Origin of the sequence: Chryseobacterium sp. CCNWLW53 (genome assembly GCF_037083525.1) — a bacterium.
Classification (GTDB): domain Bacteria; phylum Bacteroidota; class Bacteroidia; order Flavobacteriales; family Weeksellaceae; genus Chryseobacterium; species Chryseobacterium lathyri.
In genome coordinates, this window is sequence record NZ_JBAOJR010000005.1 from 230,686 (window position 1) to 288,356 (window position 57,671).

Here is a 57,671-nt window from a genome sequence, read left to right on the forward strand (position 1 = left end):
TGCAAAAGGAAATCCTGTTTCACTAGACCTCTATACTCCCAAAACTGTTTCAGACGACAAAATGCCCGTCGTCGTCTATGTACATGGAGGTGCATGGGTAAAAGGCGATAAAACCATTAGAGATGAAAGCTATATTGAAACATTCATTTCAAAGCTCCTGGATAAAAAATATGCGGTAATCAGTATCAATTATACGCTTCTGAATGACAGCATTCATTTCCCGCTTCCTGTAGAAGATACTAAAGATGCAGTAAGATGGGTAAGGAAAAATGCAGCAAAATATAAATTCGACTCGAACAATATTGGCTTTTTTGGGGCTTCATCTGGAGCACATCTCTCAATGCTCGCGGCATATACGCCAGACAACGAGTTTGCCGGAAGCCCGGAACTTTCTTCTTATTCTGCAAAGGTAAATTATGTGGTGGATCATTATGGTCCCTCAGACATTAATAAGCTGCTTCATACCCGACTCGGAAAAGTGCCTGTCTTTTTTTTCGGACTGGCAGCAAAGAAAATCGTAGATCTCAGAACCAATCTTGTAAGAGGATTGTCAGGGTATGATATTAAAAAAGATAAAGCTAAAACAATAGAATACTTTAAAACCATTTCTCCGGTTACCTATGCTTCAGGTGGTGTCCCTACCTTAATCGTCCAGGGAAATAAAGACAAAGTAGTTCCTATGAAACAGTCTAAAAAGCTTCACAGAAAGCTCAAAAGAGAAAACATTCAGAACAACCTAGTCATCGTAGAAGATGGCATTCATGGTTTCGGAACAACGGATAAGGGCTATATGGACAGCCTTACTGACCAGATGGTGGATTTTATCATTTCTCAAAGAAAATAATACATATATATCCTGAAACAAAACAAAATATAAAATATTATAAATCAATATATTAAATTATAAATATTCATAGCAAACGTAAAAATTGCAAGATTAATATACATTTCATCTTTTTTACTCATAAAATAATTAACTTGGCTTTTGTTTAAATTATTCTTAACAAAATATCCAATATTTTAATTATTCACTCCAAAAAAAAACAGATGATATGGATTTTCTGAATAACACTAATGCACTCACCCTGATCTTTGTATCAGTACTTGTCTTTGCAATTGCTTATCGCTTTTATGGTATTTTCATTGCCAATAAAGTGCTCAGACTTAATGATAAAAACACTACTCCTGCAGTAGAATTTGCCGACGGTAAAGATTATGTAGCTACCAATAAGAATGTACTTTTCGGCCATCATTTTGCTGCGATTGCTGCTGCCGGCCCTTTGCTTGGGCCCGTACTGGCTGCTCAGTTTGGATATCTGCCCGGTGCATTATGGATCCTGATTGGATGTGTACTTGGCGGAGGCGTACATGATATGGTGGTTTTATTTGCTTCAGTACGGCATAAAGGACAGAGTCTGGCTACTATTGCCTCCAAAGAAATAGGTAAAGCAACAGGAACGGTTGCTGGCTTTGCTATTTTATTTATCCTTATTCTTACACTGGCTGGTTTGTCACTCGCCTGTATCAATGCGATGCATGAGGCTTCATGGTCTCTTTTTACCGTTGTAATCACTATGCCTATTGCAGTGATCATGGGCCTTATCATGAGATACAGAAAAAACAGTGTTCTTTTTGCCAGTATTTTAGGAGGTATACTTTTGGTGGCAGGCATTATTGGCGGCCATAGTTTGATGCAGAACGAAACCATGAATAATCTGTTTTCGTGGGACATTAAAACCATTTCCATTGCCATTCCTTTGTATGGTTTTCTCGCTTCCGTACTGCCTGTATGGCTTCTTCTGGTTCCTCGAGATTATCTTTCGACCTATCTTAAAATAGGAACCATCATTATGCTTGCAGTGGGTGTGATTGTCATTCATCCAACAATTCAAATGCCTGCTCTTACGGAGTTTATAAAAGGTGGAGGTCCTGTTATAGGAGGTCCTGTGCTTCCTTTTATCTTTATAGTCATTGCATGTGGAGCAATTTCCGGTTTTCATGCAGTCATTGCAACAGGGACAACTCCCAAGATGCTTAATAAAGAAAAGGAAATTCTATTTGTAGGTTATGGAGCCATGCTTGTAGAAGGTTTCGTAGCTTTAATGGCTTTGATTGCTGCCTGTACATTAATGCCCGGTGATTATTTCGCCATCAATACTCCGAAGGAATCTTATGATGCTTTCCTTGCTGCACACCCTTCCCTCCATGGTGTAGATATCGATTATTATTCACAGAAAATAGGCATCGAACTTCACGGAAGAACCGGCGGGGCTGTATCTCTAGCTGTGGGAATGGCTCATATTTTTAATAAGATCCCATATATGGACCAGCTGACTGCATACTGGTATAATTTTGCCATTATGTTCGAAGCTGTATTTATTCTTACTGCCATTGATGCAGGAACAAGGGTGGGTCGTTTCTTTTTACAGGAAATGCTGGGGTCTGTCATTCCTAAATTTAATGATAAGAACTGGATTCCCGGAATTATTATCAGCAGCCTTTTATTTACTTTTGCCTGGGGCTATCTGGTATTTACAGGGAATGTAAGCAGTATCTGGCCGCTGTTCGGGATCAGTAACCAGCTGTTGGCAGCCTGCGGACTGATTGTCTGTACGACGATGCTGATCCGGATGAAAAGAGGCAAATATGCCCTGTGTTCTGCAATCCCCGGAGTGTTCATGGCTGGAATTACTTTCTGGGCCGGTTATATTCAGGTCACAGCAATCTATCTTCCCAAAGAACAGTATCTATTGGCCACTTTAGCAGTTACGGCGATGGTACTGATGCTTATTGTGTTCATTGGGGCTTTTATCAAATGGTACCAGCTTCTGCAGATTAAGACCACCGAGATAGATTATTACGGAGAGCCTGTAAAAGAGCTTGTAGAAAGATAACCAGAATAAAACTAACATAAAAACAAAACCAGTCCGGATGTCCCGGACTGGTTTTTTACTAATTATTATTTATTTAAAAATTGAAGTTGAGCCTTGTAAACACATACCTTCCGTTCTGGCCAAACTGGGATGTTGAACGGGAATAGATAAACTGGTCATTGTTGGTAGATGCTGTAAGATTTTTATCGGGATAAATATCAAAAAGGTTGTTTACTCCCAGTGTAAGCCCTACATTCTTTGTAAACTGGTAGGCCAATGAAAGGTCGGTAATGATTTTATGTCCGATCTGCTGGTGTTCATTGAACCCAATGATCCCGTCACCATTAACATCAATAATATCTGCACCTGTCACTTTTCCGAAATAGGTATTTCTAAGATAGACACTTGCTTTTTTCCAGGCCAGCGTATGCGACAAGCTTGCTTTTACCCTTGGAACCGCTTCTTCCAGATATACTCTGGATTTTTCAGAGAAATAGATTTTCTCAAGATTCGGAGACTGTAGAAGTCCTGAGGAATGAATATCCCCTACTTTCCTGGTCTCACTGATATTGGCGGCAAAGCTGTTATCGAGTTTTAAGCCGGAAAATCTTACGTTATGAGAAATCACAAGGTCTATTCCTTTTGTTTCCGTATCTATAGCATTCGTGAAGAACTGAGCCGCATTAACTCCCTGGGCATCAAAAGCAGCCTGTGCAGCAGCAGGTACATCTGCTCTTAAGAACTGATCCGTAAGAATGATCCTGTTGTTGATTCTTGTAAAATAACCGTCTGCTGTAAAAGTAAGGCTTGTGGAAGGAATCCTGTAGGTAAATCCTACACTGGCAGATTTGGAAGTTTCCTGCTTTAGTTTTGGCATTTGCAGCAATCCTGCAATGTCTGAATCATTGCTGAAGGTTCCTACCTCCAGAAGCTGACTGTTTGTAAACAAAGTAGAGGTTACATTATAATAAATCTGGTGGATGGATGGTGCTCTGAATCCTGTAGAACCTGCCAGTCTTACATTAAAATTCGGAGCCACTCTGATCCTTGAAGCCAGCTTATAATTGAATGTAGATCCGAAATCTGAATAGTTCTCATATCTCGCTGCTGCATCTACCAATAACCAGTTGGTAAAATTGAATTCAACATCTGCATATGCTGCTACCGCCTGTCTATTCTTGTCTACGGCATTGACAGGTTTAAACCCGCTGAAAACCTGTGACCCTCCGGGAAGTGTATTTCCAAAGAAATCCGTACCTCTCGGGCTGGTATTATTCCATATATTTCCTGCTGCATCATAAGTGGTATATGAAGCTTCGTCACCCTGCGTTATTTTAAAGTTTTCATACCGGTGCTCTGCTCCGAAAGCCACATTAATTCCATTCCAGACATCATACTTTTTAGAAAAATCTAAATTGATGGTATTCTGGGAAAATCTTAAACCTCCTGCATCAAACTCATTAGGAGACGCAAAGCGTAAAGATGTATTTCCTGTGTCGCTGATATTATAGGTAAATGAATTCTGTCCGAACGTATTACTCAAATCGATATTCCAGCCGTCCCAGTTCCCTTTGATCCCTGCAGAAAGCGATAAATCCTGGATATCCGTTCCGATTTGCGGCAGATAACCGTCTGAGTACAACCCTGTAAAAGTTCTGCTCTGGTTAGGCCTTCTGTAGAACCCACCTGAGCTTCCGTACCTGAAACTGTATCCTCCAAACGTATATACTTTCCAGTTGTCATTGATAGGAACTTCAATATTGGCAAAAAGCTGATGATTGTTCAGTTTCGACTGTCCTACCTGCATATTGAAATCTTTTCTGTCCAGTCCTCTGTAAGCCAGCTCCTGATCTGTAACATCTCCTTTTAATAAACCTTGCAAAGCACCGATCGTATTGGCAGTCTGAATCTGATTCTGAAACTGAGGAGAAAAATAGCTTACACCCTGTGCATACTGATGAATATAATTAATAAGCTGCTGCGGATTGGGAACATTGTTAATATTGGAGAAAAGTGAGGAAAGATTCACACCGTCATTTAAAGCACGTTTTTCGATAGCATTATATGCATTATAGATTGCCCCGCTTTCCGTGCCGGCTCTGAAGGTCGGATTTCTGAACTGTGAAGACCATGTGATATTATAAAAACCGCCTTTATTCCCGATCTTATTTCCATAATTAAGGTCTACCTGAATATTTTGTCCGTCAAAGTTTCCGGTATGATCATTGGCTGTCGGAGTTAAATTTCCGCCATAACTTACCTGGCCGGTTAATTTTCCGATATCCTTTTTCAGTTCAAGGTTGATGACTCCTGCAATGGCATCTGATCCATACTGGGCTGAAGCTCCGTCACGCAGCACCTCAATCCTGTTCAAAGCAAATGAAGGAATGGAGTTCAAATCTGTTCCTACTGTTCCTCTTCCCGGTGTTCCGTTCACATTGACCAATGCTGAAGTATGCCTTCTTTTTCCATTCACCAAAACCAGCACCTGATCCGGGCCTAATCCTCTCAGCTGGGCAGGGTCTAAATGGTCTGTTCCATCGGAATTGGTTTGAATGGTAGAGGTGAAAGAGGGCGCTATTGCGTTCAAAATCTGTCCTATACTGGATTGCGGAAGGACTACTGATGATTCTTTTATATTGAAGACGTCCACAGGAACCGGGCTGTCTGTTTTGGATCGTGCGCCGGCTCTTGAACCCAGCACCACGACTTCTTCTACATTATTGGTTTTTACGCTGTCTTTTTCTTTTTCCTGCCCGAAAGCATAAGTTCCGAGAAAAAAAAGAACTGAAGCTGATAAAATAGTCTTTTTATTTTTCATACCCTTACATCAATTTATAGTTTATGTTTTTTTGAGTGGCAAATGTAAAACTAATTCATTAGTCTACAAAATCAATAGACTTTAATTTTATGAAAATTTAAGATAGTTCTGGTCTATTGTTCTTTAAATACGAATAACACTAATTTTTCACAAATGTTACCAAGATCACAAAGTACACTCTTGCCATTTGTGTTTGAATAAAAAAAACGGAATCCAAAAATGGAATCCGTTATAAAAATATTATCATCAGCTTCTATGCTGAAAATTAAACGTTATATTTTTGTAAGCTTAGCATATTTCAGGATAAGGTTTTTCTCTCCTTCATGTATGAAAATTACTTTGGCCTTAATATTCTGGGGATCTGTACCATCCAGAAAAGAGACTTCCCCTATTCCGAAACGGTCGTGTCTTACCTTGTCTCCTACTTCGATATCCTGTGAAGAAGCTCCACTTGGATTGATAATTTTCGCCGTACTTACCGGCTTCAATTTTCTAACTTCCGGTGCAGGTTTTGAGCTGTCTCCTTTGTCAATGGTTTTCTTTTCAACCCGTCTAAATGCTTTTTGTTCGGAAGGATGCTCATCAAAAATATTGGATTTTATCCCTGTATTGTTGATGAATCTCTTTTCCAGAGCCGGGTTTAGGAATTCAATATATTCATCATCAATTTCACTTAAGAATCTTGAAGGCTCTGCATCTGTAATTTTTCCCCATTGAAAACGTGAAACGGCATAGGAGAAAAACACCTGTTTTTCAGCTCTTGTCAGTGCCACATAAAATAAACGTCTTTCTTCTTCCAGATCTTCCCTTGTTGCTGAGCTCATAAAGCTCGGGAAAAGGTTTTCCTCAAGACCCACAAGGTGTACTACGGGGAATTCAAGACCTTTGGACAGGTGAATGGTCATTAAAGAAACCATATCTTCATCTGTATTTTTATCCTGAGTATCCGCAGAAAGGGCAATATTTTCAAGGAAATTCGGAAGGCTCGGATCTCCGTCTTCCAGCTGCATCTGCTCTTCAATGAATCCCTGCATAGAGTTCATCAATTCCTGTACGTTCTCTACCCGGGAAATTCCTTCAGGGGTCTGATCATCTTTTAAGAATTTAATCAGTCCGCTTCGCTTCGCTACTTCCATGGCAACACTGTAAGCCGTATCGGTTTTCAGCAATACCTGGAAGGCTTTGATCATGGACCAGAAATCATTCAGTTTGGTTAAAACACCGTTGTTTAAGCCCAACTGCGGGGCGTACATCGGCAGATTACTCAGTACCTGTGAAATAGTTACATTATGAGAATCTGCAAAAACGATCAGCTTATTCTGTGTGGTTTCTCCAATTCCTCTTGTAGGATAATTGATGATCCTCATCAGTGCCTCCGAGTCATTTTCATTAACCAGAAGACGCAGATAGGCAATAAGATCTTTCACCTCCTTTCTCTGGTAGAAAGAAAGCCCTCCGTAAACCTTGTACGGGATATTTTTACGTCTCAGCGCGTCTTCAAATGCTCTGGTCTGTGAATTGGTCCTGTATAAAATTGCAAAATCACTGTACTTTCTCTGGTCGGTGTTTCTGAGTTCCCAGATGTTTCCGGCTACAAAATTCGCTTCATCAGCATCGGAAAGGGAACGGTATATTTTGATCTTATCCCCTTCTTCATTATCACTGAAAACATTCTTCTTGAACTGCTGTAAGTTTTTTGCAATGACAACGTTGGCCGCGTTCACAATATTCTGGGTTGAACGGTAATTCTGCTCCAGGGAAACGGTTATCGCATCAGGATAATCTTTCTTAAAATTCAAGATGTTATAAATGTTTGCGCCACGGAAAGAATAAATGGACTGGGCATCATCCCCTACCACGCAGATATTTTCAAATTTTGAAGCCAGCGCTTTTACAATAAGATATTGGGAATGGTTGGTATCCTGGTACTCATCTACCATGATATACCTGAACCTGTCCTGATATTTAGCCAGCACTTCCGGAAAACGGGTCAGTAATTCATTGGTCTTTAGCAGTAAGTCATCAAAATCCATCGCCCCATTCTTGAAACATGCTTCCACATATTTCTGGTAGATCTTCCCGATGAATTTCATATTGGCTTTTTCATCAGCTTCCATCAGTTCCGGATTGTTGAAATAAGCTTTTACCGTAATCAGATTGTTTTTGTATGTTGAAATTCTTGCCTGGACTTTTTTAGGTTTGTAAAGATCGGCATCGATATTCATGTCTTTGAGTACTTTTCTGATAACATTTAAGGCATCCTGCTGATCATAGATCGTAAAATTGGAAGGATATCCGAGGTAATGCCCTTCAATTCTCAGGATTCTTGCAAAAACAGAGTGAAAAGTTCCCATCCATAAACTTCTTGCATTGCTGTCTCCAACTACTTTTGCAATACGGTCTTTCATTTCGCGAGCCGCTTTGTTGGTAAAGGTTAATGCCAGGATGTTGAAAGGGTCAATTCCGTTGTGGATCAGGTGGGCAATACGCATGGTAAGTACACGTGTCTTTCCGGAACCTGCGCCTGCAAGCACCATCAAAGGTCCCTGTAGAGAGGTAACGGCTTCATATTGTGATTCATTGAGTCCTTTCAGATAATCCATACTGCAAAAAAATTTGGGAACACAAAATTAATGTATTCAAAGGACAATTCAAATTATGAGTTTAATTTAAAGAAAGTAAAAAATTGAATCGGGGTTTTCTTCGGCATCAGAACAGCTTTAATTATTAGAGTTTTTCACACCATCTATTTTCGTTTCGTATAAATTATATTCTTGTTGACAAAACTGTGGATTTATAAAGTTTTACAAATAAATTAAAAAATTAAAAAAAGTGGAGTAATTATGTAACAAATACTCTGTTTTCTCTACTAATCTATCCAAAACAATTTCTACTTTATGAAAAAGCGACTTCTTTCTGTGGCAGCAGCATCTTTCTTCGGAATGGTACTGAATGCACAGCAAATTAAATTTGAAGAGTATGACCTGCCAAACGGCCTTCACGTAATTCTTCATCAGGACAATTCTGCACCGGTAGTCACTACTGGGGTAATGTACCATGTAGGTGCGAAGGATGAAGTAAAGGGAAGAACAGGTTTTGCCCATTTCTTTGAACATCTTTTATTTGAAGGAACACCCAACATCAAAAGAGGGGACTGGTTCAAGATCGTTTCTTCAAACGGAGGTCAAAATAATGCGAACACGACGAATGACCGAACGTATTATTATGAGACTTTCCCTTCCAACAACGAGCAGCTTGGTCTTTGGATGGAAGCTGAAAGAATGCGTCACGCTGTCATTAACCAGGTGGGAGTAGATACTCAGAGAGAGGTTGTAAAAGAGGAGAAAAGATTAAGAATGGACAACCAGCCTTATGGAAACCTTTTCCCTACCATTCAGAAGAATTTATTTACGAATCACCCGTACAATTGGCCTACAATTGGTTCTATGGAAGATCTTAACTCTGCAAAACTGGAAGAGTTCCAGGCATTCTATAAAAAATATTATGTTCCGAACAATGCTACATTGGTAGTTGCAGGAGACATCAAGCCTGAGCAGACTAAAAAATGGATTCAGGAATATTACGGAGGAATTCAGAAAGGAACGCTTTATCCAAAAGATTTTCCGAAAGACGCTCCTATCACTCAGGAAAAAGAGGTAACGGCTACAGATCCGAACATTCAGCTCCCTGCCTATATTTTTGCTTACAGAACTCCGGCTAATAAAGAAAAAGATGCCTATGTTCTTGATATGCTTTCATCTTATCTGAGCAATGGTAAGTCTTCAGTTTTATACAAAAAATTAGTTGACCAGGATAAAAAAGCGCTTGCTGTAGAGGCCTTCAATCAAGGACTTGAAGATTACAGTATTTTCGCATTCTTCGCAATCCCGATGGGGCAGACCACAAAGCAGACTTTACAGTCTGATATTGATGCAGAAATCAAAAAACTACAGACAGGCCTGATCTCCGAGGAAGATTATCAGAAGCTTCAGAACCAGTATGAGAATCAGTTCGTAAATGCCAACTCAAGTATTCAGGGAATTGCAGCTTCATTGGCAACCAATCATGTTCTGATGGGTAATACCAACCTGATCAATAAGGAAATCGACATTTACAGATCGATCACGAGACAGGATCTGCAGAATGCGGCTAAAAAGTATCTGAATTCTAATCAAAGAGTAATCATTAATTACGTTCCTGAAAAAAAGTAATCATTTAAAACTCAGGTTTGAAATATGATTATTAAAAATTAAATTTTTACAAATGAAAAAGCAATTAACATATATAGCTGCAGCGTTTTTATTCGCAGGAACGGTTTCAGCACAAAAAATTGACCTTAATGCAATGCCGAAACCGGGACCTACTCCTGCGATCAACATTGCAAAACCAAAAACTTTCCAGCTAAGCAATGGTCTTACGGTAATGGTTGTGGAAAACAATAAATTACCAAGAGTAAACACTACTCTTTCTATGGACAGACCGCCTTTCCTCGAAGGAAGCGTAACCGGAGTAAGCTCTATCATGGCTGAGCAGTTTGAAAACGGAACAACCAATCTGAGCAAAGAGGATTTTAATAAAAAAGTAGATTATCTGGGAGCTAACTTAAGCTTTTCTTCCAGCGGTGCTTTTGCCAACTCTCTTTCAAAATATTTCCCTGAGGTATTGGGTTTAATGGCCGATGCAATTATTAATCCTAAATTTTCTGCGGAAGAAATTCAAAATTCAAAAGAAAGAGCTGTAGAAGGATTAAAAGCTGAAGAGAAAAATGCTTCTTCTATCGCTTCTAAAGTTTCCAATGCATTAATGTATGGTAAAAATACAGCCAGAGGTGAATTTGAAACCGTGGAAACGATCAACAAGATCCAGTTAGCTGACGTACAAAACGTTTATAAAAAATATTACGCTCCTGACAATGCTTATTTAGTGATTGTAGGTGATGTAAAATTTGACAAGGTAAAATCACTGGTAGAAAAAGCTTTCAGCGGATGGAAAAAGGCCAACACACCGGCAACTGCACTGGAACCGGCTTCCAATCTTGCTAAAACAGAGATTAATGTAGTAGATGTTCCTTCGGCTGTACAGTCTGTGGTTTCGGTGAATAACCTGAACAATCTTAAAATGAAAGATCCGAATTATTTTGCTGCTACAATGGCCAATTATATCTTAGGCGGAGGCGGTGAAGCGAGACTTTTCATGAACCTTCGTGAAAAGAACGGATTCACTTATGGTGCTTATTCTAGTATGAATGCCGGTAAATATTCTTCTGATTTCTCTGCTGATGCCAGTGTAAGAAATGAGGTTACGGATAAAGCAGTTAAGGAATTTATGAATGAGCTTAATGCTATTTCTACCGTAAAACCTGAAGAACTGGAAAATGCCAAGGCTAAACTGAAAGGATCTTTCATCATGTCTCTGGAAAAGCCGGAAACAATTGCAAAATTTGCTTTAAACCAAAAGGTTCAGGATCTGCCTTCTGATTTCTACACCAATTATTTAAAGTCAATTGATAAAGTAACTGCTGCAGATATTTCTAATGCTGTAAAAGCTACTATTTTACCAAACCAAAGCAGGATTTTCATAGCCGGTAAGGCTTCTGATATTTCTGAAGGGCTTGAAAAACTGGGTTATCCTGTAAAATATTACGATAAAGAAGCCAATCCGGTAGCAAAGCCGACTGCACAAAAAGCTGATGCCAGTGTAAGTGTCGCTTCTATTGCTGATAAATACATCAATGCAATTGGAGGAAAAGCAAATCTCGCAAAGATCTCTTCCTACACAATGAACGCTTCGATGTCTATGCAGGGACAGAATATTGATTTTAAAATCATAAAAGCTCAGGGTGGAAAGGAACTGACATCAGTTACTGCTATGGGACAGGTTGTTCAGAAGCAGGTTTTTGATGGAAAACAGGGATATTCTGAGCAAATGGGACAGAAAGCCCCTATGAAACCTGAACAGATTGCTGAAAAACAGAAAAATACTGAGCTGTTTGAAGAATTGGGTTTCGCAAAATCTTCAGATTACAAAGTAACTGGAATTGAAAAAATCGGCGGTGAAGATTCCTACGCTGTAAAAGGGAACAATGTAACATATTACTATAGTGTAGCTACGGGATTGAAAACAGGAGAAACCAGAACTGCGAAAGCGCAGGGACAGGAAGTAACCATCCCTACCACTTTCTCTGATTACAAGGATGTAAATGGTGTGAAAATGCCATATACGATCTTAATAAATCAAATGGGCATGGACATGGTTATGAATGTAAAATCTTACGAAGTGAACCAGGCTAAAGATTCTGATTTTAAATAAAAAATAGTCTTTTTTATAGAAAAAACGGCAGCTGGCGCTGCCGTTTTTATTTTTAATAACATTTACCCTGATCTTCTTTGCCATTCGGTAAAAAAAGATTAAATTTGCCCATTCAAAAAGATATCAGAATTAATGGATACTATATTTACACTATTGATGGTTCTTGTTATGATTGCCAGCATCTTATTGGTAATCATCGTTATGGCTCAAAATCCTAAAGGAGGAGGCCTTTCCAGTACTTTCGGAGGTGCATCACCTGCACAGTTCGGAGTACAGAGAACCAATGATTTCATGGAAAAAGCAACATGGACTCTGGGCGCAGTAATCATCGTTCTTATCCTTATAAGCGTTGTGATCACAGGTAAGCCTACAACAGCAGCTCCTACACAGCAGCAGCCAGTGAAGAAAGAAACTACAGCTCCGGCTAAGCAGTCTGCTCCAGCAGCTACTACCACTACTCCGGCTCAGACACCTGTAGCTCCGGCAAAATAATAACAGATTTATCTTATATATAACAAAAGCAGTTCAATTTGAACTGCTTTTTTATTTTAACTTGATCTTCTCGATCTTGTGACGAAGCCTTAGTCCTGCTTTTAAGAATGAATACTGCATAGGCTTAGATTCTCTGTAATATTTATCAATAAAGATCTGCATAGCTCCATAAAACCGGTCAAGATACACCTCATCTTTAATAGTGCTCTCTCCTTTATGATGGAGAAGCGAAGCCTTTCCATAATAATAGTTTTTATAACCGTTTCTCAATAAGGTATAGCACAGATCAATGTCTTCCCCGTACATAAAATATGTTTCATCCAGCCCACCAATTTTTTCGTAGACCTCCTTTCTGATCAATAAAAAAGCTCCGGTAACCACATCTGCTTCTGCAACTGCAGTTTCATCAATATCACTTCTGTAATAGGATTTTGAATTGCTTCTTTTAAAGTTCGTAAACAGTTTTTCAAAAGAATTGAACATATCCGGTACTGAACGTTTACTTTCAGGCAGAAAGTTCCCCTCTGCATCATGCATTCTTACTCCAAGACACCCGAAATCCGGCTTAGAATCAGCAAAATCCAGAATATCTTTCATATAATATCCTTCCAGTTCGGTATCCGGATTTAAAAGAAGAACATATTCCCCGGCTGCTGTTTTTATCGCTTTGTTATTGGCAACAGCAAAACCTTCATTATACTCAGAAGATATAAAATGTACCTTGGGAAATTCCGGAATAAGATCTCCCCAGGACGTATCTGTTGATGCATTATCTATAACAATTACTTCATAATCCTCTCCTTCTGTATATTTCTGAACAGACAGAAGGCAATTTCTCAGCAGCCTGGTTACATTATAATTGACAATGATTATCGACAGCTTCATATTAGTCCTTTTCGTTGTATGGCAACCTGTTAATAATGGATCTTCCCAAAGATACTTCATCTGCATATTCCAGCTCGTCTCCTACTGAGATTCCTCTGGCAATGCTTGAAAAACTAACCTTAAAGTTTTTAAATTTTTTGTAAATATAATAGGCTGTCGTATCCCCTTCCATTGTGGCACTTAACGCAAAAATAAATTCTTTTACCCCGCCTTCATTCACTTTTCTTTCAATACTCGGTATATTCAGCTGATTGGGCCCAACGCCTTCCATCGGTGATATTTTCCCACCCAAGATTAGGTATTTTCCTGTAAACTTTCCTGTGTTTTCAATAGCAATTACGTCACGTACATCTTCAACAATACAGATCAGCTCGCTGTTTCTTTTCTCATTGCTGCAGATCTCACAAACGTCAAAATCTGAAAAATTATGGCATTCTTTGCAATACTTTATTTCGTTAACAAGGTTGATTAATGAGTTTCCAAGTCCTATTGCTCTGGAACTGGGTTGTTTTAACAGATGCAATGCCAATCTCAGCGCTGTTTTTCTCCCGATTCCGGGCAGCCCTGAAATTTCGTCTACGGCTTTTGCTAAAACTTTACTAGGGTAATCCATAACTACAAAAATAAGGAATATTGTTGAGAATTGGGTGTGTTTCAGAGTTAGAGAGTCGGAGAGTTTTTAGGGTTTTAACATGGTGGAATTATAAGTTTCAGGGGCTCTATTCCGGGATGCGGGTTTGAGCGTTGGAGGGGTTTAGAGTATGTAGGTATAAAAGGGTTGATGATTGTATTATTTAAGGTCCGTATTTAATAAACTAAAACCTGACATGTTCAGAAATATAAAATAAACAATATCTGGAGGTTGAGGCACCGAAGCCACCAATACTCATAATCTGATATCTGGCATCTTGATTCTTGACTCTTATATCGTGGTTCGCTCACTCACCATTCACTTGCAAAGCAAAATTCACCATTGGCATTTTCCAACCTGAATCTCAGCCTTACCCTAAAGTCTCATGTCTGAAATCTGGCATCTGATATCTAAAATCCTGGTTCTTGACTCTTGGTTCTTGGTTCTTAGTTCTAAAAAAACCTCTATCTTTGGGGTTCTAATATGAAAAAAATAAACTAATGGTACTTAAAAACCTAAATTATCCTCTGGATTTCAAATTTAAAATCTCCACTCTGGCAAGTGATTTCAATATTACTGACAGAAACGGGAACTATGTAGCGTATGTCCGTCAGAAAATGTTCAAGCTGAAGGAAGATGTTATTGTTTTCAATGACGAAAGCAAATCTAAAGAGCTTTTCAGGATCAAAGCCAATCAATGGATCGATTTCAATGCTTCTTATTCTTTAAATGACCTTACCGACAACAAAAATTACGGAAGACTGGCAAGAAAAGGCATGCGCTCTCTCTGGAAATCTACTTATGACATCCTGGATTCAAATGACCAACCCAAATTCACGGTTGCAGAGGATAATGCATGGACAAAATTCTTTGATGGAATGGTGAGTGAGATTCCAATTATAGGAATGTTCACAGGATATTTTCTTAACCCCGCTTATACCGTAAGAGGTATTGACGGAAAGGAATATTTTAAACTTAAAAAAATGCCTTCGTTCTTCGGAAGAAGATTCCAGCTTGACAGAATGATCGATATTGATGACGAAGACGAAAGTTTAGTGATCTTATCATTACTGATGATGGTTCTTCTGGAAAGAGCGAGAGGCTAAACATAAAAACCACAAACAATGAAATATCTAATCATTTTCTTTTCAGCATTTCTTTTGACCGCCTGTAAAAAAGATAAGGAAGTCATTAAGGATAGTGCCTCAACAGATTCTTTAAACCTTGTTAAAGATTCTGCAAAAACAGAAACGGCACCAGGAAAAGTTCTAGTAGACATTATCCCTTTTCCAAAAGAGATCAAAGAATGCTCATGCTATTTTGCAAGAAATAAGGCTGATTTTGAAGCAGAAAAATACATCTATGCTGATGATGCAGGAAAAACAGTCTACATGAAACTTGACGGTAAAAGATTGACAATGAATCTTATCTCGTCAAGCGATATGGAAGTTGACGAGGAGCTGACGAAAGAAATTGAAAGCGACAACTACAAGATTTCTGTAAAAGGAAAAAAAATAAAAAGCGAAGAAGCTTTATTATTCGAAGGTACCCTGACGATTGAAAAACCGGATGGTACTGTAGAAACATTACCTATTTACGGCGAATGCGGATGTTAAAAAACAAGAGAGGTAAAAACAAATTTACCTCTAGTCTCCACATAAAAAGTGCTTCCGGATTCACGGAAGCATTTTTTATTTTGTAATTTTGATAAAAATAAAATTTCATGGAATTATCTAATATAGAACCGCAAATTATCTGGAAAAATTTCTCCAAATTAAATGCAGTTCCAAGACCATCTAAAAAAGAAGAAAGAGTCATTGCTTTCATCAAAGAATTTGGTGAAAATTTAGGATTGGAAACTACGGTAGATGAAGTAGGAAATGTTATTATCAAAAAACCTGCAACTCCGGGCATGGAAAACCGTAAATCCGTCGTTCTTCAGTCACATCTGGATATGGTATGCCAGAAAAACAGTGATGTAAATTTTGATTTCGATACAGAAGGTATCAAAATGGAGGTTGATGGAGATTGGGTAAAGGCAAAAGGAACAACTTTAGGTGCTGATAACGGTTTAGGAGTAGCAACCATCATGTCTATTCTTGAAAGTTCAGATATTCCACATCCGGCTATGGAAGCTCTCTTCACCATTGATGAAGAGACGGGAATGACCGGTGCCTTAGGTTTAAAGCCTGGACAGTTGACTGGAGAAATCCTGTTAAACCTTGATACCGAAGAAGATGATGAGATCGATATCGGTTGTGCAGGGGGTGTAGATGTAACCATTACACAAAATTACAACACAGAAGCAGCAAAAGGACAGATTATAAGAATTGAAGTAAAAGGCCTGCAGGGAGGTCATTCAGGAATGGATATTCATAAAGGTTTCGGTAATTCCAATATTATTCTGGGAAGACTTCTTTACAGTGGCTTAACTAACCAGAATATTCAGTTGGTAACGGTTGACGGCGGCGGCTTGAGAAATGCTATTCCAAGAGAAGCTACGGCACTTATTTCCGTGAGAAATGCTCAGGAATTTATTGAAACGGCTACAGCTCTTAAAAAAGAAATTTTAGAAGAATTTGCTACAGTAGAACCTGGTATCCATATCAATATTGAAAATTCTACGACTTCTGACAAAGCTGTTTCCGAAGAAGATTCCAGGAAGATTATCCTTGCTTTAAAATCTCTTCACAACGGGGTTTACAGAATGAGCCCGGACGTAAAAGATCTTGTGGAAGCATCCAACAATGTAGCCAGAGTGGAATTAAAAGGCGGTGAGCTTAAAATCTTAAACTTAACCAGATCATCTGTGGATTCATCTAAATATTCGGTAGCAGAACAGTTAAAATCTGTAGCAGAATTAGCAGGAATGAACGTTGAATTCAGTGGTTCTTATCCTGGATGGAAGCCAAAACCGGGTTCTGAGATCGTACAGCTGATGGAAAAAATCTACACAGAAAAATTTGGCGAAAAGCCTCATGTGGTAGCTTGTCACGCAGGACTGGAATGCGGAATCATCGGGGCCAATTATCCTGAAATGGAAATGGTAAGCTTTGGACCTACGATCAGAGGAGCCCATTCTCCGGACGAGAAAGCTAATATTCCTTCTGCTCAGAAATTCTGGAGTTTCACTAAAGATATTTTAGCGAATATTCCTTTAAAATAAGAAAATAAAATTACTATATTGAATATCCAAAGTCATATGATTTTGGATATTTTTTAATTTAAACCATTAAGTTTTTTTTAAGTCGCTAAGATCATTAAGAATTTACAGATATTAGGCTTAAAAATATCTTTAATATTTTACTTAACTTTCCTTAATAACTTCATTGGCCTTAATGGTTTAAAAATCATTTAACAAGATTTACAATAATGAAAAGTATAACAGTATTCTGCGGTTCAAGTTTCGGCACAGATGATATTTTTAAAGAACAGGCTTTCCTTCTGGGACAAACATTGGCAAAACAAGACATTCAACTGATTTACGGCGGTGCAGATGTTGGTTTGATGGGAGCCGTTGCGGATGGAGCTTTAAATGAAAAGGGGAAAGTCGTTGGAGTTCTTCCCCACTTCCTGCAATCCAAAGAAATTGCCCATAAAAAACTTACCGAACTCATCCTCGTAGAAACCATGCACGAAAGAAAAACAAAGATGAATGACCTCTGCGACGGCGTGATCGTTCTTCCCGGCGGCTATGGAACACTGGAAGAGTTTTTTGAAATGATCACCTGGGCACAGCTGGGACTTCATAAGAAACCAATTGGGATTTTGAATATTGATGGATTTTATGACGATCTGATAAAACTGGTTCAGACGATGGTGGATAAAGGATTTTTAAAGTTGGTGAATCGTGATATGCTTTTGATAAGTGAAAATATTGATGAGCTTTTAGAAAAGATGAAAAATTATCAGGCTCCTACTGTGGGGAAATGGATTTCGAAGGATGAAGTTTAAAATAATAATCGATAAATAATGATTAAACTTACACTGATACTACTCTCTTCATTCTTTTTAAATAGTTTTTGTAAGGCACAAAAACCAAGATACATCTTCAAAGAATATACAAATGATTTGAATAATGATAAGATTTCTGACAATATAGAAATTGAAACAGTTAAATGTAAAAATAATTATATTGGAGATGATGATTATATGAAATGTAGAATTGTAAGCATCGACTTGTTACAAAAAGATGGAACATCTTCATTTTCTACATCAAACTATAATATTGTACCCTGTTCAAACTGTAATGAAGATCTTACAGATCCTTTCAAGGATTTAAAAATTAGAAAAAATAGTTTTTCTTTTATCCACGAGTACAAACATGTTCCTGAAGGAACCAAAATGACAGAAGTAATTACTTTTAAGTACAATAAACTTTCAAATAATTTTATCCTTCACAAAAAAGTTAGAATATTTGAATCTTATAAAAACGGAGAGATTGAAAGTAATACAAAAGTTGAAACTGTTAAAGATTTTGGAATAATTTATTTTTCTGATTACAGATAATAATTCTTTGACATAAACAAAACCTCCCGAAGAAAATCTTCAGGAGGTTTTAATATTAAATTTAATATTTTCTAAGGATAAGGAGCAATCTCCACTTCAAGACCTTCCATTTCATCCATCATATGTAACTGGCATCCCAGTCTGCTGTTGTCTTTTACGTGGTAAGCTTCCGCCAGCATCGCATCTTCTTCATCGCCCATCGGCTCAAGGCCCGGATCGTTAATCACATATACCTGGCATGAGGCACACATCGCCATTCCTCCGCATACCCCGATGGTTCCTTCTTCCGCCAGTTCATAAGAGCGGATGATCTCCATCAGGTTCATAGACATATCTGTAGGCGCTACAACATCATGGGTTACCCCTTCCCGATCGGTGATCTTTATATTAATATCTGACATAATAGTGCAAAATTAGTCAATTTTTTTCACAACTGCCTTTTCTGCTTCCTTACGGCTGCCGTCAAATCCGTCTACACCACTTACTGTTGTATATTTAAGGACAAATTTCTTACCCGGATTCAGTCTGTTGTAAACACTCTGACACATTAAAGTAGCTTCATGGAAACCACAAAGGATCAGCTTCAGTTTTCCCGGATAGGTATTGATATCTCCGATCGCATAGATTCCGTCGATATTCGTCTGATAATCAAGCGCATTGTTTACAACGATCGCATTTTTCTCAATATTTAGTCCCCAATTTCCGATCTCTCCCAATTTTGGAGTCAGTCCGAATAGAGGAATGAAATAATCTGTTTCAATATCGAAAGCTTCCTGGCCTTCAATTTCTACCGTGATCGCTTCAACTTTTCCGTCCCCTTTGATACCAGTAACTTCAGCAGGCGTAATTAATTTAATTTTACCCTGGTTCTTAAGATCCTGAACTTTCTCTACGGAATCCAAAGCTCCTCTGAACTCATTTCTTCTGTGGATCAAAGTCACTTCACTTGCTACATTGGAAAGGAAAACGCTCCAGTCAAGAGCAGAATCTCCACCTCCGGCAATCACTACTCTTTTGTTTCTGAAATGCTCAGGCTCTTTAACAAAATATTCAAGACCTTTTTCCTCATAGTCAGCTACATTTTCAAAAGTAGGCTTTCTGGGCTCAAAAGTTCCCAACCCACCGGCAATGGCAATAGCTTTACATCTGTGCACCGTTCCTTTGTTGGTGATCACTTCAAACCATTCATCATCCACTTTTGTATAAGAAACCGCAGTTTCTCCCAAAGTGAATCCCGGCTGGAACTGCTTGATCTGTTCCATTAAATTATCTACCAATTCTCCAGCATTCACTGAAGGATATCCCGGAATATCGAAAATAGGTTTTTTCGGATAAAGCTCTGCTAGCTGTCCTCCTGGCTGCGGAAGTGCATCAATAATATGGCACTTCATTTTTAATAAACCTGCTTCAAAAACAGCAAAAAGCCCGGTAGGTCCGGCTCCTATGATCAATATATCAGTGGTTATCATAATAAGATAATTTAATTATACATGTAACTGCAAATTTACTAATTTTAATGCGAAGCATATTTAATTGATTCTAAATAAAAACCTGAGATTTATCAAATCTCTGTAAATAGTTAAGGATCTTAAATTTGGCAATGTTTTTGTTAAATTTCATACCATGAAGAAAATTTTAAATCTTTTTGCACTATTTATGTTCCTGTTGAGCTATGCTCAGATCGACAATATCTCTGACGGTGAGTCTATTACATTCAGAATACACTATGGAATCCTGAATGCCGGAACTGCCAATCTTACTGCCAAAAAGACAAATTATATGGGTGTTCCCCATCTGTACGTAAAAGGTACAGGAAAAACTACAGGCGCTGTAAAAGCCTTTTTTAAAGTAGAAGATTTATATGAAAGCTTCATTAATATAGAAACCGGGCTGCCAAGCTTTTATGTAAGAAATGTACGTGAAGGTAGCTACCGCCAGCATTTTGAAACCGTTTTCAACCATACTAATAATACGCTGATCTTAACAGATAAAAAGACTCCTGCCAATGGTTCAAAGGTGATTAAATCTGTAAAAGGCGTTCAGGATATGCTTTCATGCTTCTACTACCTGAGAAGCAAAAGTACCAGTGAATTAAAGGTCGGAACAGTGATCAACATGAATGTATGGATCGATGATGAAATGTTTCCATTTCAGCTGAAAGTGACAGGAACTGAGGATCTGAAAACCAAATTCGGAACCATTAACTGTCTTAAAATTATCCCGTCTGTAAAAAGTGGAAGGGTTTTCAAAGAAAAAGAAGGCGTTACAATGTGGGTTACCAATGACGCCAATCATATTCCAATGCTTCTGCAGGCCGAACTGGCCGTAGGTTCACTGAAAGCAAGTATTGATGATCTTAAAAATGTGAAATACCCTTTAAAATATAAATAAAAGATATTCAGCCTTTTGAATTATAAAAAAAGCCTGCAAAATATTTTTGCAGGCTTTTTTATGGTTTAATGTAATACATTTTAATTTCCAGCTGTCTTACTAATAACAGCAAACTAAAGACTAATAAAGATAACGCTTCGACTTCGTTCAGCTGAGGGAATTTCAGAGAAGAAAAAATTAATATAAAATTAATAAACCTCTATTAAAACGGTCACGTTGTGATTTTTCAATATAATCTCGTTTTTAATTACGTTTTGTTTCTTAGGTCAGTAATTAAAAACAAAAACCTCCGGAGATTCCGGAGGTTTAATTTTTTATAGTGATTTAAATTGTTCTAAAGTTCTGATATCATTTTCGAAGAACATTCTGATGTCGCTCATCTGGTAAAGAAGCATTGTAATTCTTTCAATCCCCATTCCGAAAGCATATCCTGAATATTTCTCAGAGTCGATATTTACATTTTTAAGAACCGCAGGGTCTACCATTCCGCATCCCATAATCTCCAGCCAACCTGTTCCTTTGGTAATTCTGTAATCAGTTTCAGAGTTTAATCCCCAGTATACATCAATTTCAGCACTAGGCTCTGTAAACGGGAAATAAGACGGTCTCATTCTGATTTTGGATTTACCGAAAAGCTCAGTGGTAAAAAACTGGATTGTCTGCTTAAGATCGGCAAAACTTACATTCTCGTCAATATACAATCCTTCAATCTGATGGAAAATACAGTGTGAGCGTGAAGAAATAGCCTCATTTCTGAATACTCTTCCCGGAGAAAGAATTCTGATCGGCGGCTGGTTTTCTTCCATATAACGGATCTGTACGGAAGAGGTATGCGTTCTTAAAAGGATATCCGGATTCTGCTCGATGAAGAAAGTATCCTGCATATCTCTTGCCGGATGGTATTCGGGAAGGTTAAGCGCTGTAAAGTTGTGCCAGTCGTCCTCTATTTCAGGACCATCGGCTACTGCGAAACCTATAGATTTGAAGATTTCAATAATTCTGTTTTTCACCAGATTGATCGGGTGTCTTGACCCAAGATCCAATGGAAAAGCTGGCCTTGTAAGATCTTCTTTTTCTGTGACAATAGCAGACTGGGAAGCATCTTTAAGATCTTCCAGTTTTCCTGCAACAGCTTGTTTTAAAGAATTAATCTTCTGTCCGAATTCTTTTTTCTGGTCGTTTGGAACTTCTTTAAATTTTTCAAAAAAATCATTCAGAACACCTTTTTTACCATTATATTTAATTCGGAAGTTTTCAATTTCCTCTTTAGATGTAGCATTGAAGCTGTTTACTTCGGTAAGTAGTTCTTCTATCTTTTCTATCATTGTTTTACCCTTTCAAAATGTTTTGCAAAAATACGTTTTTTAAGTTTAATAATGAATCTGTGATAAAAAAATCTGCCCCTTTACGGGAGGCAGACTTCAATCACTTATTTCACTTAAATAAAAAAATTATTTCTTTTCTAAAGCTTTAACGTTGATCTGAAGAGTTACCTCATCCTTGATCACCCCGTTTTCAGCAGGAGCCTGGAACTTTACGCCAAACTCTTCTCTTTTAATATCTTTTGGCTCAGTAGCCACACTTACTTCTCCGTCTTTTACAGAAACGTTGGCCTTAAACTGAACCGGTTTTGAAATACCTTTAATGGTTAAATTCCCATCCAAAAGTGTATTATAATCTCCTTCCGTAGCCGGTGTTACTTTGGTAATTTCAAAGGAAGCTGTTGGGAATTTTTCCACTTCAAAGAAATCACCGCTTTTAAGATGACCGTTCAGTTTTCCTAACTGGTCAGCATCGTCTTTAAGGTCTACAGATGTTAGAGAGCCCATATCTGCCACAAATTTCCCGCTTTCAAGCTTTCCGTCTTTTATGGTAACATCACCGCTTTCAAACTTGATCGTTCCGAAATGACTTGTACTTTCAGACTTGAAAACTTTATATCCTTTCCACTCCACTTTACTGTTCAATGTGTCCACCGTATACTGATTCCCGTCTTTTGTAGTTGTCACTTCATTGCCTTCGCTGGTAACCGGTTTGTCTTTTTTACAAGAAACCACCACAGCTGCAACAAATAAAGCAGGAATAGCTAGTGTAAACAGTTTTTTTTTCATTTTTGATATATTTTTATTGCTTCCGCTAATATAATAAAAAATTTTATTTTTTCATAAAAACCTTACATTTGTATTATGCTTTTAGAAATAAACAATTTATATTTTTCCCACACCAAAGATAGTCCCCTGTTTCAGAACCTTAATCTGGGTTTTGAGGAAGGCAGAATCATTGCACTGGCAGGAGAAAGCGGCTGTGGAAAGTCTACATTGCTTAACCTTATTTACGGATTGCTGGACTGGGAAAGTGGCGAGATTATTTTTAATGGAAAACGGCTTTTGGGTCCCAAGGGAAATCTTGTTCCCGGGGAAGCTGAAATGAAGCTGGTAGCCCAGAATTTTGACCTGATGCCTTATGCCACTGTTGCTGAAAATGTGGGGAAATTTATTTCTAATATCAATTTAGCTCAAAAAAAAGAAACGGTGATGGAACTTCTGGAAGTGGTAGGACTCCAGGAATTCGCCCATGTGCTTCCTAAATATTTAAGCGGAGGCCAGCAACAGAGGGTTGCCATAGCCAGAGCACTTTCTGTGTTGCCGAAACTGCTTATTTTAGATGAACCTTTCAGTAACCTGGATTTCCCCAGAAAAATAGAGCTTCGTGAAAGGCTGTTCAGGTATGTGAAACAACATCAGATCTCTTTAATTATTTCTACCCACGAACTTCAGGATATTATGCCTTGGCTCGACCAGATCGTCATTCTGAAGGATGGAAGACTGATCCAGAACGACAGCCCGGAAGAAACCTACAAGCAGCCTTATAATTCTTATGTCGCCAAACTTTTTGGTGAAGTGAACATATTCAGTGAGGAAGAAAAAGCAGAGTTCCAGCTTCCTAAGTTTTCATATTATCCTAAAGAAATAAAAATCTCTGACAATGGAAATGAAGCCGAACTCCTGGAAAGCAGGTTTGCAGGAAACCATTACTGGAATAAGATCAAGGTTCAAAATAAAGAACTTATTGTTTATACAGACGAGAAGATAGAGGAAAATATCAGGATTTCTTTTGTTTAAATAACAGAAAGATTATTATTAGTATTGAACTAATTTTCTATATATACAATTCACAAACTTATCTGCCAATCTTCCATAACTTATACATTTCCTTACAGTTATTGTTAATATGTGGATAAAAAAAAAATACAAATCTAAGAAGCAGTTTGAAACTTTTTCTTACATTTGTATTTCCACAGCATAAGGAAATTTTTGGTTAATTCTCTTTCTGCCCTGAGACGGACATTAGCACTTCCCTGCAATTAAGTCTTTGAAAGATTACACTGTCCAATCTTTTCCTTTTTTTATTTTTTTCAAATAAACGTTATGCTTTCTTCACAAACTCTGATTTCAAAGCCATAGATCCGAAACCGTCAATTTTACAGTCAATATTATGATCGCTGTCCGGTCTTAGACGGATATTTTTAACTTTTGTTCCAGCTTTTACCGGTTTTGGTGCTCCTTTTACGGGAAGATCCTTGATTACTACGACAGAATCTCCATCCTGAAGCTCATTCCCGTTTGAATCCAGTATTTTTCCTTCGTTAGAACTTTCAGCAGTCGTTTCTTCAGGATTCCATTCGTAAAAACACTGCGAACAGGTCATCATATTATTTTCACTCGGATAGGTAAATTCGGAGCCGCATTTCGGACAAAGTACAGTATCACTCATATTTTTTATTTTTTGCAAAGGTAGAATTTTTTGTAGAATGTATTCATGATCAAGATAAGTAAAGGCCAGAAATCAAGATTTTAGATGTCAGACATTAAAAACTGGTGACCTCGAAACCCCACAAGATACTTGCCATTCATTTAATATTTCTTGATCATATGGAATCCTATGATCCAAAAACTCAAACCTGGATCTCATCCCTAGGGATTTCGAACTCTCAAACCCCGAAACTTCACAACCCTCAAGCTCTCCCACTCTAAAACTTGAATTCTGCAACTCTCAACTATAATTCGTACTTTTGCAGATTCAAACAGCGAAGCAATTTTATGGAACTTATTCACAGAAACCTAGCGATCGGAATTCACGATGCTTTACAGGAAACATTTTTCGAGAAAAATAAATATGCCGATAAGGTAATCGAAAGACTTTTAAAAGCCCACAGAAAATGGGGAAGTCAGGACAGAGCCGTTGTTTCTGAGATCTTCTATAATATTATCCGCTGGAAAAAACGTCTTGAATATTATATGGGGGAAGGTGTAAAACCAACCAATATTTATAAACTGATGATTGCGTATCTGCTTTGGAGCAAGACCAATTATAAAAAGTTTGAAGAATTTGACGGAATTAAAATCGCAGATATCCTTACCAAGCTTAAAAAGAACACCGTTCCTACAAAAGCTATCGAGCATTCTATTCCTGAATGGCTGGCTGAAACTTTGGAAAAAGAATTAGGACCGGGCTGGGAAAAAGAAATGCACGCTTTGAACGAGCAGGCTCCGACCGTATTAAGAGCAAACAGCCTTAAAACAACTCCAAAAGAACTTATTTCTGATCTTTCAGATGAAGGTGTAGTGGCTTACACGGTAAAAAACTATCCGGATGCTGTACAGCTTGAGGAAAAGAAGAATGTTTTCCTTACAACAGCCTTTAAAGAAGGCCTATTTGAGGTTCAGGATGCTTCTTCACAGAAAATCGGGTATTTCCTGGATGTAAAAGAAGGGCAAAGAGTTGTGGATGCTTGTGCGGGTGCGGGGGGAAAAACCCTTCACTTAGCTGCATTGATGGGGAATAAAGGGCAGATCGTAGCTTTGGATATTTTCGAATGGAAGCTGGCTGAACTGAAACGCCGTGCAAAAAGAGCGGGAGCACACAATATCGAAACCCGCATGATCTCTGACAACAAAGTGATCAAGCGTCTTCATGATAAAGTGGACCGACTTCTGATCGACGCTCCATGCTCTGGACTTGGTGTTTTAAAAAGAAATCCGGACAGTAAATGGAAAATTGACCAGGATTTTATTGACAGAATTAAAAAAGAGCAACAACAGATTCTTCAGGATTACTCCAAAATGCTTAAAGTAGGCGGGAAAATGGTATATGCTACCTGTTCTATTCTACCTTCTGAAAATAATTTACAGGTAGAAGAATTCTTGAAAACCAACTCAGGTTATAAGTTAATTAAAGATGACAAAGTAATGCCTAGCCATGGTTATGATGGATTCTATATGGCACTGATCGAAAGAGTTTCTTAGTCTTTGACTCATCTATAAAATATACAGCTGCTCTATCCGGAGCAGCTTTTTTATTGAAAATTGCAGTCAAATATATATTTTTTCTCCATATTGGAAAGCGGTTTGTAACATCTGCATCATTAATCCCTACTTATAATATGTAACTAATATGTAACTGTTTCAAAAATCCGAAAATTGAAAATTAACTTTACGGAAACCCAGACTTATAAAAGAATTCTATTCAGCTTCTCAGCTTTATTCTTATGTTGGCTTTCATATGCACAGACTTATGAGATCCAATATACCAGTTCTTATAATGGGAAAATTCTTACCGAACAGTCCCCTACTCTTGTTTGGGCGGATGGAAAAGGTAATTTTATTCTGAATAATAAGATAAGGGAACAGAAAAGTGATTACCCATTTGAGATCACCAAGATCGAGAAACCTTCCAATACAGTTGTTTCTTATGCTTTCCTGAAACCGGGAGAAATTATTTCTTCTTCAGATGCCGAATCTATAGGAAAACAAACATTTGAATTAACCAATGAAACGAAAAAGATTTTGGGTTATACCTGTAAAAAAGCAGTAACGAAGATCAATTCCAATACGATCGAGGTTTGGTATACCAATGATTTAAAAATTAATGGTGGACCGTCTGTTGTAGGACAGAATTTGGGATTTGTACTGGAAATCGAAAGAAATAAAAATTCGCAGGTCACTGCCAGCTCCATTAAAAAAGTAAAAAAAACAGATATTGATCATATTTTAAAAGGCTCAATACAGTCAACCGATCTGCTGGGTTACAAGGATCTTTTCTGGAAAAGTCGTTTTACCATATTGAAAGTTTTTGATAATGAAACCATCAATTTTTCAGATCAATCTAAACCGGATGAACAGGTAAAAAGATTTGCCAACGGAACCATCATCCTAAAAAAAATAAAATTCCCTACGATTAAAGAAGGTGAAAATATTTTTATCGAAGTGAAACAGCAATCTAACGGAGATGCTTACGACAGAACAGGAACCGTATTTTTTATTCCACAGGATAAAGAAACCTCATTTTTTGACGGACTGGAAAAAGGGGCTAAAACACTTCCTGTTTATGATAACGGAAACGGGAAGCAGTATTACGGAGTAGCAACAACCAAAAATTACAGTCCTGTCATAGAGATGATGAGATTCTTTACAGCCTTCGGGATTCAGAAATTCAATCATATTCAACTGAAAGGAAAAGACTGGCAGACCGTAAGCCCGTACCGACAGGATATCACAGAACTGAAGCCTTCTCTTTCTGAAAAGGAACTCTGGGTGGGTACTTTTATCGGTAATTATGATAAAGGCGGTCATAAAATAAGTCTTGAGATCACTATTCATAAAAGTGACCAGAACATTTATAGGAACAATGTGGCGATTCCTCTTTTTAATACTTTAAATATCATGGAGATGGCAGGTCAGGATTACTCAACGATGTTCGACAGGGATAAAGGACTTTTGGTAGAATTTACATTAGAAAAAGATTTAAAGAATGCTCAGCTGAGATACATCACTACCGGACACGGGGGCTGGGAAAACGGTGATGAATTTGTTCCCAAAACTAATTCTATATTCCTAGATGGAAAAATGATGTTTTCTTTTGTACCCTGGAGATCAGACTGTGGTTCTTACAGGCTTTATAACCCTGCATCAGGTAATTTTCCGGACGGGCTTTCCTCGTCGGACCTCAGCAGGTCCAACTGGTGTCCCGGAACAGTCACCAATCCTAACTTCATTCCTCTTGGAGATATGAAAGCAGGCAAGCATACAATACAGATAAAGATCCCTCAGGGAGCAACGGAGGGTACAAGTTTCAGCTCATGGAATGTTTCAGGAGTTTTGCTTGGATCCCAATAAAAACAAAACCTTCTTGCAAAGAGAATTGCAAGAAGGTAAAAACACAAATGATGAAAAAAAATTATTTCGAGCCACAAAGTAAGGGCTAAAATTCATATAATAAATTACCATATATTATTAATTATTTCATTTTAATTTTGTATAGAAGATAATAACTCTATTTTTCCTAACGAAAAAAATCAATTAAATACGTGATAAATAGATTAAAAACTTAATATTTTTCTTTAAATCAAATTATTAAGTTAAAAATATTAACTTTTAATTATTTTTTGTTGTTATTTTTAAACATCAAAACTAATTTTGCTTCAAATAAGAAACAATATGTGTGGAATTGTATGTTTGTTCGATGCCAAACAAAAAACCGAAATATTAAGACCTCAGGTTTTAGAAATGTCAAAAAAAATCCGTCACCGCGGACCGGACTGGAGCGGTGTATTTCAGGATGAAAAAGTAGTATTTTCTCATGAAAGGCTTGCCATCGTAGATCCTACTTCAGGAAAACAGCCCTTATTCACCAAGGACGAAAAAGTAGTACTTGCAGTGAACGGAGAGATCTATAACCATAGAGAATTAAAAGAAGAGTTTCCGGATTTCGAATTTCAGACTCAATCGGACTGTGAAGTGATCCTTGCCCTCTACAGAAAATATGGAAAAGACTTTATTGAAAAACTCAACGGAATTTTTGCATTCGCCCTTTATGATATAGAAAAAGGGATCTATCTGATCGCCCGTGACCATATGGGCATCTGCCCTCTTTACCAGGGATGGGATAAAAACGGAAACTATTATGTCGCTTCTGAATTAAAAGCGTTGGAAGGCATATGCAAAACCATCGAGACATTTCTTCCCGGGCATTTTGTATACAGCCCGGATGGAACAGAGCTTCAGCAATGGTACAAAAGAGACTGGGAGAGCTTTGACAGCGTAAAAGACAACAAAACCGATATTTCAAAAATAAGAAAAGGCCTTGAAGATGCCGTTCACAGACAGCTGATGAGTGACGTTCCTTATGGGGTTCTCCTTTCCGGAGGTCTGGATTCATCTGTTATTTCAGCAGTTACAGCAAAATTTGCAAGACAGCGAGTTGAGAGTGGTGACACTCAGGAAGCATGGTACCCGAGGCTTCACAGTTTTGCAGTAGGCTTAACAGGCTCTCCAGACCTGGCTGCAGCAAGAAAAGCTGCAGACCACATCGGATCCGTTCACCATGAAGTTAATTTCACTGTTCAGGAAGGATTGGATGCAGTACGTGATGTCATTTATCATCTGGAAACTTATGATGTGACGACTATCAGAGCTTCCACTCCGATGTATCTTCTGGCCAGAGTGATCAAATCCATGGGGATCAAAATGGTCCTGTCCGGAGAAGGTTCAGATGAGCTGTTTGGAGGATATCTGTATTTCCACAAAGCACCGAGCGCGAAAGAATTCCACGATGAGACAGTAAGAAAACTAGGCAAGCTTCATTTATATGACTGTTTAAGAGCCAACAAAGCCCTAATGAGCTGGGGAATTGAAGGCCGAGTTCCTTTCCTGGATAAAGAATTTATGGACATTGCCATGGCTGTCAACCCAAAAGACAAAATGATCAGTGTTGAAGAAGGAAAAATCGAAAAATGGGTGTTACGAAAAGCTTTTGAAGATGTTCTTCCAGAATCTATTATCTGGAGACAGAAAGAACAATTTTCAGACGGCGTGGGCTATTCATGGATAGACACATTAAAAGAGGTTGCCGAGAAAGAGGTTACTGACGAGATGATGGCCAATGCAAGATTCAGATTCCCGTTGAACACTCCTCAAAACAAAGAGGAATACCGTTACAGAACCATCTTTGAAGAACATTTCCCAAGTGAAACGGCAGCAGCAACGGTTCCATCGGTTCCTTCAGTGGCCTGCTCCACTCCTATTGCTTTAGAATGGGATGAAGCTTTCAAAAAAATGAATGACCCAAGCGGAAGAGCGGTGAAAGTACATGAGACAAGTTATAAATGATGAATTCGGGATGCATGATTCGGGTTTGAGAGCCTGAGCGTTTTTAGTGTTGCCTCTTAATTCAACAATTATTCCTAAAATCTACAACCTCCCGTCTAACATCTAAATCTCTAATTCCTGATCCCTAATATCTAACTTCTAATTTCAAAATTTTATCAATCCTGTAGAAATACAGGATTTTCTTTTGAATAACGTTAATAATATCAATATAATTTAACTGACAATCAAAAATAATATCTAAGAAATAATTATATTTGGACAACGAAAATATCAATTATAAAAAAATGAGAAGAAATCTTACTGTTTTATTTGCCTTACTATCCATCAGTTTTGCTTTTGGACAGGGAAAATATGGCAAATACTTAAATTCAAAGAAGCTTGCTTTGTCTTATAAAAGCGTGAAAGATGTAGATAAGGATGACTATTATCAGCAGTTTTATTGGCTGGTAAAGGCAGAACAGCTTAAAACGTATCCTCACCTTAAAGATGTAAAACCTGTTGTTTTGTATGAGTTTGTAAAAAAAGTAAATCCTCAGAATCCTACCAAAAAACTGGATGACAGAGGAAAAGAGCTCAGAGCCACTGCAGAATTATCTTTGAATCAATATTTTAAGAACAAAAAATTTGAGAACAACTCAGTTTTAATGTACAACCTTGAAACTTATGTTGACCCGTCTAAAGGACAGTTCTATACCAAGGTAGATCCCGAAAAAATCAAAGAGCTGGTTCCAAAAGAGCTTTTTGCTTTCAACTCTTTAAACAGAAACTTAGGCGAAGAAAAAACATATTACCTGTGGATTGATAAGAAAAAAGATGATTTCAATATTGTAGATATCATCCCTGACGAAAAAGAGAACAAAGCTTTCTATGCAAGATTAAAACAATATCTTCCGAGCTATAAATTTTCCAAATACGTTCCATCGGTTAAAAAAGGAAACAAATCAGACAAAACAGATGTTGACTACTACTACATTATGCCGTTTGAACAGAACACCGATAATATTGAGTATAAAACAAAAGATTTCAAAACTTACATCTTGAGCCAATACAGAAAAGCCGGCGATGAATGGAAAGGAGTAGAAAAACCTAGAAAATAAATTAAAAAGTCCTGTGAAAATTCACAGGACTTTTTTAATTTTATATCAAATTCTTTATCTAAGGATCAGACTGATTAAAAACAAAAACTGATTCAATAAAAACAAATCTGGAACTCATCAGGTTTCCAGTCTATACCGAATGACAGAAACAAACCCGCAGCCAAACTCCGTAAAAAAAATACTTCCACTCATTCTGGCCACTGCTATTTTCATGCAGATGCTGGATTCCACGATCCTGAACACCTCCCTGCCCTCCATCGCAAAGGACCTTAACGAGTCTCCGCTCAATATGCAGAATGCAATCATCAGCTATGTTCTGACCCTGGCAGTTTTTATGCCTGCAAGCGGTTTTCTGGCAGACAGGTTCGGAACCAAAAAAGTATTTATTTTTTCTCTGGTCCTTTTCAGCTTAGGTTCCCTGTTCTGTTCCATGTCGCAAAATCTTACCCATCTGGTTATTTCAAGAGTAATCCAGGGAGTCGGAGGCAGCCTGATGACACCAGTGGGAAAACTGGCGCTGATCAAGACTTTCGATAAAAACGAATTGCTTAAAGCAATGAACTTCGCCATCATCCCTGCACTGATAGGCCCTGTACTTGGTCCGCTGGTCGGAGGCTATATGGTAGATTATCTTTCATGGCACTGGATCTTCCTGATCAATATTCCCATCGGAGTATTAGGAATTATTTTAGGCTTAAAATACATGCCGAATTACAAATCCGCGGATGTTGATTTCGATCTAAAAGGATTTTTAATTTTTGCTGCTGCATCATTATTGTTATCTATTTCACTGGAATTGTTCGGAGATATGCAGAATATCAGTCCGGTACTTTTTGTCTTTATTCTGGGCTTTTTATTCCTCTACTATTATTACAGACATGCAAGAAGAGGCGGAAACCCTATTTTTCCTCTGGATCTGTTCCAGGTAAGAACATTCAGGGTAGGAATTGTCGGAAACCTGGCTACCCGCTTAGGGATCAGCTCCGTTCCGCTTCTGCTCCCGCTGATGATACAGATTGCCTACAAACAGTCGGCAGTAACTTCCGGATGGATCATTGCTCCAATGGCGCTTACCGCTATATTCGGGAAATCATCCGTTATTAAAATTTTAGATAGATATGGTTACCGGCAGACTTTGATGGTGAATACATTCATTATCGGAACCCTGATCTGCCTTCTTGCCATTCCCAATATCCATACATCATTGTATTGGTTTGTCCCAATTATTGCCATACTAGGATTTTTCAACTCCATTCAGTTCACTTCGATGAATACAATCTCTATTGCAGACCTTAGAAACTTCCAGACCAGCAGCGGCAATTCACTGATATCAGTCAATCAGCAGCTGGCTATTGGCTTCGGGATCGCTTTCGGATTGATTGTTTTAAAATTATTTGAGAATTCTGATCTGATTGAGGGCGAAATGCACAATGCTTTCCGATACACCTTCCTTACCATAGGTATATTGACCATCATATCAGGCTTTGTTTTCAGAAGGCTTCACATTTCGGATGGAAAGAATATGAAATCTAAGGAAGACTAATAAGTTTCTCCCAACTTTTTACTTTTACGAACTTAACACAGATCAATGCAGCTGAATCTTTGCTACCGTACTTTTGTTATATAAATTCACAATATTATGACAACGAAAAAAGTAGAAATCGTAGTATCCCCAAAACCTGCACACTTTGTAGGCGACGGTTTTAGGGTTCATAATTTTATACCGGGGGTGCAGGGATTGGACATGAAAAGAATGGACCCTTTCATTATGCTTGATTACAATTCAAAATTCCATTTTAACGGTTCTGAAAGACCCAGAGGTGTAGGAGTTCATCCGCACAGAGGCTTTGAGACCGTGACCATAGCATACCAAGGTAAAGTAGAACATCATGACAGTGCCGGCGGAGGCGGAATCATAGGTGAAGGCGATGTACAGTGGATGACTGCAGCAAAAGGAGTTCTCCACAAAGAATATCACGAAACAGAATGGTCCAAAAAAGGCGGTATTTTTCAGATGGTGCAGCTATGGGTTAACCTTCCCGCCAAAGATAAAATGAGCACCCCAAAATACCAGGCTATAGAAAATTCAGCCATGGAACGTGTTGATCTGGGCGAAAATGGTTTTATCGAGCTCATTGCAGGAGAATATACTGGACATATAGGTCCGGCGAAAACTTTCACCCCTTTGAATATGATGAATGCCAAGTTAAAAACCGGTGGAAAAGCTGAATTCAGTTTTCCTGCTCATTTCAATACAGCAGCATTGGTCATTGAAGGAAGCATTACTGTAAACGGAGAAGAAAAAGTAGCGGCAGACCACTTTGTTTTATTTAAAAATGAAGGCGAAACATTCAGCATCGAAGCTCAGGAAGACGCAGTAATACTAATCATCAGCGGAGAGCCTATTAATGAACCGATTTATCCTCACGGGCCTTTTGTGATGAATTCGAGGGAAGAAATCATGCAGGCTTTCGAAGATTTCAACACCGGAAAGTTCGGCTTTCTGGAAGACTAGAGAATTAAAATTATCTTAATCTTAGATTCTTCCTTTTTTATTAACTTTATATACTTGTGTTTGGTGAAATGTAAAGACGCACAGTTCAAACTATTTTGTGTCTTTACAATTCCGCCAACCGACTTACAATACAAAATTTATGAAACCAGAATTTGAAAATATTCCTCTTGTAAAAGCGGGAAAAAGATTTGAAATAGAAATCAACGGACATTTTGCATTTATTGATTACCGTGAAATGGGCCACCAGATTGCTTTAGTACACACGGAGACAGACCCTGAACTTGCCGGAACCGGTGCAGCTACTGCTGTGGTAGAAAAAACATTAGCCTATATTGAAGAAAACCAAAAAAAGCTTCTTCCGTTCTGTCCATATGTCTTTGCTTATATCAAAAAGCATCCGGAGTGGAAACGTATTGTTGATGAAAGATTTGAAGGTTACGACAAACTGTAAGCATACATCTAAATATCTATTCATTAACTTAAACAGAATTCAAAAAACATTTACTTTATTATGTCAAATATCGGACTTATCATAGAAGAAAAAGCAGCAGATATAGGAAATTTCCTGGTGGGAAGACTTCTTCCTTTTCGTGAAAAAAGAGCAGTTGGACCGTTTGTTTTCATCGACCATATGGGACCTTCAGAGCTGAAGGATTACCAGAATCTTGATGTTCCACCTCATCCACATATTGGGTTATCAACTTTAACTTACCTTTTGGAAGGATCTATTTTTCATAGAGATAGCATCGGAAGTACGGTTGAGATAAAGCCTGGAGCTGTGAACTGGATGACCGCCGGAAAAGGAGTTGTACATTCAGAGAGAACCCCTGAATATCTTAGACACAGCGATAAAAGACTTCACGGATTCCAGATCTGGGTAGGCCTTCCAAAGCATCTGGAACAGTCGGAACCTACCTTCCATCATATTGAAGCAGATGAAATTCCGGTATGGGAAGAAGACGGAATTCAGTATAAACTGATTGCAGGTGAAGCATTTGGAAGAAAATCTGCAGTTCCTGTTCACAGTAAACTGTTTTTTATCGAGATCAAAACAAAAGAAGCGAAGAAAATAAGCATCGGAAAGGATCTTTATGGTGAAGCTGCCATGTATGTCCTGGACGGAACGGTTTCCACAGAAGGCAATTCTTACGGTTCCAAGCAATTGATGATCGCTAAAGACACCAAACTTTGTGAGTTTGAGATGAGTGAGAACGGCACAGTATATCTTTTCGGTGGAGAACCTTTTGATGAGGAGCGTTTTATATTCTGGAATTTTGTGAATTCGGATAAGGAAATGATCGATCAGGCAAAAGTCAACTGGAATGATCAGAACCATGACGCATTTCCCTTGGTTCCTGGTGATGAAACAGAATATGTTCCGCTTCCTAAGGCCATTTTAAACAGAAAATAACGGTTATTACAGATTAATAAACCATGAAAATATTAGCATTTGCGGGAAGCACATCTTCCACTTCGATCAACAGGGAACTGGTAAAATTTGTTCTGAGAGATTTCCAGGATGAAGAGATCAACCTGATAGACCTCAATGATTTCACGATGCCGGTTTTCTCTGTGGATCTTGAAAAGAAGGGATTTCCAGATGAAGCCCATAACTTTTTAAAAGTGATAGAAGAATGTGACGTCATCATCTGTTCGCTTGCGGAACACAACAGGTCCTACAGCTCGGCTTTTAAAAATGTCTTCGACTGGTCTTCAAGGATTAATGTCAAAGTATTTCAGAACAAACCGATGCTTCTCATGAGCACTTCTCCGGGAGGTTATGGAGGCGGCAATGTCATGAATACCGCAAAAACTTTTTTTCCGCAGTTTGCAGCAGATATCAAAGATACGTTCTCGCTTCCTAAGTTTTATGAAAATTTTGACCTGGAAAGCGGGGTTATCAATCCCGATATGCTTAAGGAACTTAAAACTAAGATAGAAAACTTTAAAAAAGAGGTTAAAAGCAATGACTAAGGGAAGACTGGAGGCTTTCAGTGATGGTGTTCTGGCCATTATCATTACCATCATGGTCCTTGAACTGAAAGTGCCGGAAGGAGGCAACTGGGCCAGCCTTAAGCCTCTTCTGCCCAGGTTTCTTGCTTATATTTTCAGTTTTATTTATGTTGGAATTTACTGGAACAATCACCATCATCTGTTTCAGGCTGTAAAAAAAGTGAATGGAAGCATTCTATGGGCCAATCTTCATCTGCTGTTCTGGCTTTCGCTGATGCCGATCGCTACGGAATGGATAGGAACCACTCATTTTGCAGAGAATCCGGTGGCAGCTTACGGGATCTGTCTCATCATGTCTGCGGTAGCCTATACGATTTTAGAGAACCTGATTGTCCGGCATGAAGGTGAAGATTCCAAGCTTAAAGAAGCCATACATTCAAAGTTTAAAGAATATATCTCGATCGTATTTTATGTCCTCGGAATCGCTGTTTCATTTTTTTATCCCTATATTGCCATAGGTTTTTATTATCTCGTGGCTCTCATATGGCTGATTCCGGACCGAAGAATCGAAAAATCACTAAAAGAAAATTAAATATGGAAACACACGAATATCCCAACGGCAGCATCACTGTCATCTGGCAGCCCCAGAAGTGTATCCACTCGGCTGTCTGCGTAAAAATGCTTCCAAAAGTCTATAATCCTAAAGACAGACCCTGGATAAAAGCTGAAAACGCAACCCCTGAAGAACTTAAAAACCAGATAGACCAATGCCCTTCAGGAGCATTAAGTTATAAATTCAATACAAAATAATAATGGCTGTAACCGTAAAAGCAAGTTTAGGAAAAACAAAATATTATACTGAAGTAACGGCCGGCGAAAACCAGATCATTACTGATGAACCCATAGATAAAGGCGGTCAGAATAAGGGTTTCAATCCACTGGAAATCCTGGCAACATCTCTGGCAAGCTGTACTGCTGCCACTTTAAGAATGTATATCGAAAGAAAAGAATGGGACGTGGAAAACATCAACGTAGAAGTAGAGCTTGAAAATTTTCCTTTAACGAAAAGAGCTGTATTCAAAAGAGACATCAGTTTTGAAGGTATTCTGGATGATGAACAGCTGAAAAGACTGCATACCATAGCCGATGCCTGCCCGGTACATAAAATTTTAACCAACGATATAGAAATACTAACAAAATTCTCATAATATGACCGAAGTAAAACAAAACAACGACGAAAAACACGGAAGTTTTGAGGCTTTCATAGATGGAAAACGCGCAGGCGTAATGACTTATACCTGGGCCGGAGAAGAAAGATTTATCATTGACCACACTGAGGTGGAAGAAGCCTACAACGGAAAAGGCGTAGGAAAGGAAATGCTTCTGGCAGCAGTAGATTTTGCAAGGAAAAACAACAAAAAGATTATTCCACTCTGCCCGTTTGCCAAAGCAAGTTTTCAGAAAAGTGAAGAACTGCAGGATGTTTTAGTCAACTAACGCTAATTTTTGTCCTAAAGATACAGACCTTTCAGATGTTTTACTCTGAAAGGTTTTTTCTTTTTGACCAGAACAGAAAAAAACTATATTTGCTAAAATTTAAAATTTCAGCATGAATTCAGGAACTATCCTTTTGCTATTTGTTTTTATCTATTTCGTTGGTCTTTTGGTGATTTCCTATTTCACAAGCCGGAATTCTGATAATCAATCATTTTTTATTGGTAATAAGAAAAGTAAATGGTGGCTCGTTGCATTCGGGATGATAGGAACCAGCTTAAGTGGTGTTACCTTTATTTCAGTTCCGGGAACAGTTGGGAAAATGACAGGCAGTGAATATATTTTCGGAGGCTTTGAATATTATATGATGGTGATTGGCTTTTTCATAGGGTATTTTATAGTTGCAGCCATATTGCTTCCGCTATATTACAAGATGAATCTAACCTCCATTTATACGTATTTAGGAAGAAGATTTAATGTAGAAGCTCATAAAATAGGTTCGATATTTTTTATCATTTCCAGAGCTATTGGCGCTACAGCAAGATTATATCTGGTTGTCAATGTTTTACAGATATTCCTGCTTGAAGGCCTGGGCGTTCCATTTTGGGTAACGGCTCTTGTACTCTTGCTGATGGTTCTTTTATACACTTTTGAAGGCGGCGTAAAAACAATCGTAATTACTGATACTTTGCAAACTTCCTTTATGATTATCAGTTTGGTTGCCTGTATCGTTTATATTTTATCCAATCTAAATTTATCCTTTGGTGAAGCATACACCATTTTAGAACAGAAAAATTATACTCATTTTATCAATTTTGATCCCAATTCCAAAACATTTTTCCTTAAAACCATTTTAGGAGGGATTTTCATTACGATCGCCATGACGGGCCTGGATCAGGAAATGATGCAGAAGAATATTTCTGTAGACAATCTTCAGAATTCAAAAAAGAATATGCTGACATTCGCGGGAACTCTTCTTTTTGTCAATCTTGCTTTCCTGTTTTTGGGAGGTCTGCTTTATCTTTTTGCCTTGCAGAACGGTGCAGAATATGGATTGGCAAAATCTGAAACGGTAACCAACATTTTCGGATTCAAAGATGCGGCAGGAAATATAAAAAATATTATGGGAGACGACCTCTTCCCCGCTTTATCGCTTCAGGGACATTTCCCAATGGTGATTTCCGTTATTTTTATTATCGGGCTAATTTCAGCGTTATTCCCTTCAGCGGATGGTGCACTGACGGCAGTAACCAGTTCATATTGTGTAGATTTATTAAACCTTAATGAAGATAAAACTAAAACGGAAAAGGAAAAAAAACACCTTCGTATGAAAGTTCATTTAACTTTCACCGTAGTTTTCTTCATCCTGATTATGGTTTTCAAAGCCATGAATGATAAATCAATCGTTTATCTGATTATGGAAATTGCCGGCTATACTTACGGACCTCTTTTGGGACTTTTTGCTTTCGGAATTTTTACCAAATTCCAGATTTCAAGAAAGTATGCCATTCTTGCGGTTACAATTTTGGCACCTGTTATCACTTATTTAATTAATTTATCGGTGACCACTTATACGGATTACAGAATTGGTGTAGAACTGATTGTACTTAATGGCCTGCTTACTTTTATTGGTTTATGGCTGGTAAAAAACAAACAATATTTAAAAGTAGTCTGATCAGAAAAATAGTTTTAAAGTCTTGGTCATCTTAAAAAAATAACAAGTATGAAATCATCAATATTTCTAGCCATTGCCTTGCTTCTATGTGAATTAATAAATGCACAAAGTGCTGTTGATTTTGCCAATCTTGCCAAGTACAAAGATGACAATACAGCAATTTTAAATGCAAAGAAAAAAGTGGATGTGGTCTTTATGGGAAATTCCATTACTGAAGGCTGGGTAAAAAACCATTCAGCATTTTTTGCCGATAATAATTATATAGGCAGAGGAATCAGCGGCCAAACCTCTTCACAAATGCTCCTCCGTTTTCAAAATGACGTTGTATCCTTAAAGCCAAAATTGGTGGTAATTAATGCCGGTACTAATGATATTGCCCAAAACACAGGAGCTTATGATCAGGACTTCACCTTTAACAATATTAAAGCAATGGCTGATATGGCCCGAAGCAACGGAATTAAAGTAATCATCGCATCTGTGCTACCTGCAGCTGCATTTCCCTGGCGTAAAGATATCACTGATGTATCCCAGAAAGTAGATGCCTTAAACAGCAGGCTAAAGCAGTACTCGCTTAGCAACAAACTCGTTTTTGTTGATTATAATACGGCAATGCGTAATGATAAGGGCGGTATGCGTGAAGGTCTTTCAAAAGACGGTATCCATCCTGAATCTGCAGGTTACAGCATTATGGAACCGTTGATTAAAAGTGCTGTCAATAAAACATTGAGTAAAAAATAAAAATTACATTTTTACTCCTTATTTTAGCAGTAAGCATGTTTCAATTTATTAAAAAGTTTGTTTTTATTTTTAATCTATTAAGAAATAGAGACTTGAGAACACCCTAATGCAGGAACGGAACTTTTCTAAATTTTCCAACTACATCTATTACAAGAAGACTGTTAAAATCAGTATTTCTTCGAAATAATTCTAAATCCGGATCATCAATCCGGATTTTTGCATTTCCGTAAGCCGTTAAAAAATTGTAAATTCGCGTGCAAATAAATCAGATATAATGAGTAAAAGTATCGAAGAGTTAAAATCTCTTACTACGCAGATCAGAAGAGACATTTTAAGAATGGTTCATGCTGTAAATTCAGGACATCCGGGCGGAAGTTTAGGATGTACGGAATACTTTACAGCGCTTTATGGGAATGTAATGAACTATAATCTTCCTTTCACGATGGAGGGGAAAAATGAGGATCATTTTTATCTTTCAAACGGGCATATTTCGCCGGTTTACTATTCTACTTTAGCGAGATTTAATTTCTTTCCGGTAGATGAATTGAGAACTTTCAGAAAGCTGGATTCAAGACTTCAGGGGCATCCTACTACCCATGAGGGTCTTCCGGGGATCAGAATTGCTTCGGGATCTCTTGGCCAGGGACTTTCTGTGGCACTTGGTGTAGCAGAAGGGAAAAAACTGGACGGAGATAAGTCTCTTGTATATACGCTTCACGGAGATGGTGAGCTTCAGGAAGGTCAGGTTTGGGAAGCTTTGATGTATGCTGCTGCCAAGAAAGTGGACAACATCATCTCAACTATTGACTACAATGGACGCCAGATCGACGGAGATACGGATGATGTATTAAGCTTAGGAAATTTGCACGCTAAGCTTGAGGCATTTGGATGGACTGTTTTGGAAGAGAAAAACGGTAACGATCTTGAAGCTGTTATTGCGATCCTGGAGAAAGCTAAAACTGAAACAGGAAAAGAAAAGCCTGTAGTAATCATTCTTCATACAGAGATGGGTGCTGGTGTGGATTTCATGATGGGGTCTCACGCATGGCACGGAAAAGCTCCGAATGATGAGCAGCTTAACACTGCATTCAAACAATTATATCTAGAAGCTCCTGCTGATTATTAATAATAAATGATGAATAATCAATGATGAATGATGGTTTAAATCTTTAAGGAAAACATTGTTTATCACTATCAAAAACTTTAGTAAAAATGAAATATACATATACAGAAAAAAAGGATACGCGTTCAGGATTCGGAGCCGGATTAGCAGAACTTGCCGACAAAAATCCTAATGTAGTGGCACTTTGTGCAGACCTTATCGGTTCTTTGAAAATGGAAAAGTTTATTGAAAAAGCACCGGAAAGATTCTTTCAGATAGGTATTGCAGAGGCTAATATGATGGGAATTGCTGCTGGTTTGAGCATTACAGGAAAAATTCCTTTTACAGGAACTTTCGCGAACTTCTCTACTTCAAGAGTGTATGATCAGATCCGTCAGTCTATCGCTTATTCAGGAAAGAATGTAAAAATCTGTGCATCACACGCTGGTCTTACTTTAGGGGAAGACGGTGCTACTCACCAGGTTTTGGAAGATATCGGTATGATGAAAATGCTTCCGGGCATGACGGTAATCAACCCATGTGATTACAACCAGACCAAGGCCGCTACCATCGCTATTGCAGAGCACGATGGTCCTGTATATTTACGATTCGGAAGACCTACCGTACCTGTATTCATTCCTGAAGATATGCCTTTCGAAATTGGAAAAGGAATTCTTCTTCAGCAAGGTACTGATGTAACGATTGTTGCAACCGGACATCTTGTTTGGGAATCTCTTGTAGCAGCTGATGAGCTTGAAAAAGAAGGTATTTCTTGTGAAGTAATCAACATTCACACTATTAAACCGCTGGATGAAGAAATCATCATTAAATCTGTTGAAAAAACAGGTAAGATCGTTACAGCTGAGGAACACAACTATCTTGGTGGTTTAGGAGAATCTGTTGCGGGAATGCTTGCCAGAAAGAGACCTACAAGACAGGAATTTGTTGCAGTAAATGATACTTTCGGAGAATCTGCTACTCCTGCAGAATTGATGAAGAAATACAAGATCGATGCAGCTGCTGTGAAAGAGGCTGTGAAGAGAATTTTAGCGAACTAAGATAAGCTATATCATATAAATAAACCCGGGCTGTTTCTTCGAAACAGCCCGGGTTGCTTTTTAACCATCCCGTCAAATCTTTGATTTGTCATCCCTTCCAGAGGAGGAGAAAATGGCTACAGTATTCATTTTAGATCATATTATTGTGCCCTATTTATAGGAATATCAAGTACATCAAGCACAGGATATAATATATTTTCCAGAAATTCCTCTTCTTTTACCCTGGATGCCTTAGAACCTGAAAAATAATTGCTGATTCTGTAGTTTTTAACAAACTGATTTCTTTTTTTTCCGATAACATAAGAGTAGGCACCACTTTCATCATTAATGAAATAAGTCATTTCATCAAAGCTCATGATTTTTTTAGTGAGAAAGAGCCTTCTATAAATGCTCTTCTCCCGTTTATCGAAAATATATTTTACCGGAACTTTAAAAAGAAGATCCCATAAGAAATAAACCATATAGACTCCCCATATAACAGAAGCAATGGTAAAGGTATTTTCAGATAGTATATTTCTGAAATAATACATCACCGGAATTGCAAGAATTCCAACGCCTAACCACCATCTTAAAGTACGCAGGAAGCTGTAATTAGGCATAAAACTTATTTCACTGCCATTATCTTCAAATTTATATCGGTCTTTGGTATTCATCGCAAGTTTTCATTTAAACCCATAATATCTTCGGTTTCGTTTACCATTTTTTGTATTGCTTTATGGGTAAGGGCCTGCCCTATCATAAATTTCTGTTCTTTTCCATTAACCTCAAAATGAATATTTAGAAATACATTCATAGGAATGAACCCAAGATATTTCGTCGTCAAAACTTCAAAATTTATAAAATCCTGGAAAGCATAGGTCTTTGTAGAAACAAAAACACTGGGTTTGCAGGTAATGGTCTGCTGTTGCGGATCGATCACAAACTTTTTTACAAAAAAATTAGCAACGATCAGTCCTACAACCACAATTAAGAATAGGCCCAATAGAGGGAAATTATATTTATAAGCAAACCCTGCAGCAATAAATATAAGAATAGCCAATACCGAACTAAATATGGGCTGGTTTTTGAAGATAAAAAGATTTCCTTCTTTTTTGTAGAATTGATAAGTGTTCATAATAAATAGTAATGTATTTTAATGTTTAATTATTTTTTATAACGTTCTGCAATCTCATCGTTATTAATAGTTTTAAAAGTATTCAGGTCTGTTCTGAAGTAGCTGTCATGAATTGAAAAATAGGCATCAACTGTAGCTTTTGATTGTTCAGCAGCTTTTTTCCAGCATTCAAAGAACCAGTTTTCAAACAATCTGTATTTTTCATCATTATATTCATCCCAGAAATCATCGAAGTCATCTTCTTCCTCATATTTCTCCTGAAAATCCGAAGCTTGTGTCCATATTTTTTCCGGAAGAAAAGAATTCCATTCTTCACTTTCTCCGGCCTGCTTTTTCTTTTGGCAGGACAAAGTCATCGTGTGGGTAATAATATCTCCTTTTTGATCTTCAGCCCAGAATACAATATCTAAATAATCGTATTCATATTCAAAATATAGGGCTTTGATATCTGTTTTAGTCTTTCCACTGAGAAAATCTACATTTTCTCCTTTAAGCATTTGTACAAGATCTTTAATGAGTCCGTTCCTAATTTCCTCAAGATGATTTTTTAACTCCATATTGAGTTGTTTGAGGTTTTCATACATTGATTTTGTCATTTAAGTTTTGATACTGTTGTTAGTATGCAAAAATAGATGAAAAAATAAATCTTCCAGTCATGATTTAATGTATTTTATAAACCATTTTTTTGTATGTACAATACGTCATTAACATGTACAGCAGTGATATCAGATTATTTATTTAATGATTCAATTTTATAATGTTCAAACTCAAATTTCACAGTCTGTAATGGATAAAATTACCCGACCCGGTATTTTTTAAGATTTATTTAAACATGTACAATATGTCTATAAATCCACAAAAAAATTACACATTACTCACATTAAAGGGATATAATTATTTATAGTTTTGAAATAATCAACGTTGATTGAAATTCGATATTTCGCCTGTAAGTGTACAGTATGGGATGGAGTAAAGAATGACAAACCCCATGTCAGGGCTTATATGACAACACAGATTTTAACAAAAAAAATTATTCAATTATGAAAAAATTAAATGGTATGAAGAACTTTTCTTCATTGGAAAACAAAAAAATGAGCAACCTGGTAAATATTACAGGTGGAACTGAAACAAATGTAAGAACTACTTCTGAAACAGGTCCAAATGGTCAGCCTGGGAACACAGGTGATACAGCAATTTGTAATGATGGGAAACAAGTGGCAACAGTAACAGTTGACTAAATATGAGGGGGATTTCCCCCTCTATTTTTCATATAAAGAATTATAATAATGAAATATAGCCTTTTTTTAATATTGATTACGCTAGCTTTTATTTCATGTAAAACTAAAAAGCTTAACTATATAGATTATTATCATAAGGTCTATGCCATTGACAGTGCACATAGAGTTCATAAAGATACTTTAGCAACGATCCGGCAATATAAAAAATTATTCAGGAAATATCCTCCTGCCCAAAATGAAAGGCTGGAAGAGTATGAAACCTACATCAGGTATGCAGACAAATTCCATAAAAAATTTGGTGGTATCAAAAGTCTGGACAAACTTATAGCTCAGTCGGCACCCAACTGGAAATACAAAAGAGAAGATCGGGATTTTTTCAAACTTTACAAAAAATACGGGATTGACAGTCTTACTGTTGAACAGAAAGTACTTCAATGGAAAAGAGGCTTAAACAAAATACTGATAGATTCTTTCAGTATTGCATTCAAACGGGACCAGTATAATGATCGCATTGGCCCAACTGTAGTAAAAGATGACAAAAAAAATGCTGAACTTTTGATATGGACATTAAAAAACTATGGTTTTCCGTCAAAACAAAAAATAGGACTCAATGGCAACAATGATCAATTCATGCCAATGAGCATTCTTCTCAATCATATGGCAGGAACAGAGCATTATGAATACTTCAGGACAAAATTACTGGAATATGTAAGATCAGGTGAATGTACCCCTAGAGAGTATATAGAAATAGTTGACAAATATCAATACATCCATCATTTACAAACTGTTTACGGTATATTCAACCATTTCGATGCTCCTAATTTTACTGTATCAGATTCTGCAAGAATAGATAAAAACCGGATAACAGTGGGATTTCCCACTCTCAAATATTCTTCAAAAATAACTAAAGATTTTCGAAAAAAAATAAATTCAAAATAGGATAAGGATATAATAGTTATCCCTTAATTAAATCATAAAAACACTGCATGATACTGATTATCTCTCAAAATAATGAAATTACAACTACCGAGGTAATTAAACAGCTGATCGTAATGAATAAAAAATTCATCCGTGTACATGAAGATGAATTTTTTGAAATTAAACTTCAGAAAAAAAGAATTTTACTTCAAAGCTACCGCAATACTTTCTTTCTTGATGAAATAAAAAGTGTCTGGTATAGAAGAGGCAGATTGGCTTTTAAACGTTTAAAATATGCCAACAAATCTATTAACCTGAATATGAATGAGACACAATACTGGCTTGAAGATTATATCAGAAAAACACTTGAATCCAAAAGACACATCAATAAGGAAAGTAATAGTGATGTCAACAAACTGATTGTGCTCGACAAAGCAAAAGAAATTGGTTTTGATGTTCCCGGATATTTTCTGGCAGAAGATACTGACGAAGTAGAAATAGAAAAGACCATTATAAAAACACTGAACGGAAATGTAATGCTGGATGAAATAAAGAAAAACTCCGGTGGTTTTATGTATACATCAATTGTTGAACAAAAGGAAATAACCCCTTTTTTTATTACTTTTTTCCAGGAAAAAATTGAGAAAGAATTTGAAGTAAGAACTTTTTATCTAAATGATCGCTGCTGGTCTATGGCCATATTCTCACAAAATGATGAACAGACTAAAGTGGATTTCAGAAAGTATAATAAAACAAAACCGAACAGGAATGTTCCCTACAACCTTCCAACTTATCTTGAGGAAAGGATACGCCAATTAATGCAGGCTTTAGATCTGAATTCAGGCTCCCTGGATTTTATAAAGAAAGGAGAAAAACATTATTTTCTGGAAATCAACCCGATTGGACAGTTTACAGGAATGTCCAATACATGCAACTATTCTCTGGAACAAAAAATCGCTGAATATCTATGAAAAATCTGTATAACGAAAAACATAAACTGCCTCTTACATTCAAATATCTTGAGGTTTTTAAAACAAAAAATGTCAGCAAAATTCACAGCAACATGCTATACTTTAAACCATCTGAAAAATATCAGACTGAATATCATGTGAGAGAGAAACCATTAAAACAGCTTACAAGACTGATATGACATATTTTAATTTATTCAGCAATATCCTTGTCACAAAAGGCGCCAGTCGTATTTTAATCTCAGATCTTCAGAGAAACATTTCTGAATTATATCCTTTAGAATTTTATGACATTATAGAGGAACTGAAAAGTAAATCTATTGAAAATATCCTTGGAAGTTATGATGCAGAATCACAAAAATTCATGCATGAATATATAGAGCTGCTCCTTGAAAAAGAATATGGCTTTATAACAGAAGGAAATTGGGATGGCAGTTTTCCGTCACTTTCCTATAAATTCTCTGAACCCAGTGAAATTTCAAATATTTTTATAGAGGTCAGCGATACATCAGTTTTGGATAGAATAAAAGAATCTATAGAAACCCTTAGAGTAAAGTATCTTGTCATTTACTGTAATAAAAAACTTTCTCTTAATGAGTTTCAAAGCATTGATTTACAATTTGAAGGCTCTGTTTTAAATGGTATCGAAATATTTTCACCGTTCTATGACAATGTAGATGAGGAGTTTATCAATCACCTTAGTCAAACATTAACGGGAATTTACAGCTTAGTATTCTACAGTTGCCCAAAAGCTCCTGTTAAACCTAAAGATGTTTTCAGATTCTCTCTGCAGTTTAGCCAAGAGAATTTAAAAATTTCCTCCTGCGGAAAAGTAGATCTAAAATATTTCAACACTAATATTTCAAAAGTAACAGAAGCCGTAAATCATAATTCCTGTCTCCACAAAAAGATAGGAATAGATATAAACGGGAACATCAAAAACTGCCCTTTAATGGTTGAAAGCTTTGGAAACATCAACGACATCAGTCTTGAGGATGCAGTGATAAAGCCAGGATTCAGAAAATATTGGAATCTCACCAAAGATAAGATAGAAATCTGTAAAGACTGTGAGTTCAGGTACATTTGTACAGACTGCAGAGCCTATACGGAGCGAAATCATACAAATAGTGAAGGATTAGACACTTCTAAGCCTCTGAAATGCGGTTATGACCCTTATACAGGAAAGTGGGAAACATGGAGCAAAAATCCTTTAAAACAAGAGGCAATACGCTTTTATGAGCAGCAAATAAATCTAAATGCAGGCCTCTAGCGGAAAAACTTCCATTTCGGAATAATTGCCAGCATCCCGAAGCCCGTAAACAGGAAAAGATTGGTTACATCCGTATATAAGAATGTGGACAGGTAATAATTATGCATAAAAAAATGCAGTACCAGTAATGCAGGAAACATAAAAATCCCAATTTTTCTATAGAAGAACATCAGGATAAGCCCGAGCATCATCAGAGCATCAATAGAAAAAATAACAAAAAAATACCATCTCGGAATCTGAAGATATTCATGCTGAAGATATTCATCAATATCAATTCCCAACCCCATAATAGTAAACAGCATTAATGCTGCAAATGCTGAAATAAAGCCCCATCCTTTCTTTGGATCCTCGTCAAAGTAACTGTATTCTTCCATAGCTACAAAAATAAAGAACTTATGAATACATTCATAAGTTCTTTAATATAATCTTCGTTTAAAATTTGAATTATATAGAAATAGCGTTGATCAATCTGTTTTTGTCGCTCAAGTACTCTTCCATAGAGATCATACTTTCGGTTCTCATTACATCTTGAATGTCGTCTATCTGATAGATAATTCTTTTCGCATCTTCCGTATTCTTAGCTCTTACTTTACAGAAAATGTTATATTTTCCGGAAATAACGCTCGCTTCGATTACATTTGGAAGTACTGAAAGCTCTTTCAATACCTCTTGAGTGCGGTTTGATTTTGTCAAAAGGATTCCAATGAAAGCTGTAAAGTGATAATCCAGCTTGCCATAATCGATATTAAGAGATGATCCCAAAATAATACCTGCATCCTCCATTTTTTTCACTCTTACGTGAATTGTTCCAGCAGAAACATCCATCTGTTTTGCAATTTCAGTAAAAGGCATTCTTGTGTTTTCGACTAAGAAATCAAGAATTTTCTTGTCTATTTCGTCCAGTTGATAGTTCATATTAGTTAAATTACAATTTTCTTAAAAAATCTATGTATTTGTTGCAAATTTATAAAAAATAATTTAACTAAAAAAATTATATCAAACATTAACAATAATTAACACGGATGATAAAAATCATTAAAATATTACGATTATTTACTAGTCGATTTTGTAGAATCTGTTTTTATTTCCGCTTTAGCTTCTGACTGTTTTTTATCTTTTTTCCTCTTTTTAAAGAGAGAATTAAAGCTTTTGCTCCACACAACTCCCCCACCATAGGCCTGATTTGCAGAACCATTGGTACTTACCATCCCAATATTGGTAGGCTTGGAATACCCTCTTAGGACAAGACTTCCATCATTCTTTTTAGAAATATCATATTCAATAGATCCCTCACCAGAAAGATAATTGGTCTGTGTACCTTCTGTTTTTGTCAGCGGAATCCCCAGTCCGGTTTTAATGTTTACCCTTGGTGAAAGGGCCACACTCACCCCGGCATTGGCCCGGTCACCAGTGTTGGAATTTTGGTCACCTTTTACATAATTCAAATCGATCTGGAATTCGTTGCTCATTGTATTAAGAACTGATCCCAACTGTTTCAGAAGCATATTGTATCCGGAAGATTCCGCTACACCTGCCACATCAAAATCCACTCCTCCACTGTTCGAAACATTAAATGTGCTCAGCAGCAGGACGGAACCAAACTGAAGCACTTTTTCACCTTCCTGGCTCATCTTAGCTGCCAATGTTTCTTTTACCTGGCTGGAAACATCAAGGGCAGTCACGTTCAGATCAATTTTAGGATTGATGAGAGACTGGGTAATATTGGCCTGAAGCAGTACACTGATCGGCTGCAGTTTCCCCATACTTAGATATTCACCTGCATTGGAAACCATTCTCACATAATTGGCTGTAATATCGAGTGCCGGCTTCATCGCATCACCATCCCATCTGATGCTGCTGTTCTTTTCTATTTGAAAGGTCTTATTAAGAATAGCTTTGGAAACAAATGTTCCGTTATCTACTTTATAAGTACCATTCATGGCAATGTTGCCCTGTCGGCCCATCTGGAATCTCAGCCTGTCTGCAGTTCCTTTTACAGTGATATTACCTACATCATCACCCACAAGAACATTCACCGTAGTTCCTTTATCCACATCAAGACTGAAGTCGATGCGCATATTAGCTCCCGTCTTCTTCTTTTCTTCCAGCGTGATAAGCCCGTCTTTTCCTTCTTTCAGGAATCTCAGCATTTTAAATTCTTCAACATTGGATGTCGAGCTGGAATTAAAGGTAAAATTACTTCCGTTCAGGGCTTTCATATTAGGAGTTGAAATACTCAATCCGGAAACAGGTCCGTCTACATAGAGATCTCCCTGACCGTAAACCCTTCCCCAAAACAGATCATAATCTTTCTGGCTCGTATTCAGCATAAGAAGATTGTCAGCCCTCATTACGAGGTTGACCCCCATTGACGAAATTGTCTCAAACTGGATTGCACCTGAAATTGTTCCCTTAGAATTCGATCTTCCGTCATGAACTTCAATATTGTTAAGAATGGCAAGTCCACGGGAAAGCGGAATCACTGTATCATCAAATGAATAATCTACTCCGGTAAACAAGAGCTTTAAACCGAAACCTTTTAAAGCAATATCCCCGCTATAATCAAGATCACTCAACTTTCCGTTGATCTTCAGATCACCTGTAGCTTTCCCTCTGATATTTCCGAAAACAGTCTGAACAAACTGCTGGGTAAAAGCAAGGTCAAAATCCCGCATTTCTGCAGTGAGATCAATTGTAGGAGAAGCAGTGTTATTATTGACGGTACCAGTCAGATGAAGGTTGTTATTTCCAAGAACTCCTGCTGAAGCTACCTTTACATCTACGTCATACACATTCAGAGAGAAACCGTTTGTAGCAGAAATAGTAAGGTCACCCATCTGGTTTCCGTTCATCACAATATTATCTACAGTAAGATCTACAATTGGCTGCAAAGTGCTTTTATCCATCTTGATCTTTACACTTCCGTTTGCCAGGCCTTTTATTCCCATAGGATTTCCTCCGGACTGCATTTCAAGAAGCTTTTCAATAGCAAATTCGTTAATCTCTGCGTCTAAATAAAAGTCTTTGGCGGATTTGAACTGTGCCTCTTTAATAAACAGGGCACTTTTATCTGAATATATACGCAGGTTCCTGATATCGAAATCTCCTGCGTTTTTTCTGTAAGTAATGGAATGATCCAGTTCGGGGCTTGTATCTATTGCCCAAGTCACCTCATTAAATTTAACTTCTGTAGGTTCAAACCTGAAAACGTAATCCCCGGCAGCATTCGTAGACTGATCTACGTTAATAGCATAAGCTTTAAGATTATCATTCAAATCATCCTCAGGACTTCCATGCTTGAAGGTAGTGGCCAGATGAAGAGCCGTATTGTTTTCATTTTTACCTTTAAGTTCAAAATCCTTAATAATATTGTTATTGTATACCAGTTTGCTGACCCTTGCATACAGCTGTTCATTAAGGTTTGCCGTATTGATCCTCACCATCACGCTGTCGATCATCGCACTGTCTCTGGAAATATTATTTCTATCATTAATTTTGTATTCAGGATTGGCGGCGGCCAAAGCTTTGTCTGCATCCGAAATTTCTTCCTTCTTCGTCATAATATACTTCAGAGAGGCTGCATCCAGATTCAGGATGAGATCATTTGAATCTCCGTTGTATTCTCCTTCTATCACAGCACCCTGCGGAAGCTTCAGATCAGGCAGGAAATAATTCACAACGCCCTGCTGAACATCAAAATTCATTTTAAAATTCTGACCTCTGTATAATTTTCTCGGTGGTGGGCCTACAAGAATTCTTCCGATTCCATTCTCTACCATACCCGCAAGATCGGCAAGGTTATATCTTCCTGATATTTTACCGCTTGCAGCGCCAGGTGCATCCACATCAATGACACGTCCGCCGGCTTCCACAAAAGTTTTCAGCTTGGCGTTTGGAATAATGTATTTTTGTGTGGCTGTGGCAAAGTGAAGATCATTGGCATCCACATCTAAAGTCAAATCATTAATATTAGACATGGACATTTTACCTTCCACCCGTCCGCTCACGATCTGGCTTCCCGGTTTATTGGTAAAATAATTCATATTCAGAGAAGTGACATCTGCATTTACATTCATCGCGACCCTTGAGGTACTGAAATCAATAAGCCCTTTAATCGTTGCTTTAGCCTGCTCATCATTCACGGTGATAAGTCCATTATATTTTTTATGATCCAGCAATCCGTCAAGATACACATTACTGATCTGCTTATCCATAATTTCGATGCTGGTGATCTGGGATTTCGTGGTCAGACGCATTGTATTCACGTCAAAACTCTGTCCGTTAAGATCAAATTTACCGGAGATCAGGCCAACACTTTTATTCTTGGTGATGACAGAGGTATTCAGGTCTTTTACTTCGAGATATCCCGAATATTTAGGCATTGCCGTACTGTATGCGGTAAGTGAAAGTTTGGAGATCTTGGCCTGCCCTATTCCTGTCATCAGGTTTCCACTGGAAACGTAAACCTGCTCAGGAGTTACCCTTGCTGCTCCGTTATATTTCAGCTTCCCGAAATCATCTGCAAAATTCTTCATCTTTTTAGAAATAAATGAAGGCATCATGGCTTTTAGATCCTTATAGGTAAAATCGGTAGAAAGATCGTTCGTTTCAATGGCAAAATTTCCTTTCAGCAGTCTGTCGACCTTCATTGTTTTGGTTGCGATATTGACGTCAGGATTTCTGATCAGGAAATTCTCTAAATGAAATTTATTTAAAGGACCGGTCATTTTCCCGGCAAGGTTGAATGGCTTAAAATTATCCCAGTTGGTCACAAAATAACTGATATCATATCCGCTCAGCTGACTTCCCTGCTGGATTTCCATATCCCAGCGTACACGGTCTGCAAAATCTGCCCATGAACCGTCATGAAGATTAAATTTGATATTTCCCTGGAGCAGTGAATGATCAGTATTCAGGGTAAGGTCTTTTAGTGACAGAAATTCAGGTGTTAAAGAAAGTTCAGTAGAAAAAGTATCTACAAAATGAGATTTCCCCCATCTGTTAGTGACGAAGGACATATTATTGATCAGTGCCGAAATATTGGCCCCGTTAACCTTTACATTAGGTGCTTTTAAATTAAAATTTGTGGCAGTAAGCCATTTTCCAGGTTCTCCCGGAGAGTTTTGACTTACAATAGACACCTTTGAATCAATGATCTGTACACGGGAATCGAGCTGAAAAGGAGGCTTTTTAGGATCTCTTTTCTTCCCACTGTCGAAAAGCTGTGTAAATCTGATAAAATTGGAAATACTGTCCCCTTTATAGGTGATCACCTTTACATCTGCATTAACCAGGGTGAGGGAATTAAAGCTTAGTGAATTACTGTTTCCTGAAATAGCATTGTAAGCGAGAGACATCCAATCTGAATTGGCGCGAAATTCTCTTGCTTTGATAAATTCCAGTCCTTTGTAGTCTTTTATTTTTAATCCTTTTATAGTGACGTCTCCAAAATAATCTACTTCTACACTCTCTGTAGACATCCCTGCTTTAAAGTCTTTATTTACGATCTGAAGCGCCTGATTGGCTGCCCATCGTTTGGTTACCGGAAGGTTAATGGCAGTAAGTATTCCTCCAACAAGAATAACTCCCAACCAGAAAAGGATCAGGAGAAGCTTTGCCCACCAGGAATAGCTGGTGACATCTTTTACCGCCTGCTTTCCAAATTCTTCAGCCGTTTCTACAGGATGATGAATAGCATCTGATGCCAGTTCAGATGCTTCTTTAACGGTCTCCTTTACAGCCCCTTCTACATCCCCAACAGTCTTCTGTACCTGATCACTTAGGTTCTCAGTTACCGATTTTTTATTCTCATTCTCGTTATTATTCTCTAACTTTGCCATTATTATGAGCGACTCTATAATTTTAGGTATTGAATCGTCCTGCGACGACACCTCAGCAGCTATCATCAAGGGAAACTGTATTCTGTCCAACATTGCTGCGAATCAGGCCATCCATAAAGAATATGGAGGTGTGGTCCCGGAACTGGCATCGCGAGCGCATCAACAAAATATAATCCCCGTTGTTGAAAAATCTCTTACTAAAGCAAATATACAACAAAATGCTATTTCAGCTATAGGATTTACACGCGGTCCCGGACTTTTGGGATCACTTCTTGTAGGAACATCATTTGCTAAGTCTTTGGCAATGAGCTTAAATGTTCCATTAATTGAAGTTAACCATCTCCAGGCACACATTTTAGCCCATTTCATTGCAGATGCAAATCCTATGCCGCCTCAATTCCCTTTTCTGTGTCTTACAGTAAGCGGAGGTCATACGATGATTGTATTGGTAAGGGATTATTTTGATATGGAAATTATCGGAAAAACAATAGATGATGCTGCAGGAGAGGCTTTTGACAAGATTGGAAAGATTTTCGACCTTGATTATCCTGCCGGGCCTATTATAGATCGATTGGCTAAGGAAGGAAATCCTGATGCTTTTACATTCAACAAACCTAAGATGGAAGGCTATGACTATTCATTCAGCGGGATCAAAACTTCCGTTCTTTATTATATTCAGAAAGAGGTGAAAAAAAATCCGGATTTTATTAAAGAAAATCTGAATGATCTTTGTGCTTCGGTTCAAAGAACAATCATTGAAATTCTGATGACTAAACTTGAAAAAGCCGCCAAAGAATTGAATATAAAAGAGGTGGCCATCGCCGGTGGAGTTTCTGCCAATTCTGCTTTGAGAAAAGTAATGGAGGACAATCATGAAAAATTAGGCTGGAATATCTACATTCCAAAATTTGAATATACAACTGATAATGCTGCGATGATTGCCATGGTTGCTCAATTGAAGTTTGAAAGAGGTGAATTTACGGATCTGAGAACTTCCGCAACTGCAAAATATGATTTATGAAGATACTATTAGAAGAAAAAATACTGGGAACACATTCTAAAAAGAACTCAAAATATTATTGGGTTTTAGAAACCGTTATAGGAAAAAATGAAGTGACAGAAAAATCTGAGGACGAAGATTATTTAATGATAAGTTCAGAAATTGGATATGTTCAAAATATAAAGGAAGAGATCATAGAGAAGATCAATTCAGAAAATGTATTTAGTTTTACTTACGAACCCAAAGAAGGAGATTATTTATCCATCAAAAATAATTTAAGAAAAAACGAATATTTGAATTTAATTTTTATGAATAATAAGTGGGTTGAAGAAATTTACGCATGTTCATATAGAGATTGTGAAGGCGATATTTATACTACGATAAAAACCGGTGTAGCATTTATAAGCGATAATGAAATTACCTTTTAATCATCACTTCACTTATCAGTAAAATTCAGGCGCATTCTAAATATCAATATATGAAACTTTTTTTTGGCGAAATCAATAACGGAAAAGCAATAATTAATGATGAAGAACAACAGCACATTGTGAAAGTTCTCCGCATGAAAGATGGTGAAGAAATTTACGTAACAGACGGAAAAGGAAATATTGCTTCCGGAAAATTAGTTATCGAAGGAAAAAAAGCCGGCTTAGAAGTTTCTGAAATTAAAACCAATACTCCGGATTTTAGTCCCCGACTTCATATTGCCATTGCTCCGACGAAAAACATCGACAGGATCGAGTTTTTTGTGGAAAAGGCTGTGGAAATGGGCATTTCAGAGATCAGTATTATTATTACAGAAAAAACTGAACGTAAAATTATTAATATTGATAAGCTCAGAAAGCAGGCTGTTGCTGCTTCCAAACAAAGTTTGCGATTCCATTTCCCTGTCATTAATGATGCGCTGAAGCTTACAGATTTCTTAAAAAACATTGACCCGCAGCATACTTTCGTAGCGCACTGTCATGAAAATCTTGAAAGGATTGAGCTTAACCACATTCCCGCTCTGGAACAGATCACTTTTTTGATTGGCCCTGAAGGGGATTTTTCTGAAAAGGAAATTCAATTTCTGTCCGACACTAATGTAAAAGCAGTTTCACTTGGAAATCAAAGATTGAGAACGGAAACGGCCGGTGTATTTGTAGCGGCGTGGAATTATTTCAATATGATGAAAAATTAGAAGTTAGAAATTAGGAGCATCTATCTTATCAATAAATCAACAAATTCCCTACATTTCCAGGTTATGGTCTTTAAGATATTTTTCGAAAATCTGCTGGCCGCTTCGCATTGAATTGACTGCCCATCGGATCTTCATTTTCATCAGTTTTTCTTCGTTCAACTTATAATCAATACCTGATTTAATCAGTTTCTGTTTCAGTTCGTACATACAGATACCTGCGGCTACGGAAACGTTATAACTCCTCGTCAGACCGTACATCGGAATAGCCAGTGTTTCATCTGCAAAGTCTAAGACTTCTTCTGACACGCCTTCTTTCTCAGTTCCAAATACAAGAGCGATAGGTTCTGTGATTTGATAATCGGGAAGCATAACCGCATTTTTTTCAAGGGATACGGCCAGAATTTTATATCCTCTGTCTTTGATATTCTGCAATGAAGCTATATTTTTAGGCATTTTCTCTACTTCTACCCAGGTTTCGGCACCTTTTGTCACTGTAAGGTTAGGATCGAAAACATTTTCCTCTTCCATAGCCACCACTTTGTGAAAAGCATTTGCCTCTACTGATCTTATAATAGCTGCTGCGTTTCTGAACTGGTAGACATCGTCCATCACAGGAAGGACAAAATCGGAACTTTCTTTGGAGAAATGTTCTATTTTTGAGAGTCTTTCCTCTGTTAAAAACTGCTTTAAATATTCAAAAGTTTGCGCTAAATCTTCCATTCATTTTCAAATCTTTGCAAATTAACGTAATTTTGAGCTATGAACCTGAACGAGGCTCAATTTCTTAGAAAAAAGTAATTCATGAAACGAAAAGTCCTGCTCATTTATACCGGGGGAACCATCGGTATGGAAAAAGATTATGAAACCGGAAGCCTCCGCGCATTTGATTTTGGAAATATTTTCGAAAAAATGCCTGAGATGAAATTAATGGAATGCGAAGTATTTGTGCATCCATTTGCCAAACCGCTGGACTCTTCGGATATGGGACCTGAGGAATGGAAGGTTATTGCCAACTATATTCTCAAAAACTATGAACTCTATGACGGCTTTTTGATCCTTCACGGAACGGATACGATGTCTTATACAGCTTCTGCTTTAAGTTTTATGTTGAAAGGACTGAGAAAACCTGTAATCATGACGGGCTCACAGCTTCCGATCGGAGATCTGAGAACGGATGCGAAGGAAAACCTTCTGACAAGCCTTTATTATGCCAGTCTTTATGAAAATGATGAAGCGGTTATTCAGGAAGTTGCTGTTTATTTTGAGTATAAATTATTAAGAGGGAACAGAACATTGAAATATTCTGCGGAGTATTTTGATGCTTATGCGAGTCCGAATTACCCGATATTGGGACAATCCGGTGTTCATTTAAATATCATTAAGGATAATCTTTACCGGTGTGATCCTGATATAGAATTTCATGTAGATGAACATATTTCTGAAGATATTCTTTTCTGGAGAATTTTTCCGGGTATGCATCTGAGCCATTTTAAAGAAATCCCTAAAATGAAGGTTCTTATTCTTCAGGTTTTCGGTTCGGGAACTATTTTCAGCAGTGAAAAAACACAGGAAACGCTTGAGGAAATCAGAAATAACGGAACAGAAATCGTTGTGGTAAGTCAGTGTATTTCAGGAGGTATTTCGTTCGGAAAGTATGAAAACAGTAATATTTTTTCAAGGATCGGAGCGATCAGCGGAAAAGATATGACAGCAGAAAGTGCCATCAGTAAAGCGATGCACCTGATAGACAATCCGAATTACTCCGGAACCTTTGCAGACAACTTCACGAAGAGCCTTTGTGGAGAAATTACTGAGTAATTTTAAATAATAATTTGCAGATTCCAGAAATTACCCTATTTTTGCAGTCTCAAATAGAGAGGTGTCCGAGTGGTTGAAGGAGCTACCCTGGAAAGGTAGTATACGGGTAACTGTATCGAGGGTTCGAATCCCTTCCTCTCTGCAAAAAGATAAAGGTCTTAAACTTAATTGTTTAAGGCTTTTTTATTTTACTCATGCTATTAAATAATGAGCGAAATAAAACAAAATCCCGGCATTTCTGCCAGGATTTGTCTGGAAAACTGTTGAAGTTCTTTCATCAATATAATTAGATATGAATGTTTGGTGTAAAATTTAATTGCAGATCGTGAGAAACTGATGGCTCATCTGTACTTTGAACTTGGCCTCTGATTTTAATTTAGCGTAAACCGTGTGCTCAAAGGCCTGTACGGATTTCAGTTTCTTATCGATATATTCTGCGATCTGCACGACAGAAAAAATAAAATCCCGATATACTGCAATATCCACCGTCTGTCCGTAACAAGGAAGATAAGCCTTCAAAAAAGGAACTGCAGCCTGATGCCTGTTGTAATTCACACAATATCCTGCGCCTTCCCTTGCGGTAACAACCTCACAGTCGTTGATATAATCCAGGAT

The 57,671-nt window shown here is 37.6% G+C and carries 54 protein-coding genes and 1 tRNA gene (2 of these 55 only partly in view); 38 read left to right on the forward strand and 17 right to left on the reverse strand.

Features of this window, described 5'->3' with window-relative positions; translation table 11 throughout:
• Together V6R96_RS17110 and V6R96_RS17115 are read left to right on the forward strand one after the other, a co-directional pair.
• Window positions 1-844, forward strand: the 3' portion of a protein-coding gene (locus V6R96_RS17110; protein ID WP_336379693.1) for an alpha/beta hydrolase. Its footprint begins 179 nt before the window's first position; only the last 844 of its 1,023 coding nucleotides appear in the window; its start codon lies off the left edge, out of view; the stop codon is at window positions 842-844.
• A 208-nt stretch (window positions 845-1,052) separates the two neighbouring features.
• Window positions 1,053-2,894: a carbon starvation protein A gene (locus tag V6R96_RS17115; RefSeq protein ID WP_336379694.1), complete on the forward strand. Its 1,842-nt coding sequence runs from the start codon at window positions 1,053-1,055 to the stop codon at window positions 2,892-2,894.
• 73 nt (window positions 2,895-2,967) lie between these two features.
• Here V6R96_RS17115 and V6R96_RS17120 read toward each other — a convergent pair whose 3' ends face one another.
• Window positions 2,968-5,694 (reverse strand): TonB-dependent receptor domain-containing protein, encoded by a 2,727-nt coding sequence (locus V6R96_RS17120; RefSeq protein WP_336379695.1) that lies wholly within the window; start codon window positions 5,692-5,694, stop codon window positions 2,968-2,970.
• A gap of 272 nt (window positions 5,695-5,966) precedes the next feature.
• Window positions 5,967-8,297, reverse strand: coding sequence for an ATP-dependent helicase (locus V6R96_RS17125; RefSeq protein WP_223558465.1), 2,331 nt, complete (start codon window positions 8,295-8,297; stop codon window positions 5,967-5,969).
• Between the two features lie 294 nt (window positions 8,298-8,591).
• Between V6R96_RS17125 and V6R96_RS17130 the strand changes: the two genes are divergently transcribed.
• The 3 genes from V6R96_RS17130 to secG all read left to right on the forward strand — a co-directional run bounded on the left by V6R96_RS17130 (window position 8,592) and on the right by secG (window position 12,495).
• Entirely contained in the window at window positions 8,592-9,905 is a 1,314-nt protein-coding gene (locus V6R96_RS17130) for a pitrilysin family protein (protein ID WP_111955694.1), read from the forward strand.
• A gap of 52 nt (window positions 9,906-9,957) precedes the next feature.
• The gene (locus V6R96_RS17135; protein WP_336379696.1) at window positions 9,958-12,003 is read left to right on the forward strand and encodes a pitrilysin family protein; all 2,046 of its coding nucleotides are present in this window, start codon (window positions 9,958-9,960) and stop codon (window positions 12,001-12,003) included.
• Window positions 12,004-12,135: 132 nt separating this feature from the next.
• Window positions 12,136-12,495 (forward strand): preprotein translocase subunit SecG, encoded by a 360-nt coding sequence (gene secG / locus V6R96_RS17140; RefSeq protein WP_111955690.1) that lies wholly within the window; start codon window positions 12,136-12,138, stop codon window positions 12,493-12,495.
• Window positions 12,496-12,546: 51 nt separating this feature from the next.
• Here the strand turns inward: secG and V6R96_RS17145 are convergent, their stop codons facing one another.
• Together V6R96_RS17145 and recR are read right to left on the reverse strand one after the other, a co-directional pair.
• Window positions 12,547-13,380, reverse strand: coding sequence for a glycosyltransferase family 2 protein (locus tag V6R96_RS17145; protein WP_336379697.1), 834 nt, complete (start codon window positions 13,378-13,380; stop codon window positions 12,547-12,549).
• 1 nt (window position 13,381) lies between these two features.
• Entirely contained in the window at window positions 13,382-13,993 is a 612-nt protein-coding gene (gene recR, locus V6R96_RS17150) for a recombination mediator RecR (protein ID WP_111955686.1), read from the reverse strand.
• Between the two features lie 518 nt (window positions 13,994-14,511).
• On the opposite strand from recR, the gene V6R96_RS17155 reads away from it, so the two are divergent.
• From V6R96_RS17155 to V6R96_RS17175, 5 genes are all read left to right on the forward strand, one after another.
• On the forward strand, window positions 14,512-15,117 hold the full coding sequence (locus V6R96_RS17155; RefSeq protein WP_111955684.1) for a hypothetical protein: 606 nt from the start codon (window positions 14,512-14,514) through the stop codon (window positions 15,115-15,117).
• Between the two features lie 18 nt (window positions 15,118-15,135).
• Window positions 15,136-15,627: a hypothetical protein gene (locus V6R96_RS17160; RefSeq protein WP_336379698.1), complete on the forward strand. Its 492-nt coding sequence runs from the start codon at window positions 15,136-15,138 to the stop codon at window positions 15,625-15,627.
• 107 nt (window positions 15,628-15,734) lie between these two features.
• Window positions 15,735-17,177 (forward strand): aminoacyl-histidine dipeptidase, encoded by a 1,443-nt coding sequence (locus V6R96_RS17165; protein WP_336379699.1) that lies wholly within the window; start codon window positions 15,735-15,737, stop codon window positions 17,175-17,177.
• Between the two features lie 206 nt (window positions 17,178-17,383).
• Window positions 17,384-17,965 (forward strand): TIGR00730 family Rossman fold protein, encoded by a 582-nt coding sequence (locus tag V6R96_RS17170; protein WP_336379700.1) that lies wholly within the window; start codon window positions 17,384-17,386, stop codon window positions 17,963-17,965.
• Window positions 17,966-17,983: 18 nt separating this feature from the next.
• Window positions 17,984-18,520, forward strand: coding sequence for a hypothetical protein (locus V6R96_RS17175; RefSeq protein ID WP_223558460.1), 537 nt, complete (start codon window positions 17,984-17,986; stop codon window positions 18,518-18,520).
• Window positions 18,521-18,591: 71 nt separating this feature from the next.
• Here V6R96_RS17175 and V6R96_RS17180 read toward each other — a convergent pair whose 3' ends face one another.
• Both V6R96_RS17180 and V6R96_RS17185 read right to left on the reverse strand, forming a co-directional pair.
• Window positions 18,592-18,921 (reverse strand): 2Fe-2S iron-sulfur cluster-binding protein, encoded by a 330-nt coding sequence (locus V6R96_RS17180; RefSeq protein ID WP_080778227.1) that lies wholly within the window; start codon window positions 18,919-18,921, stop codon window positions 18,592-18,594.
• Window positions 18,922-18,933: 12 nt separating this feature from the next.
• Window positions 18,934-19,989, reverse strand: a complete 1,056-nt coding sequence (locus tag V6R96_RS17185) for an NAD(P)/FAD-dependent oxidoreductase (protein WP_111955672.1) — start codon at window positions 19,987-19,989, stop codon at window positions 18,934-18,936.
• A gap of 154 nt (window positions 19,990-20,143) precedes the next feature.
• Here V6R96_RS17185 and V6R96_RS17190 point away from each other — a divergent pair, with 154 nt between their 5' ends.
• Window positions 20,144-20,911 (forward strand): DUF3108 domain-containing protein, encoded by a 768-nt coding sequence (locus tag V6R96_RS17190; RefSeq protein ID WP_111955670.1) that lies wholly within the window; start codon window positions 20,144-20,146, stop codon window positions 20,909-20,911.
• A 314-nt stretch (window positions 20,912-21,225) separates the two neighbouring features.
• Here the strand turns inward: V6R96_RS17190 and pheS are convergent, their stop codons facing one another.
• Both pheS and V6R96_RS17200 read right to left on the reverse strand, forming a co-directional pair.
• Window positions 21,226-22,236, reverse strand: coding sequence for a phenylalanine--tRNA ligase subunit alpha (gene pheS, locus V6R96_RS17195; protein ID WP_111955668.1), 1,011 nt, complete (start codon window positions 22,234-22,236; stop codon window positions 21,226-21,228).
• A gap of 126 nt (window positions 22,237-22,362) precedes the next feature.
• On the reverse strand, window positions 22,363-23,022 hold the full coding sequence (locus V6R96_RS17200; RefSeq protein ID WP_336379701.1) for a YceI family protein: 660 nt from the start codon (window positions 23,020-23,022) through the stop codon (window positions 22,363-22,365).
• 75 nt (window positions 23,023-23,097) lie between these two features.
• Between V6R96_RS17200 and V6R96_RS17205 the strand changes: the two genes are divergently transcribed.
• Window positions 23,098-24,033, forward strand: coding sequence for an ABC transporter ATP-binding protein (locus V6R96_RS17205; protein WP_336379702.1), 936 nt, complete (start codon window positions 23,098-23,100; stop codon window positions 24,031-24,033).
• Between the two features lie 304 nt (window positions 24,034-24,337).
• Here the strand turns inward: V6R96_RS17205 and V6R96_RS17210 are convergent, their stop codons facing one another.
• Window positions 24,338-24,685, reverse strand: a complete 348-nt coding sequence (locus V6R96_RS17210) for a zinc ribbon domain-containing protein YjdM (RefSeq protein ID WP_111955662.1) — start codon at window positions 24,683-24,685, stop codon at window positions 24,338-24,340.
• A 326-nt stretch (window positions 24,686-25,011) separates the two neighbouring features.
• Between V6R96_RS17210 and V6R96_RS17215 the strand changes: the two genes are divergently transcribed.
• From V6R96_RS17215 to V6R96_RS17295, 17 genes are all read left to right on the forward strand, one after another.
• Window positions 25,012-26,217 carry an RsmB/NOP family class I SAM-dependent RNA methyltransferase gene (locus V6R96_RS17215; protein ID WP_111955660.1) on the forward strand — a complete coding sequence of 402 codons (1,206 nt, stop codon included), beginning with the start codon at window positions 25,012-25,014 and terminating at the stop codon, window positions 26,215-26,217.
• Between the two features lie 174 nt (window positions 26,218-26,391).
• A complete protein-coding gene (locus V6R96_RS17220; RefSeq protein WP_336379703.1) occupies window positions 26,392-28,086 on the forward strand; it encodes a GLPGLI family protein in 1,695 nt (564 codons plus the stop codon).
• A 321-nt stretch (window positions 28,087-28,407) separates the two neighbouring features.
• The gene (gene asnB / locus V6R96_RS17225; protein WP_336379704.1) at window positions 28,408-30,078 is read left to right on the forward strand and encodes an asparagine synthase B; all 1,671 of its coding nucleotides are present in this window, start codon (window positions 28,408-28,410) and stop codon (window positions 30,076-30,078) included.
• A gap of 284 nt (window positions 30,079-30,362) precedes the next feature.
• A complete protein-coding gene (locus tag V6R96_RS17230) occupies window positions 30,363-31,175 on the forward strand; it encodes a hypothetical protein (RefSeq protein WP_111959286.1) in 813 nt (270 codons plus the stop codon).
• Window positions 31,176-31,314: 139 nt separating this feature from the next.
• Entirely contained in the window at window positions 31,315-32,718 is a 1,404-nt protein-coding gene (locus V6R96_RS17235) for an MFS transporter (protein WP_336379705.1), read from the forward strand.
• A 96-nt stretch (window positions 32,719-32,814) separates the two neighbouring features.
• Window positions 32,815-33,690, forward strand: coding sequence for a pirin family protein (locus V6R96_RS17240; protein ID WP_111959281.1), 876 nt, complete (start codon window positions 32,815-32,817; stop codon window positions 33,688-33,690).
• A 139-nt stretch (window positions 33,691-33,829) separates the two neighbouring features.
• Entirely contained in the window at window positions 33,830-34,141 is a 312-nt protein-coding gene (locus tag V6R96_RS17245; protein WP_111959278.1) for a GNAT family N-acetyltransferase, read from the forward strand.
• 60 nt (window positions 34,142-34,201) lie between these two features.
• Window positions 34,202-35,101: a pirin family protein gene (locus tag V6R96_RS17250; protein ID WP_336379706.1), complete on the forward strand. Its 900-nt coding sequence runs from the start codon at window positions 34,202-34,204 to the stop codon at window positions 35,099-35,101.
• A gap of 23 nt (window positions 35,102-35,124) precedes the next feature.
• Window positions 35,125-35,664, forward strand: a complete 540-nt coding sequence (locus V6R96_RS17255) for an NADPH-dependent FMN reductase (protein WP_223558453.1) — start codon at window positions 35,125-35,127, stop codon at window positions 35,662-35,664.
• The gene (locus V6R96_RS17260) at window positions 35,657-36,235 is read left to right on the forward strand and encodes a TMEM175 family protein (protein WP_336379707.1); all 579 of its coding nucleotides are present in this window, start codon (window positions 35,657-35,659) and stop codon (window positions 36,233-36,235) included. The genes V6R96_RS17255 and V6R96_RS17260 overlap by 8 nt, the downstream gene beginning before the upstream one ends.
• A gap of 2 nt (window positions 36,236-36,237) precedes the next feature.
• The gene (locus V6R96_RS17265) at window positions 36,238-36,453 is read left to right on the forward strand and encodes a (4Fe-4S)-binding protein (protein WP_336379708.1); all 216 of its coding nucleotides are present in this window, start codon (window positions 36,238-36,240) and stop codon (window positions 36,451-36,453) included.
• 2 nt (window positions 36,454-36,455) lie between these two features.
• Window positions 36,456-36,851 (forward strand): OsmC family protein, encoded by a 396-nt coding sequence (locus V6R96_RS17270; RefSeq protein WP_111959270.1) that lies wholly within the window; start codon window positions 36,456-36,458, stop codon window positions 36,849-36,851.
• A 1-nt stretch (window position 36,852) separates the two neighbouring features.
• A complete protein-coding gene (locus tag V6R96_RS17275) occupies window positions 36,853-37,140 on the forward strand; it encodes a GNAT family N-acetyltransferase (RefSeq protein WP_111959268.1) in 288 nt (95 codons plus the stop codon).
• A gap of 112 nt (window positions 37,141-37,252) precedes the next feature.
• Entirely contained in the window at window positions 37,253-38,812 is a 1,560-nt protein-coding gene (locus tag V6R96_RS17280; protein WP_223558450.1) for a sodium:solute symporter, read from the forward strand.
• 48 nt (window positions 38,813-38,860) lie between these two features.
• Window positions 38,861-39,550, forward strand: a complete 690-nt coding sequence (locus V6R96_RS17285) for an SGNH/GDSL hydrolase family protein (protein WP_336379709.1) — start codon at window positions 38,861-38,863, stop codon at window positions 39,548-39,550.
• Between the two features lie 271 nt (window positions 39,551-39,821).
• The gene (locus V6R96_RS17290; RefSeq protein WP_262510838.1) at window positions 39,822-40,676 is read left to right on the forward strand and encodes a transketolase; all 855 of its coding nucleotides are present in this window, start codon (window positions 39,822-39,824) and stop codon (window positions 40,674-40,676) included.
• An 86-nt stretch (window positions 40,677-40,762) separates the two neighbouring features.
• Window positions 40,763-41,710 carry a transketolase family protein gene (locus V6R96_RS17295; RefSeq protein ID WP_336379710.1) on the forward strand — a complete coding sequence of 316 codons (948 nt, stop codon included), beginning with the start codon at window positions 40,763-40,765 and terminating at the stop codon, window positions 41,708-41,710.
• Between the two features lie 140 nt (window positions 41,711-41,850).
• Here V6R96_RS17295 and V6R96_RS17300 read toward each other — a convergent pair whose 3' ends face one another.
• Genes V6R96_RS17300 through V6R96_RS17310 form a run of 3 tightly spaced genes read right to left on the reverse strand, consistent with a single transcriptional unit; the run spans window position 41,851 to window position 43,381 of the window.
• The gene (locus V6R96_RS17300) at window positions 41,851-42,363 is read right to left on the reverse strand and encodes a hypothetical protein (protein WP_336379711.1); all 513 of its coding nucleotides are present in this window, start codon (window positions 42,361-42,363) and stop codon (window positions 41,851-41,853) included.
• Window positions 42,360-42,824: a hypothetical protein gene (locus tag V6R96_RS17305; protein WP_336379712.1), complete on the reverse strand. Its 465-nt coding sequence runs from the start codon at window positions 42,822-42,824 to the stop codon at window positions 42,360-42,362. The genes V6R96_RS17300 and V6R96_RS17305 overlap by 4 nt, the downstream gene beginning before the upstream one ends.
• A 29-nt stretch (window positions 42,825-42,853) precedes the next feature.
• Complete coding sequence (locus tag V6R96_RS17310; RefSeq protein WP_336379713.1) at window positions 42,854-43,381, reverse strand: hypothetical protein; 528 nt, start codon at window positions 43,379-43,381, stop codon at window positions 42,854-42,856.
• Between the two features lie 483 nt (window positions 43,382-43,864).
• On the opposite strand from V6R96_RS17310, the gene V6R96_RS17315 reads away from it, so the two are divergent.
• From V6R96_RS17315 to gwsS, 4 genes are all read left to right on the forward strand, one after another.
• A complete protein-coding gene (locus tag V6R96_RS17315) occupies window positions 43,865-44,062 on the forward strand; it encodes a grasp-with-spasm system A modified peptide (RefSeq protein ID WP_223558446.1) in 198 nt (65 codons plus the stop codon).
• A 48-nt stretch (window positions 44,063-44,110) separates the two neighbouring features.
• Window positions 44,111-45,001: a hypothetical protein gene (locus V6R96_RS17320; protein ID WP_223558445.1), complete on the forward strand. Its 891-nt coding sequence runs from the start codon at window positions 44,111-44,113 to the stop codon at window positions 44,999-45,001.
• Window positions 45,002-45,048: 47 nt separating this feature from the next.
• The gene (gene gwsG, locus V6R96_RS17325; protein ID WP_336379714.1) at window positions 45,049-45,951 is read left to right on the forward strand and encodes a grasp-with-spasm system ATP-grasp peptide maturase; all 903 of its coding nucleotides are present in this window, start codon (window positions 45,049-45,051) and stop codon (window positions 45,949-45,951) included.
• 175 nt (window positions 45,952-46,126) lie between these two features.
• Window positions 46,127-47,218, forward strand: coding sequence for a grasp-with-spasm system SPASM domain peptide maturase (gene gwsS, locus V6R96_RS17330; protein ID WP_336379715.1), 1,092 nt, complete (start codon window positions 46,127-46,129; stop codon window positions 47,216-47,218).
• Here gwsS and V6R96_RS17335 read toward each other — a convergent pair.
• The 3 genes from V6R96_RS17335 to V6R96_RS17345 form a co-directional block, all read right to left on the reverse strand.
• The gene (locus V6R96_RS17335; RefSeq protein ID WP_111959246.1) at window positions 47,215-47,592 is read right to left on the reverse strand and encodes a hypothetical protein; all 378 of its coding nucleotides are present in this window, start codon (window positions 47,590-47,592) and stop codon (window positions 47,215-47,217) included. The two genes, gwsS and V6R96_RS17335, sit on opposite strands and share 4 nt — an antisense overlap.
• A gap of 70 nt (window positions 47,593-47,662) precedes the next feature.
• Complete coding sequence (locus V6R96_RS17340) at window positions 47,663-48,133, reverse strand: Lrp/AsnC family transcriptional regulator (protein ID WP_034703315.1); 471 nt, start codon at window positions 48,131-48,133, stop codon at window positions 47,663-47,665.
• A 134-nt stretch (window positions 48,134-48,267) separates the two neighbouring features.
• A complete protein-coding gene (locus tag V6R96_RS17345; protein WP_336379716.1) occupies window positions 48,268-53,058 on the reverse strand; it encodes a translocation/assembly module TamB in 4,791 nt (1,596 codons plus the stop codon).
• A 4-nt stretch (window positions 53,059-53,062) separates the two neighbouring features.
• Between V6R96_RS17345 and tsaD the strand changes: the two genes are divergently transcribed.
• Genes tsaD through V6R96_RS17360 form a run of 3 tightly spaced genes read left to right on the forward strand, consistent with a single transcriptional unit; the run spans window position 53,063 to window position 55,238 of the window.
• Entirely contained in the window at window positions 53,063-54,079 is a 1,017-nt protein-coding gene (tsaD, locus tag V6R96_RS17350) for a tRNA (adenosine(37)-N6)-threonylcarbamoyltransferase complex transferase subunit TsaD (RefSeq protein WP_111959243.1), read from the forward strand.
• On the forward strand, window positions 54,076-54,486 hold the full coding sequence (locus V6R96_RS17355) for a hypothetical protein (RefSeq protein WP_111959241.1): 411 nt from the start codon (window positions 54,076-54,078) through the stop codon (window positions 54,484-54,486). The genes tsaD and V6R96_RS17355 overlap by 4 nt, the downstream gene beginning before the upstream one ends.
• A gap of 50 nt (window positions 54,487-54,536) precedes the next feature.
• Window positions 54,537-55,238 (forward strand): RsmE family RNA methyltransferase, encoded by a 702-nt coding sequence (locus tag V6R96_RS17360; RefSeq protein ID WP_336379717.1) that lies wholly within the window; start codon window positions 54,537-54,539, stop codon window positions 55,236-55,238.
• A 48-nt stretch (window positions 55,239-55,286) separates the two neighbouring features.
• On the opposite strand, the gene V6R96_RS17365 is transcribed toward V6R96_RS17360, so the two are convergent.
• Window positions 55,287-55,958, reverse strand: coding sequence for an RNA methyltransferase (locus V6R96_RS17365; RefSeq protein ID WP_111959237.1), 672 nt, complete (start codon window positions 55,956-55,958; stop codon window positions 55,287-55,289).
• Between the two features lie 81 nt (window positions 55,959-56,039).
• Here V6R96_RS17365 and V6R96_RS17370 point away from each other — a divergent pair, with 81 nt between their 5' ends.
• Together V6R96_RS17370 and V6R96_RS17375 are read left to right on the forward strand one after the other, a co-directional pair.
• Window positions 56,040-57,056: an asparaginase gene (locus V6R96_RS17370; RefSeq protein WP_223558439.1), complete on the forward strand. Its 1,017-nt coding sequence runs from the start codon at window positions 56,040-56,042 to the stop codon at window positions 57,054-57,056.
• A gap of 55 nt (window positions 57,057-57,111) precedes the next feature.
• A tRNA-Ser gene (locus tag V6R96_RS17375) sits at window positions 57,112-57,198 on the forward strand.
• Window positions 57,199-57,368: 170 nt separating this feature from the next.
• On the opposite strand, the gene V6R96_RS17380 is transcribed toward V6R96_RS17375, so the two are convergent.
• Window positions 57,369-57,671, reverse strand: partial view of a hypothetical protein gene (locus V6R96_RS17380; RefSeq protein WP_336379718.1) — the 3' end only. 396 nt of this gene lie beyond the right edge of the window; the window shows 303 of its 699 coding nt (coding positions 397-699); the start codon falls outside the window, past its right edge; its stop codon occupies window positions 57,369-57,371.

Bases quoted from the DNA above. Each gene is read 5' to 3' on its own strand.
- V6R96_RS17115 (WP_336379694.1), top strand. From the start codon at position 1,053: ATGGATTTTCTGAATAACACTAATGCACTCACCCTGATCTTTGTATCA.
- V6R96_RS17120 (WP_336379695.1), bottom strand. From the start codon at position 5,694: ATGAAAAATAAAAAGACTATTTTATCAGCTTCAGTTCTTTTTTTTCTC.
- V6R96_RS17125 (WP_223558465.1), bottom strand. From the start codon at position 8,297: ATGGATTATCTGAAAGGACTCAATGAATCACAATATGAAGCCGTTACC.
- V6R96_RS17130 (WP_111955694.1), top strand. From the start codon at position 8,592: ATGAAAAAGCGACTTCTTTCTGTGGCAGCAGCATCTTTCTTCGGAATG.
- V6R96_RS17135 (WP_336379696.1), top strand. From the start codon at position 9,958: ATGAAAAAGCAATTAACATATATAGCTGCAGCGTTTTTATTCGCAGGA.
- secG (WP_111955690.1), top strand. From the start codon at position 12,136: ATGGATACTATATTTACACTATTGATGGTTCTTGTTATGATTGCCAGC.
- V6R96_RS17145 (WP_336379697.1), bottom strand. From the start codon at position 13,380: ATGAAGCTGTCGATAATCATTGTCAATTATAATGTAACCAGGCTGCTG.
- recR (WP_111955686.1), bottom strand. From the start codon at position 13,993: ATGGATTACCCTAGTAAAGTTTTAGCAAAAGCCGTAGACGAAATTTCA.
- V6R96_RS17155 (WP_111955684.1), top strand. From the start codon at position 14,512: ATGGTACTTAAAAACCTAAATTATCCTCTGGATTTCAAATTTAAAATC.
- V6R96_RS17160 (WP_336379698.1), top strand. From the start codon at position 15,136: ATGAAATATCTAATCATTTTCTTTTCAGCATTTCTTTTGACCGCCTGT.
- V6R96_RS17165 (WP_336379699.1), top strand. From the start codon at position 15,735: ATGGAATTATCTAATATAGAACCGCAAATTATCTGGAAAAATTTCTCC.
- V6R96_RS17170 (WP_336379700.1), top strand. From the start codon at position 17,384: ATGAAAAGTATAACAGTATTCTGCGGTTCAAGTTTCGGCACAGATGAT.
- V6R96_RS17175 (WP_223558460.1), top strand. From the start codon at position 17,984: ATGATTAAACTTACACTGATACTACTCTCTTCATTCTTTTTAAATAGT.
- V6R96_RS17180 (WP_080778227.1), bottom strand. From the start codon at position 18,921: ATGTCAGATATTAATATAAAGATCACCGATCGGGAAGGGGTAACCCAT.
- V6R96_RS17185 (WP_111955672.1), bottom strand. From the start codon at position 19,989: ATGATAACCACTGATATATTGATCATAGGAGCCGGACCTACCGGGCTT.
- V6R96_RS17190 (WP_111955670.1), top strand. From the start codon at position 20,144: ATGAAGAAAATTTTAAATCTTTTTGCACTATTTATGTTCCTGTTGAGC.
- pheS (WP_111955668.1), bottom strand. From the start codon at position 22,236: ATGATAGAAAAGATAGAAGAACTACTTACCGAAGTAAACAGCTTCAAT.
- V6R96_RS17200 (WP_336379701.1), bottom strand. From the start codon at position 23,022: ATGAAAAAAAAACTGTTTACACTAGCTATTCCTGCTTTATTTGTTGCA.
- V6R96_RS17205 (WP_336379702.1), top strand. From the start codon at position 23,098: ATGCTTTTAGAAATAAACAATTTATATTTTTCCCACACCAAAGATAGT.
- V6R96_RS17210 (WP_111955662.1), bottom strand. From the start codon at position 24,685: ATGAGTGATACTGTACTTTGTCCGAAATGCGGCTCCGAATTTACCTAT.
- V6R96_RS17215 (WP_111955660.1), top strand. From the start codon at position 25,012: ATGGAACTTATTCACAGAAACCTAGCGATCGGAATTCACGATGCTTTA.
- asnB (WP_336379704.1), top strand. From the start codon at position 28,408: ATGTGTGGAATTGTATGTTTGTTCGATGCCAAACAAAAAACCGAAATA.
- V6R96_RS17230 (WP_111959286.1), top strand. From the start codon at position 30,363: ATGAGAAGAAATCTTACTGTTTTATTTGCCTTACTATCCATCAGTTTT.
- V6R96_RS17235 (WP_336379705.1), top strand. From the start codon at position 31,315: ATGACAGAAACAAACCCGCAGCCAAACTCCGTAAAAAAAATACTTCCA.
- V6R96_RS17240 (WP_111959281.1), top strand. From the start codon at position 32,815: ATGACAACGAAAAAAGTAGAAATCGTAGTATCCCCAAAACCTGCACAC.
- V6R96_RS17245 (WP_111959278.1), top strand. From the start codon at position 33,830: ATGAAACCAGAATTTGAAAATATTCCTCTTGTAAAAGCGGGAAAAAGA.
- V6R96_RS17250 (WP_336379706.1), top strand. From the start codon at position 34,202: ATGTCAAATATCGGACTTATCATAGAAGAAAAAGCAGCAGATATAGGA.
- V6R96_RS17255 (WP_223558453.1), top strand. From the start codon at position 35,125: ATGAAAATATTAGCATTTGCGGGAAGCACATCTTCCACTTCGATCAAC.
- V6R96_RS17260 (WP_336379707.1), top strand. From the start codon at position 35,657: ATGACTAAGGGAAGACTGGAGGCTTTCAGTGATGGTGTTCTGGCCATT.
- V6R96_RS17265 (WP_336379708.1), top strand. From the start codon at position 36,238: ATGGAAACACACGAATATCCCAACGGCAGCATCACTGTCATCTGGCAG.
- V6R96_RS17270 (WP_111959270.1), top strand. From the start codon at position 36,456: ATGGCTGTAACCGTAAAAGCAAGTTTAGGAAAAACAAAATATTATACT.
- V6R96_RS17275 (WP_111959268.1), top strand. From the start codon at position 36,853: ATGACCGAAGTAAAACAAAACAACGACGAAAAACACGGAAGTTTTGAG.
- V6R96_RS17280 (WP_223558450.1), top strand. From the start codon at position 37,253: ATGAATTCAGGAACTATCCTTTTGCTATTTGTTTTTATCTATTTCGTT.
- V6R96_RS17285 (WP_336379709.1), top strand. From the start codon at position 38,861: ATGAAATCATCAATATTTCTAGCCATTGCCTTGCTTCTATGTGAATTA.
- V6R96_RS17295 (WP_336379710.1), top strand. From the start codon at position 40,763: ATGAAATATACATATACAGAAAAAAAGGATACGCGTTCAGGATTCGGA.
- V6R96_RS17300 (WP_336379711.1), bottom strand. From the start codon at position 42,363: ATGAATACCAAAGACCGATATAAATTTGAAGATAATGGCAGTGAAATA.
- V6R96_RS17305 (WP_336379712.1), bottom strand. From the start codon at position 42,824: ATGAACACTTATCAATTCTACAAAAAAGAAGGAAATCTTTTTATCTTC.
- V6R96_RS17310 (WP_336379713.1), bottom strand. From the start codon at position 43,381: ATGGAGTTAAAAAATCATCTTGAGGAAATTAGGAACGGACTCATTAAA.
- V6R96_RS17315 (WP_223558446.1), top strand. From the start codon at position 43,865: ATGAAAAAATTAAATGGTATGAAGAACTTTTCTTCATTGGAAAACAAA.
- V6R96_RS17320 (WP_223558445.1), top strand. From the start codon at position 44,111: ATGAAATATAGCCTTTTTTTAATATTGATTACGCTAGCTTTTATTTCA.
- gwsG (WP_336379714.1), top strand. From the start codon at position 45,049: ATGATACTGATTATCTCTCAAAATAATGAAATTACAACTACCGAGGTA.
- gwsS (WP_336379715.1), top strand. From the start codon at position 46,127: ATGACATATTTTAATTTATTCAGCAATATCCTTGTCACAAAAGGCGCC.
- V6R96_RS17335 (WP_111959246.1), bottom strand. From the start codon at position 47,592: ATGGAAGAATACAGTTACTTTGACGAGGATCCAAAGAAAGGATGGGGC.
- V6R96_RS17340 (WP_034703315.1), bottom strand. From the start codon at position 48,133: ATGAACTATCAACTGGACGAAATAGACAAGAAAATTCTTGATTTCTTA.
- V6R96_RS17345 (WP_336379716.1), bottom strand. From the start codon at position 53,058: ATGGCAAAGTTAGAGAATAATAACGAGAATGAGAATAAAAAATCGGTA.
- tsaD (WP_111959243.1), top strand. From the start codon at position 53,063: ATGAGCGACTCTATAATTTTAGGTATTGAATCGTCCTGCGACGACACC.
- V6R96_RS17355 (WP_111959241.1), top strand. From the start codon at position 54,076: ATGAAGATACTATTAGAAGAAAAAATACTGGGAACACATTCTAAAAAG.
- V6R96_RS17360 (WP_336379717.1), top strand. From the start codon at position 54,537: ATGAAACTTTTTTTTGGCGAAATCAATAACGGAAAAGCAATAATTAAT.
- V6R96_RS17365 (WP_111959237.1), bottom strand. From the start codon at position 55,958: ATGGAAGATTTAGCGCAAACTTTTGAATATTTAAAGCAGTTTTTAACA.
- V6R96_RS17370 (WP_223558439.1), top strand. From the start codon at position 56,040: ATGAAACGAAAAGTCCTGCTCATTTATACCGGGGGAACCATCGGTATG.